Here is a 57,671-nt window from a genome sequence, read left to right as displayed (position 1 = left end):
ATTCGAGCTTTAGGATCAACGTCAACGAACACAGTTGGATGAATAAAGTAACCTGTTGAATCATCGCTTTGTCCACCTGCTGCAAGCTTTCCTTCTTCTTTGCCTATCTCAATATAACTAGTAATTTTATCAAATGCAGCTTGATCAATTACAGGTCCCATATAAAGATTTGTTGGTTCTGCAGGGTTTCCAACAGTTAATTCTTTTGTGCGTGCCACTACTTTTTCAACAACTTCATCGTACACATCTTCATGAATTACTGCACGAGAACCTGCTGAACACTTTTGACCTGAGAAGCCGAAAGCGGAAACGACAATAGCGTCTACAGCTGTCTCAATATCTGCTTCACTGTCGACAACAACAGTATCCTTACCGCCCATCTCTACGATGACACGTTTTAAATGATTTTGCTCTTTTTGAACGATTGCTGCTTTCTCATAAAGACGAACACCTACATCGCGTGAGCCAGTAAAGGAAATAAGAGCTGTTTTCGGGTGTTCAATTAAGTAATCACCGATTTCGCTACCGCTACCAGGAACGAAATTAATGACGCCTTTAGGAACGCCAGCTTCTTCAAGAACTTCAACAAATTTAGCCGCAATAACAGGTGTTGTACTTGCCGGCTTTAAGAGTACAGTATTTCCTGTAACGAGTGGTGCTACCGTGGTACCTGCCATAATGGCAAAAGCGAAATTCCAAGGTGAAATGACAACTGTCACTCCTGTTGGCGTATAGATATAGTTATTTTGTTCACCAACGCGGCTATTAACTGGTTTGCCGTTTGCAAGTTCAATCATTTGACGCCCATAGTACTCAAGGAAATCAATGCCTTCTGCTGTGTCTCCATCAGCTTCTTTCCAAGGTTTACCGCCTTCTTTTACAAGCATAGCAGTAAATTCGTGCTTACGACGACGGACAATCGCTGCAGCACGAACTAAGATGTTGGCGCGCTCTTGTGGTGTTACTTTTCTCCATGATTCAAATGCAACACTTGCAGCTTCAATTGCTTGCTCTGCATGTTCTTTAGTCGCTTTTCCTGTTGTTCCAATAATTTCAGTTTTATTGGAAGGGTTATAAGACGTTAATTTGTCGGTAGTATCAACACGCTCACCATTAATAACAAGTGGGTAGTGACCACCAAGCTGAGCTTCAACTTGTTTAATCGCATCTAATAGGTCTTTCTTATTTTCTTCAATTGTAAAATCAGTGAATGGTTCATGTGTGTAAGGTAATAACATCGTAATCCTCCTCAATAATCAGTTTCATTTATATCTAATGCAAGAAGCATGCCAAGTCTTTTGAAATTGTAGGAGAACGTATAAAAAAGGTATACTTTTCTTAATAAGAGTAGGAGGTTTAGCAATGGAAAAGCAGCGAATAGCTATCATTGGAGCAGGTCGTATGGGAAAAGCAATCGCAACACAGGTTCATTCCCATTTTCAATTAACATTGTTAAATAGAGGCTCTAAACAAGGTCAGGAATTAGCCGCTTACTTGAATGTAGCCTATTCAACAGACTTTCGTTGTTTAAACGCAATGAATCTTATTCTGTGTTGCGTGCCTCAAGATGCAACAGCGTCTGTGCTGAATAGCATTGCGCAACATGCTAGCCCTAACACCATTATTATGAATTGTTCCACAAAAGCATGGATTGATAAGGAGATTAAACAAGCTTACAGTAAGTTGCATTTTGTAGAAGCAAAAATTATTGGCCATGCGACATCAATTGAAGCAGGGAAACAGGCTGCTATAGTTGCAGATGCGACGAGCAAAAGCGTGCAAGAAGGTGTTTCATCCCTTTTTTGTCCGTTTGCAACCGTTCTGTTTGAACATCCTGCAGTAGTTGAAAAGGTAAATCAAATTGCAACACAGATTGGCATTCGAGCAGCTGTTACATTAGAACAAGAGGTAGAAAGAGAAAAACTTCCCCCTTTTATAAAAGAAGTCTTAATTGACAATGTATGCGCAGGCGTTATGAGTGCTTATGTACGCAATGATTTAGGGCATTTTGCAAAACAGATAGTAGCTGATTTACAGGAAAGGAAAGATACAAATGAAAGAAATTTATAGCAACATCATTCAGTTTAGAGGGGATCATGAAACATTTGGATACGAACAAGGCATGGAAATCAAAGCGTCACTCATTACAAAAAATCGTTCAAATCAATGGAATGTGCGCAAGCAGCGTTTTTCAATTGATGTACACGAAGCAAAGCGGGAAATAAGCGCTGTTTCAAAAGGAATTTGGCAAGAGCTTCTCGGAATGCAACAAGCACTTGAATGGACGATGGAAGAGGTGTTAAAAGAGTTTGGTGGCTACAGAGTGCCTTATTTAAAGTCGGGGTGTTCCATTGCTACAGGTGATCATTATTTAATTCGCAACTATGATTACCATCCTAAAACGTATGAAGGTCGATATACCTTATTTAAACCGACAGATGGTGGATTAGCGGTTGCAGCTCCCAGTCAACGTATTACCGGTCGAATGGATGGAATGAACGAAGCAGGATTAGCAATGGGCTACAATTTTATGAATCGGAAGAAGCCTGGTGCTGGATTTATTTGCTGTATGATTGGGCGGTTTATATTAGAGACATGTGAGACTGTGGATCAAGCTGTTACGCTATTAAAAAATATCCCACATCGCCATTCGTTTAGCTATATTGTTTATGATCAAAGTGGAAGAACCGTTATTATTGAGGCAACACCTAGGGAGGTAGCCATCCGTTCAAGCACACGGTGCACGAATCATTTTGAAACACTTGTTTCTGAAAACCGTCACCATCTCGTGGACTCAACAAGGAGACTGGATGTTTTAAAAAAGAATCAACAAACAGCTATGTCAGCGAAAGAAGCATACCACTTATTTAATGCTGCAAATAACGGCTTATTCTCGGATTTATACGATAGTTGGGCAGGAACGATCCACACATCAGTTTATTTTCCTTCTTCACTACAGGCGTGGTTTACTCTCGGACCTAACCAAGAGCCGACAAGAATTGATTTTAAAAAGTGGGTAGAGGGAGTGCCCATTGCGTTGGGCCAAATAACAGGAACGATTGATACAAATGTGCCTTTTTTACATATGGATGACCCTGCTGATTGGTATCGGTAAAACGTGTGATACAATGCTACATTCTGTACATCCTATTCTAAAAAGAAAGGGTGGAAGGAATGAAGATTTTCTTTTTGACGCAGGTCGTTTTTTTCTTGTTTTTTCTGATAGGATCAAACCCTGCCTACGGAGCGGAAAAAGAAGTAGTACGCATACTACATACAAATGATATTCATGGCAGGGTGGTAGAAGGTGAAGGTTTTGGGTTTGCAAAATTAAAGACGCTGATCGATTTTAACTGTGAAGGAGACTGTCTTCTAGTTGATGCAGGCGATACCTTTCATGGAACACCATTTGTTCAAGCCTCTAAAGGAGAAGTAGCAGTTTCTTTAATGAATGATTTGCATTACGACGCTTTTGTGCCAGGTAATCATGATTTTAACTATGGCTTTAGGCACCTTCTTCATTTACGTAAGCAAGCAAAGTTTGTCTTTTTGGATGGGAACCTTTTTTATAAAGGGAGGAAAGAACAGCCCTTTTCCCCATTTATAATAAAAACCGTCGCAACTAAAAAAATTGGTCTTTTTGGCTTAACAACAACGGAAGCGCTAAACAAAACAAATCCAAACAATGTAAAGGAAATTGAACTAACGAATCCAATTAACCAAGCAGCAAACATCGTTGATCAATTAAAACAGGCGCAAGTGGATCTTATTGTTGCAGTTGTGCATCTTGGTGTGGAAGGAAGTCCTGAAACAAGTAAACAACTAGCAGAGCTAGTTCCAGATATTGACGTCATTATTGATGGGCATAGTCATACGTTGTTACCAGAGGGTCAAGTCGCGGAAAACAACACATTGCTTGCAAGTACAGGAGCGCATCTTCAAGCCCTTGGCCTTGTGACAATTGAGTATGATGATGATCTGCTTATTAAGAAGGCTCAGCTAATTAAACCATCTTCCACAACAAGGGAGCATCTCGTTACAAAGGAGAAGCTTCACATGTTATCCGACCGTTTAACTAAGGAAGGCAGAAAAGTTGTTGGATTCACTCCCGTTGCCTTAATAGGCGATCGTCAACATGTTCGCGTGGGCGAAACGAACCTTACTCAATTTCTAACAGACGCCATTCGTAAAAAGACTAATGCAGATATTGCTCTTTTAAATGGTGGAGCCATCCGTTCTTCAATTCCAAAAGGCACTGTGACGAAAGCAAATCTCCAGTCTACTTTTCCTTTTGAGGGTTCCATTGTAACGGTAGATGTTAGTGGTCAAGTGTTAGTGGAGATGATTGAACACGGTATACGTGATTACCCATTAGAAAATGGCAAATTTCCACATGTCAGTGGAATGAAAGTAGCAGTCAAGTGGAAAGAAGGAACGCCGGTTGTTGAAGCAGTCACGCTAGATAATGGTATGTTTAGTTCATCGTCACGGTACACAATCGCTACAAGTGATTTTATTTATAGTGGAGGCGATGGTTATCCAAATCAACCTGGGCGATTTCTGAACAAGTATGGTTCTATACAAGATTGTTTTGGTGATTATATGAAAACACAAAAACCTATGGCAACGATTCATAATCGAATTGTAGGTCTAGAAGCGAATGAAAGCGGGAAGAGAAAGGATTAAGAAAAACGGTTGGGAAGCAGGAGGAAACAAGCGTGAAGAAAAAAACCAAAAGGATGCTTTGGAGTATTGGTGGTGTATCAGTTGTTTTAGGTGGGACACTTGTTGCGGCTAGTTATTACTTATTTACGATGGCAATTGCAAGGAGTACACGCAATGTCGATCTTTATGCGGGAGAGGGAGAAGCAAAAGAAGAGCTAGAGAACATTGCTGAATTAATGGAGCGTGGAGAACAATGGTTAGCCCAAAAAGAGGTGGAACGACTGGAACAACAAACGTATGATGGATTAACACTTTATGGTCGCTATATCGCAAATAAAGACCAAACAGGAAAACTGGCTTTCCTTCTTCACGGCTACCGAGGCGACAGTAGTGAAATGGGACTAGCTGGAAAAATGTATGAAGAAGAGGGTTATGATCTTTTTTTACCAGATGCACGTGCACATGGTGAAAGTGAAGGTAATTATATAGGCTTTGGCTGGCTTGAGCGACAGGATCAACTAAACTGGTTAAACCAATTAATCGCAGAAAAAGAGCTAAAGCAAATCGTGATTCATGGAGAATCCATGGGTGCTTCAACAGCTTTAATGGTGGCTGGTGAAAAGGACTTACCAAAGGAAGTAAAGGTTATTATTGCAGACAGTCCATATACAGCAGTAGATGAGGAATTGTCGCACCAGATGAAAAACTTGTTTCAAATTCCGAGCTTCCCATTCTTACAGATGGGCAGTGCACTATCGAAGCGAATAGTTGGGTATACGTTTAAAGAAGCTTCTGCCCTTGAGCAAGTAAAAAACGAGACGCCACCGCTGCTCTTTATTCATGGCAGTTCAGATGATTTAGTACCAACATACATGTCTAGAGAGTTATATAATACCGCAACTACGAAGGAAAAAGAGATTTGGATTGCGAATGGTGCAGGCCATGTTGGCGCAAAGTTAACTGAGCCCTCTGTTTATTATAAGCATGTATGGTCGTTTGTGAATCGATATATAAAGTAACCCGAACTCTTTTTTAATTGAAGTTGACGCTACCTATTGACGTATGTCGTGAATTCGGTAAAATAAGAAATGAGTTAGCACTCGGAGCGATCGAGTGCTAAAAAGGTGTTAGATGATAAGGGGTGTACAAAAATGGAAAAGAAACAATTTCAAGCAGAGTCAAAACGCTTGCTAGAGATGATGGTTAACTCGATTTACTCGCAAAAAGAAATTTTCCTTCGTGAGCTAATTTCAAACGCCAGCGATGCGATTGATAAAATGTACTACCGCTCACTGACAGACGAAAATCTTCAGTTTGAACAAGATAAGTATGCGATTTACGTACAAGCAGACAAAGAAGCAAGAACGTTGACCCTTCGTGATACTGGGATTGGTATGACGAAAGAGGAGCTTGAAGCGAACCTTGGAACGATTGCAAAAAGTGGTTCTCTGGCATTTAAGAAAGAAAATGAAATTAAAGATGGCCATGATATTATTGGACAATTCGGCGTTGGATTTTATGCGGCATTTATGGTGGCAGATCAAGTCGCTGTGGTGAGTCGTTCCGTTGATAGTGATCAAGCCTATTTGTGGCAATCAGATGGTACAGACGGCTATACAATCGAGCCAGCCGAAAAAGACGAAGTTGGAACAACTATAACACTTTATTTAAAAGAGAATGGTGAGGAAGAATCATTTGATGAGTATTTAGAGGAATATCGACTTAAACAAATCATTAAAAAGTATTCTGATTTTATCCGTTACCCAATTAAAATGAATGTGACGGTGAGTAAGCCAAAAGAAGATAGTGAAGAAGAGTATACAGAGTTTGAAGAAGAACAAACTCTTAATAGTATGATCCCAATATGGCGCAAAAATAAAAGTGAACTAACGGACGAAGACTATGTTCAATTTTATCAAGACAAGCGCTATGGTTTTGATAAACCGTTAGAGCATATCCATGTGGCGGTTGATGGAGCCGTTCGGTATAATGCCATTCTATTTATTCCTGAAAACACGCCTTATGATTATTATTCGAAGGAATTTGAAAAGGGTCTGGAATTATACGCAAATGGCGTCTTAATTATGGAGAAGAGCGCTGAACTAGTACCAGATTACTTTAGTTTCGTAAAAGGAATGGTTGACTCAGAGGATTTATCCCTCAATATCTCGCGAGAAATGCTGCAGCATGATCGTCAGCTACAGTTAATTGCAAAAAATATTAAATCGAAAATTAAGAGTCAGCTAAAAACCATGCTAAAGAAAGATCGAGAGAAGTACGACAAGTTCTATCAAGCATTTGGCCGTCAATTAAAATTCGGCGTTTACAACGATTTTGGTGCCAATAAAGACGACCTTCAAGACTTATTGTTATTCCATTCTTCTACAGAGAATAAGCTTGTTTCGTTAGCAGACTATGTGTCTCGTATGAAAGAAGATCAAACCCAAATTTACTATGCAACGGGCGATTCTGTTGAGAGAATTGCAAAACTACCTCAAACAGAAATGGTTGCAGATAAAGGATATGAGATTCTTTACCTTACAGAAGATGTGGATGAGTTTGCGATTAAGATGTTACGCGAATACGATGGAAAAGAATTCATTTCGGTTTCAAGTGCTGACTTGAAAATTGACGACGATGAAAAAGCAGAACAAGAAACAAGCGAAGAAGATACAGCGATGTTTAGCAAAATGAAAGAAATCTTAACTGGAAAAGTAAAAGACGTACGAACGTCCAAACGACTTAAAACGCATCCTGTTTTCTTAGCGGCTGATGGGGACATCACGATTGAAATGGAAAAAGTGCTTCAAGCGATGCCAGACAATCAGCACGTGAAGGCTGAAAAAGTATTAGAGTTAAATGGCAATCATGATGTGTTTGCTTCATTAAAACAAGCGTACGGACAAGATGATGAGAAGTTTGCACTCTACACGAATCTTCTTTATAGCCAAGCGTTGTTAATTGAAGGGTTACCACTAGAAGATCCAGTTGAGTTTACAAAAGACATGTGTAAAGTCATGGTGTGAAGAATAAGTGGAGGATCATTTAGGTGATCCTCTTTTTTTGCAGGAAAAGTAGAGAATGGTTCCGAACTAAATGGAGAGAGGGGTGACGAGTATGTCAATTGTGCTGAATAAAAAAGAGTTTCATCAAGAACCTTACGAATTTTATAAGGAGATCCGTCCTCATGATGCCTTTGCAAAGGTGAAATTAGTGAGTGGTATTCAGGATTCATGGGTTGCGTTTACATATGAAGCGGCTGAAGCAGTCTTAAAAGATGAACGATTTGTAAAAAATCCAAGAGCGGTTTTCCCAGACGTCAGTGAACATGAATTGATGCCAATTACCCACAGCATGTTGTTTGCTGATCCACCAGATCATCGACGGTTGCGAAGTCTTGTTCAGCGAGGTTTTACACCGAAAATGATTCAACGCCTTCAAGGTCGAATTGAAGAAATTGCAAAGATACAAGTCGAACAAATGAAAGGGAAGGAAACCGTTGATTTAATTGCAGACTATGCATTTCCTATTCCTATTATTGTTATCTGTGAATTACTTGGTGTCCCTCCTGAGGACCGCTTAGACTTTCAAAGATGGTCTAACAGTATGGTAGAAATAAACGACGATCCAAGTTTTTATGAGCAAGTTGAAGCGCATATGAAAGAATTTCAGCTTTATATTGAACAATTGCTGGCCGAGAAGCGAATCCATCCTCAAGACGATTTGCTTTCAGAGCTGATCCGTGCAGAAGAAGATGGGGATAAGCTATCGGTTCAAGAATTATATGGTGCCATTATGCTCATGATCGTTGCCGGACATGAAACGACAGTTAATTTAATTGCCAATGGAATGCTCGCCTTGTTTACACATCCTGAGCAGTTAAAAAAATTAAAAGAATCACCAAGTTTAATTGATGGAGCCATTGAAGAGATTTTACGATTTAATGGTCCAGTTGAGTTTAGTACTGATCGCTACGCAAAAGAATCGTTTACGTTCATGGGCAAACAGCTGCAAAAAGGAGATCATGTTCTCGTTTCTCTTGCGTCAGCAGATCATGACCCGGCAGTTTTTTCAGAGCCGGACAAACTTGTTATCACTCGTGAAAAAAGTCCGCACCTTGCGTTTGGAAAAGGAATTCACTATTGCCTAGGTGCGCCACTCGCACGATTAGAAGGGAAAATAGCGATTCAAACATTGCTTAACACCTTCCCAGAGATTCAAATAAATACAGCACTCGCTAATTTGGAGTGGCGACAAAGCTTCGTCATTCGCGGCTTAAAAGAACTGCCGGTGAAATTGAATTAATGGTTGAGGAGCACGCTCCATCCATAAAAGCCCAAGTGTTTTGACACTTGGGCTCAAAGAAGTTGGAACAACAATTAAAAAAATAGTAATCCAATTGAAATGGGGACAAACGACCAAATTAATAAAATCAAACAAAACCCCATAATGTCACGTACTTTTAAACCGGCAATGGCAAGAACAGGTAATGCCCAGAATGGTTGAATCATATTGGTCCATGCGTCTCCCCATGCAACGGCCATTGCCACCCGAGCCGTATCAGCCCCGAGTTCGATGGCGGCTGGTATCATGATGGGTCCTTGTACTGCCCACTGTCCACCTCCAGAAGGAATAAACATATTAATTAACCCTGCACTGATAAAGGTCAAAAAAGGGAGTGTTGTTTCAGTTGAAATCTGGACAAACCAGAGCGCAATCGTATCAGATAGTCCAGAAGCGACCATCATGCCCATAATTCCTGCATAAAAAGGGAATTGAATAATAATACCGCCTGCATTCTTTACACCTTCATTAACTGATTGAAGTAAGCGTTTAGGTGTACGATGAAACAGAATGCCAAGAAACAAAATCGTGAAGTTCACGATGTTAATGTTTAAGTCAAGGCCGTTGGTGGCAAAATGAAACACGACAAATAGCATCCCAGCGCCTCCGATAACGAAGGATAAAATGTGGCTATTTTCTAAGCGTTCAGCAGGAGTTGCTGCTTTATCTTTCGTTACAGCAAGCTCGTTCTTTAACTCTGTTTCTAAGAACAAAGGGTCTATGTAGGTTTTGTGCTTAATCGATTTTAATGAAAAATAGTTAATAATGGGCAAAGTCGCTATTAACGTAGCAACGATAAAAATGTTATAAGGGCTTAATAACGTTTGTGTAACAGGAATAATTCCTAAGGACTCTACTAGAAAATGATCTTCACTGGCAATCGTTAGTGGGATAGAGGCGGACAAACCACCATGCCATACGAGAAATCCGCTATAAGCTGCTGCTATAAGTAATCGGTAATCGACAGTTGGTACACGTCTAACCACATGTTTAGCAAATAAGGCACCAACAACAAGACCGAAGCCATAGTTTAGTAAACAGGCGAGAGAGGCAACAACGGTGACGAGAACAACCGCTTGTCCAGGCGTGTGTGCAAGGAGCGCTAAGCGTTTCATTAATGTAGACATAACGTTAGTGCTAGCAAGAATATACCCAGTCACAACGATTAGCGTCATCTGCATGGTGAAGGCAAGTAAATCCCAAAATCCACCTCCCCAGTACTGAATCATGTCCATAGGACCACTACTTGTTAATCCTAATCCAAGTACAAAAACAACAATGGTTAACAAAAGAGCAAAAATAAAGGCATCAGGTAAATAACGCTGAACAATGCGGTCAAAAAAACGAATCACAACACCAAACACAGCAAAACCACCTTTCTTATTTAAGCGAAATGTATGCGCTTTCTTATACGGTATAGTAGTTTTAAGAAAGAGTCAATTGATCAAAAAAACCCTCTCAGACGAATGAGAGGGGTGTTGGTTATAGACGATGTACATTTGACTAGCGCACTGTACTTGGAACGTTATTAAAACAACGCTCGTAAATCCATACATAATCTTTTTTCGTTAAATCACGAGGATTCCCAATGGTTTGTGGGTCTTTTAAAGCTTCTTCAGCCCATCGATCCACTTGCTTAGGATCAACACCTTGTTCTTCAAGTGTCGGCACTTCTAATTCTTCTACAAGATCATACATGTACTGAACAGCGGCTTTTGCAGCTTCTTCTGTTGTCATGTCAGCTGTGTTTATACCAAACGCTTGAGCAATCCTTGCAAAACGTCCTGGCGCACCTTTCCAGTTAAACTCCATTACTGGTCCCATCATCGCTGCTACACATTGACCATGGGCAACTGGTACAATACCACCTAACGACTGACTCATTGCGTGAGCGGCTCCGGCTGATTCACTGCCATAAGATAAGCCTGCTAACATGGCTGCTTGAGCCATACCATAACGTGCCTCTAGGTCATCACCGTCTGAAAATGCGCGACGAATGTACGTAGCCGCATATTCAATGGCAAGAAGGGCAACAGCATCGGTTACAGGTTGTGCATATTTCATGGTATAGCACTCCACTGCATGAGCAATGGCATCAATGCCAGTCATTGCCGTAACGTGTGGAGGCATTGATGTGTGAAGTTCTGGATCGATAATGGTTAGATGAGCAGCGATTAATGGACCGCCCGTATTAAACTTATACTCTCTTTTTTCATCCGTAATGACCGCCCACTGAGTCACTTCTGAACCAGTCCCAGCCGTGGTTGGAATGGTTGCTAGTGTAGGGATTCGGTTCTCTAACGGTTTTTTGCCATCAGCAGCTTCATAATCAAGAACAGAGCCTTCGTGCGACACTTCAACCCCGATCGCTTTTGCTGTATCCATGGAAGATCCTCCACCAACAGCGACAAGCCCATCGCAATCATTTTCTAAATAAAAGGCAGAACCACGAGCAATTAGTTTTGTCGGAGGGTTTGGTTCTACTTCATTAAAGAGGACCACCTTGACACCTGCTTCTTTTAAACTGTCTTCAACTGGCTTTGTTACACCAGCTTGGTAGATTCCTGGATCTGTAACAAGAAGTACTTTCTTTGAACCGAATGCTTTTATCTCTTCTCCTAAGTGTTTAATAGCGCCAATGCCATGCTTTATAGCAGTTGGTACTTCAAACGTGTGGTAACTTAACATGGATTCAACTTTCATGTGCATACTCATAAATTAGATCGCTCCTTTTAGTATTAGTCTTTTAAGATTGAAACCAATTGACTGGTTGTGGCTGTTTATTACGGAAAATGTGTTTCACTTCGGTATATTCTTCTAATCCGATTTTGCCTAATTCACGCCCGAAGCCAGATTGTTTGTAGCCGCCCCAAGGTGCTTGTGCAAAATAAGGGTGGAAGTCGTTAATCCAAACAGTACCCATGCGCAATTTGCTGGCAACGTGTTCAGCTTTATCAATATCGGCTGTAAAGACAGCTCCTGCTAATCCGTAGATCGTATCGTTTGCTTTAGCGATCGCTTCTTCTTTTGACGTAAACGTTTCGACGGTTAATACCGGACCGAAAACTTCCTCTTGCACAATGCGCATATCATGCTTACAGTTTGTAAAGATTGTTGGCTCTAAAAAGAATCCGTTTTTCAGTTCATCGGCATCTGGTCGTTTGCCGCCGACAGCAAGGGTAGCGCCTTCATCTAATCCAATCTGAATGTAACGCTCTACTTTCGATCGATGTTCAGCAGAAATTAAGGGACCAGATTCGGTACTTTCATCAAAACCGTTTCCTAGTTTAATGCGCTTAGTACGCTCAATTAATGCATGAACAAATTCATCATGAATCGACTCCTCAACTAGCAGTCTAGAGCCAGCAGAACATACTTGCCCAGCATGGAAGAAAACGGCATTTAAAGCTTGGTCAACCGCTGTAGCGAAGTCTGCATCAGCGAACACTATGTTTGGGTTTTTACCGCCTAGTTCAAGGGCAATCTTTTTTACATTGCCACTTGCTGCTTGCATGATTTTCTTACCTGTCTCAATTCCTCCTGTAAACGAAACAAGGTCAACATTATGGCTTTCGGATAAAACGGAACCGACTTCTGTACCTGTTCCTAGTACAAGGTTAACAACACCATCTGGGAATCCTACTTCTTCAAAGAACTCAAACACTTTTGCTGTAGTGAGAGGCGTTAGTTCACTTGGCTTCATAACAAGTGTATTTCCTGCTACTAAAGCAGGTGCTAACTTCCATGCCGCTTGAAGTAATGGATAGTTCCATGGTGTAATTTGCGAGCAAACACCGATCGGTTCACGAACAACTTTACTAGTCGAGTCAGGGATAGGGCTTTCAATGATTTCACCGCCATCTTTATCGGCGAGTCCGGAAAAGTAGAAAAATACGTTTGCAATATCATCCATATCGCCTAGACTTTCTTCTAGCGTCTTGCCAGTATCTAACGTTTCTAAATGAGCGAGTTCCTCACGCTGATCTTTAATTTTTTGACCAACAAGACGAACCATTTCTCCTCGTTCACTTGCTGGTATATGTGGCCAATTCCCTTCATCAAATGCCGTTCTTGCTGCATGAATAGCCCGTACTGCATCGTTTTTCGTTCCTTCTGCAGCAGTGGCAATCGATTCTTGATTGAATGGATTAATGATTGAGCGAGTCTGTTGGTTTTCTGCATCTACCCATTTTCCATTAATGAACAGCTGGACGTGCATAGCAAATAACCACCTTTCATTTTGTTTAATATATTTTAAACGATTAATACAAACTAACTCTATCATTGTCTTTTTTTAATGTCAAAGGAAAAGAGCCTGCTGCTGTATCGGATCTTTTTTTCAGCAAGATAAAAAAGATGAATATCCTCAAGCTAGGAAATTCATCTTTACGTACACTATTTGCAGAACTCATTTATTCGCGTCTTTATATTTTTCAACAAGTTCTTTCGCTAGATTACCTGTTCGAAATTGGGTGACAAGCATATCAAGAAACTCATAATAGGCAAGAGAGGAATGGATTTTATCTAAGGTAAATGAAGCTTCAGCGCGAATCTCTTCAGGCACTTTTTCATTCTCAATGAGTTCTTTGTAATAGGGAATAGCTTCTTTTATGGCTGCCATATTGACATCGCGCTCTCGTTCCCAGCGGCGAGTGAAAAAAGAAGTGAAGAACTGGAAGAAGTCCTGTTCCGCTTCGTATAGATCTTTTCGTTCTCCTTTGCGATAAACTCGATGAATGATATTTTCATCTAATAACTTGCGAACCCCAATACTCATACTACCTTTACTCATACCAAGTTCATCCCGAAGTTCATTTAAATTCATAGGGTCGTCACTCAAGTATAGGGTAGCATATAATTGTCCAATGGAACGATTTACGCCGTAAATATCCATTGTATCAGCAATGCCGTCTTTTATAATTGCGTGTATACGATCAAGTTCTTCTCGAGCTTGTTCTTTATCCATGTTTGACGTCTCCTTATCAATAGCTAGATCTTAGGAAAAAGTGTAAGCGTTTTTGTTTGACAGATCAAGTAGCTATGTTACGATTGAATTTAATTCGTTTAAATCGTTCTAAACAAATTTTACAAAAAGAAATGGAGAGATGCAAGTTGAAAAGACGATTTTGGCCAATCATTGCTATTGTACCACTCACGTTAGCCGCGTGTGGTGAGAGTGAAAGTCAGTCCTCATCGGACAAGGAAATTGAATTAACATATGTTGCGTGGGATTCAGAACTTGCATCGAACTACGTTATAAAAGAAGCGTTAGAGCAAGCAGGCTATGATGTCACATTAACTGTTGTAGAGCAAGCCATTATGTGGCAAAGTGTGGCTGATGGGAGTGTTGATGGACACGTGGCCGGTTGGTTACCAGATGACATGAAAGCAGATTATGAGCGTTATCAAGATGAGATTGTCGATTTAGGTGCGAATCTTGAAGGCGCTCGAACAGGACTTGCTGTTCCAACATACATGGAAGTGACAAGTATTGAAGAATTGAATGCTGATATTGTGGCAGAAATAACCGGAATTGATGCAGGTGCAGGGATTGCCATTGCAACAGAAGAAGTAATTGATGCGTATGATCTTGATATTGAGCAAACGCTAAGTACAGATGCTTTTATGACCCAACAGTTGCGAAATGCTTACGAAAATGAAGAGCCGATTGTTGTTACAGCTTGGGAGCCTCATTGGAAATTTAATTCATTTGATTTGCGCTTTCTAGATGATCCGCAAGGGATTTATGCAGAAGAGGGTGAAATTCGAACGATTGTACGAGAAGGGTTAGAAGAGGAAGATCCTGATGCCTTCCGTATTCTTGATCAGTTTTACTGGACAGCAGATGATATGAATGAAGTGATGCTGTTAATTGCTGAAGAGGGGATGGACCCAGAGGATGCAGCAAAGCAGTGGGTAGAGGAAAATCAAGAGAAAGTGAGCGAATGGCTAGAAGGTGTTGAATAGTAGTAGAAGAACAGCCTCTCGAAAAAGAGAGGCTGTTTGGTCATTTACAAACGAGGATCAACGGGATCACTTTCAAGTGCCAATGTAGCGAGAACACATTCGTGCACTCGTTCAACCGATTCGCCAGCAACAAATCGATTAACCGCTTCAATTCCGAGTGAAAATTCTCTTAAGGCGAGCTTCTGCTTTTTAGCGCTGTTCCGTTTTTTCAATCGCTCAAGGTTTTTTGGCTCTAAGTAATCCATCCCATAAATGATATGAAGGTATTTCTGTCCACGAACTTTTATTGCAGGCTGAATGAGTTTACCTTTTTGTTTACAAATAAAGGATTCGGGTTTAATAATGATGCCTTCTTGACCGTCTTCTGTTAGAGCTTCCCACCAAGAGATGACTTCAGCCGCAGAAGTATCCGAATCAATTAATTTCCATTCCGTCTGTACAAATAAAGGGGAGAGCTCTGAAAATAGCTGATTTTGCTCCATATGCCAAGTATGGGGTTGATCAAAGAATGACCGATTACGATGAGCTAACACATGAAAGGGAGCAATTTGTATCCCCTCTAAGTTCTCTACTTCCCAACAATAGTTTTGATAAACTTCTTCAAAGATGTTTGCATGTTTCAGCTTCTTTTCAAATTCACTTACCCATTTAGAGAGGTCATGATCCAAGCTATTTGATAGCAATTTTGAAAGGAGCTGCATTCGATCTAACCGAGCGTTTTCAGCTACATGCGCATACTGTTTACTAATAAGCTCTTTTGCTTTTAAATTCCAAGGCATTATTTCAGCGTCTAAAAGAACAAAATCCGTATGGTGCTCTTCAAAGTAGGACTGTAAATCCTTGTTAAGCTGTTCAAGAATAGCTTGTTCTGTCGTTTTATCAAAAAAAGCTCTACCTTTTCTAGTATAAATAACACCAAGGCTTGGTCGGTCAATATAGGACAAGGCAGCTTCCTTTGTTTTAAACAAAAGCAAAACAGCTCGACTCCCCATATGCTTCTTTTCAGCAACCATTCGTGTGATTCCCTTTTGCTGATAGTAGTCAATGGCTTCTTGTGGGTGTTCTAAATACCCCTCTAACGACGATGGCAATGGTGTTGGACTCATGGTTGGAGGAATGTAGACTAGATCTTCTAATGGTAAAGTGACATGGGATAGGGCGTCAAAAGCTGGTATCACATGTTCCTCCCCTATATGGATGTCACCAAATAACTCAGTGGACGTAGTGTAACCGTGAATGTATTTAGCGATGTTCGGTACAGCAAATCGTGCTTTTTCAAGTTCATGTAATGGGTTGTGATTCCCATTAGAATAGTCGGTTTCGACGTCTACAGATAAGAGATCTCTTTCCGGATAACGAAACGCTGTAAGTTCACCACCAAAAACAGCGCCCTGATCAATATTAAGGGTACCATTTACCGTCATTGCTTTTTTCCGCGGATCATGTCCCCAAATAATAAGAGGGCTCGTCTTATGATGGACGGTCCAGTCTTTACGAATAGGTTTATGTGCGTCATCAAAACCGTCTGTTTCACCATATCTAGCGATATCACTAATCTCATGAGACTGCTTTCCAATCCACTCATCTCGTATGCCTGCATGAACACAGACTGCTGTTGCTACCCCATTTTTTTTCAATACATAATGAGATGGGGCTTTGAGTAATAGGTCTTTTAGCTGTTCTTTTAGCTTTGCTGCTTTCTCAACACCGTGTGCATGTTCGTAGGCAAGAAATTCCTGCTCTACCTTGTCGTCACCATGCGTAAGTTGAACCTGTTTCCCATCTAGCCAACGAGCAATTTTCCAACCATGATTGCTATCAACCATATACGCTAAGCCAGCCTGAATATGGTTATAAAAAAATTGAAGGGTTTGGAGCGATTTAGGGCCACGACTCATGATATCTCCTAATGAGAGAATCTTTCGTCCTTCTGGGTGGATATAAAAACCTGCTGTATTTTGTTGATAGCCTAATTTATGCAAGAGAATAAGAAATTCATCGAAACATCCGTGGATATCGCCGACAATATCTAGTCCTTTGCCAACATCTAATTCAATTGGCGATGTTACTGGACGAATGAGACGAACGGTTTCGTCTTCATAAATGGAATAGGATCTCGCGTAACGCTCTTTTTTTAGGAGGCGAAGCTGTTGCTTAAAGGTTTGAAGTTGCTGCTTTACACGTTTTTTGCCTCTAGGTTCATCACGTTCACTATCTCGAAGAAGGAGAGTGGCTTCCTTTGTATGAAAAACAAGTGTGAGAATAGGGAGATGGTGTGAGCGTGCTATGTTTCGGTAGCGCTCACGATCACTTGGATGAAGGTGGGTAGCGTCCACAATCGTCAACTTGTTTAAGCGACATCTTGACTCAATAATGGCATCCATCGTTTGGAAAGCCTCTGTAGATTGGATTCGATACTGTTCCATTAACGAACTAGCCTCATCTCTTGGACGATTTTTCCAATCAAGAAAGCGTAAGTCACCAACACGTTCACGATAATCATCAGAGCTTACAACTTCAGATGATTTTACTTGTTGGGTTTGGATCCAAGACTGAAGCAACGTCGTTTTACCACTGTTGGATGGGCCGACACAGAGTATAATGCCAGCATAAGGTACATAAACATCCATTTAATCAGTCTCCTTTCTTTGGAAGTGACATAGCTGAGTAGGATGACCAAACTGCTCGTGTTCCTCCCCAATTCCAGTAAACGTTAGGTCGTAAAAGCCAGTATTATTCTCCTTACACCATGTTTGAAACTGATCTCGTGTCCACTCAAAGCGATGATCTGAATGACGGTAACCATCACCCATATTGTAGAGCTGGTTGTACTCATAATTCGGTGTCGAAATGAAAAGTGTATGTGGACGGTAATTTGTCAAGATCATCTTCATCATTTTTGGTAAGCGATATTCTTCAATATGTTCAATCACTTCACATAGGATAATGATGTCTTTATTCTGTAAACGATTATCGTAATAAAATAAAGAACTTCTTATGGGAGTTGGCTGAAGGAAATCCGATTCTTGCGTGCGTTTCGTAAATTGTCTTAACGCACGAGTCATTGCCATTTCAGATGGCTCTACCGCTAATAACTCTTTAATTCCTTTTACATAGCCTAATTTCACTGTTAATTTTCCCTCACCGGAACCAAGGTCTACAACACTCGCTTTTTTTTCTAAGTCGGAGACTTTCTGAATAATCGTTTCATAACGCCTATCGTTTAATCGAATAACCGTTTCTTTTATTGGTTGATCGCCTTTCTGTTGTGTATGATCATAAATGGCTTTAAATCGTAACGCTTTTTCGTAAATATAAGCACGTTCAGGATGATCATCAAGCCATCCTTCTCCATAACGCTTCATTTTATCGATTTCTTTTTCATCAATAAAATAATGTTTATAGTCATCAAGAACAGGGATGAGAACAAATAACTGTCTTATTCCTGTTTGTAGAGTGGTGCGACCTTTTAACGTAATCATTTGAGCCGAGCTTTTTTCCTTTATAGTTAATGGCGCTTTTTGTTCCGCAAAATGAGTACTCACAGAGAAGCCGATGGGTTCAAATAAACGTTTGAGAAGAGATAAACTGGTTGCACTAGCCAATGGTCCGAATGAAAATTCAAACGAAAATGGATGGTCAACCCATGGCAAGTATGGATCCTTTGGCTTTCCATTTAGAGCGGTACCAAGTGCTGAACGAAGAAACGTGCAAAAGATACTGCTCACAGCAAATTCACGATCATTGATATAAGAAGTAATATCAAAGGATCGTGCGCTATTACGAGACAATTCAATTGGATCAGGTGTAACAAAGATGGTCACTTCAACAAAGTTCGTTGAGAAATGCGAAAAAAAGAGCCGAACGAGATGACCATTCACATCACGTTCATATAAGCGGTAAGGGTTTTTTGCAAGCAAATGTGATAAAACGTTAACATGCTCTCCCTCTGCCTTTATCGTTAATTGCACGTCGTTCTCTCCTTTTTTAGTAATCGTATAGCACTATCTTACTATGAAAATATGGAAAAAGGGACAAAATGAAAAAACATGAAGAGAACTAAATGAGGCGGGGTAGATTCCTGAATGAATGATCAAACAGTGCCTTAATCTGTTAAGACACTGAATATGGACAAGGGGACTAGTATAGTTGCACAGAAAAGTTTGTTTGAATCCTTCCAATTGTTTCTTCATGTTCGTTTAGAAACCGTGTGACGATCGCATACTGAATGTCACCTTGACCATGTACCTCAAACGTCTCATCCTCTAGCTCTTCTTCAGTCGAAGAGGAACCGTCAAATGTGACGAGTTGGTGCGAAACGGTGTGTGGGGATTCATAATGGAGAGCGATTTCCATTGTTTCCCTTAATTCAGCTTCATTTAAGGTGTCGCTGTTTTGAACTCTTCCTTCTTCATTTACCGGGGATAAGATAGCTTCATCACAATAATTCCAACAGATAGCAAATGATCTCGCTTCCATTTCTTCATTGTTCGAATTGTAAATAGAAACAATGGGAATTTCGTTCATTAGAGGGTCGGCTACAATCTCATCATGGGAGAGATCATTATTGGAACAACCAGCTAGAAAGAAAAAGAGAATAAAGAATAATCGTTTATTGATCATTTTCACCTTCTTTTCAATTATATGGATATTCATTTAGTTACCCATAAGACGTAAGGAGAAAACAAAAAATATGTATCAAAACCTCTAATTAGTGAATCAATTTGTATTGTTTGATAGAGTGTAGAAGAAAGGTGGAATAGTAATGAGGTGGAAACAAAAATCATTTCAACAGCTAACAACGACGGAACTATACGCTATTATTCAAGCACGAATGGATGTTTTTGTTGTAGAGCAGCAAAGTATGTATCAAGATTTAGATGGTATTGATCTACACGCTACGCATTTGTTTTTATCTGACGAGGATGGTTCAGTCCAGGCTTATGCGCGTTTCATTCCAAGTGGAATCCTATACCGTGAAGCATCAATTGGACGGATCTTGACGAGAAAAGAAAGTCGTGGCAAGGGATTAAGCCATTTATTGATGCAACAAGCCATGACGTTTTTACTAGAGGAACAAAAAGAAACTGCTATACGTTTACAAGCGGAATACTATATACGAGCTTTGTATGAACAATATGGGTTTATTCAAGTGTCAGAGATTTTTATAGAAGATGGCATTGAGCACGTGTATATGGTTTTAAAAGATGTTCATGCCTATCATAAGATGAAACGTTCTGTGGAGAGCGGCAAAGACACAACGACGAAGATGTTATAACAGATACAATAAATGCTGTTCAACCTTTGGGAGAAGCGCAGTCAATTGAAATTTAAAAGGGGGGCGAGACCATAACTAGAGTCACAATCTTGCCCAAGGAAAGCATCAACTTTTATTTTCGATAGAGCTAGTCGTTTCAAAGAAGAAGAGGTTAATGAAATACATTTCCCTTTTTATCAATAAAAAGGTGATCCACAACGGTTCGCTCAAACGGCGTTCCATCCTTTGTTATGCCGTTGTAATCCGTGGTTATCGTTTGTGATGTGTTGCTCTTCATTGGCAGATGGAACGTGTGAAGAGCGTCAAGAGTTGCATCTTCAACATGAAGCTGATCATTTATATGAACGGAGTAGGTGACATCAGCTGGGGTAGCATCGAATGCATGCACAACGTCTTCTTCAAGTTGAAGCGTACTGGTTAATCCTCCTTCAATGGATGCCACAGCGAAGTAACCGCCTGCTGTTGTGCTGTTCATTTCTATTGTCCATGTTCCGCTTTCTGGTTGATCCAATTCAATGAAATGACTATAAGCGCCAGCAAAGATACTTTGCTCGTGTTCTTTTTCAATGGCTTCGACAGGATGTTCATCGCCATTGGGAGAGATGAACGTTACGTTTTCTAGTGATTCGTGGGCCAAGACTGAAAATGTAACGGTTTGGATCTCGTCTTCCAGCTGAAATGGTTGGGTAGCAGTACCGTTTAATTCACCACCACGAATGATTGTTCCATAGTCTGCTTGCCGTGTTTCAACCATTTGCTCATTATTGGCAAGACGAGGTTGTAAGTAGCGAAATACTCGATGGCCTTCCGCAATGGCGTAATGATCAAGGGAAAGGGATGCCAGTTCATTTGCATAAGAGAGTCTAGAACTGTCAACTGTAACTGCACCATCGTTCGTGCCATAACTATTTAAATAGACACCGCCGAAATAAAGAGATGTGCCAAAAGAGCCCCATGAGCGACCTGATAGTGTCTGAAAGGGAACAGAATGGGCACCTACAAGTCGATCAGTTTGATTTCGAAAAGCAGCCATCGTGCCTGTTCGCAATGAGTCTGTACCAGGAGAGCGCATGCCAATAATACCTGCGAGCCAGCCAGCCCAATTACTATAGGCTAAGTTAGCTAATTGACTTCCATGATGTGGCGTGCCTAGGGTAAAGACTTTTGAAACATAGCGTTCAGCACCGTAATGGAGGAGCGCTGTTTGTATATCAACGCCACCTTTACTATGACCGACAACGATCATTTTTTCGCCAAAATGGTTATACATTTCGGCTAATTTATTGGCGAGCATTTGACCATTATCCCAATAGGATTGATCAGGGTAGAGGTTAATAAAGGCGGCAGGATGACCTGCATCCCGAGCTTGTCGGTACATATCATTTGGCTCAAACCAAGTTGCTCCTGAGCCAGTTAAACCATGTACAAATAAAATAGGACTGCCTGTTTTTACATGAGGCGCATCGCCTATGTACCAAGTGCCAGGCGGTGCAGACGGATCGGGTTTTCCTTTACTAAAACCATAAGAAAGATTCGGTTGCATAAAGAAGAAAACAAGGATAACCGTTAAAAAGATCAAACTTATTTTTTTGATCATTTTACTCACCTCTTCCAAAGAATTACTAAAAGCGTATGCGTTAGAAAGAGGGAAATGTCTGATTTTCTTACATTGCATTCCTTCAGCGTAGCAAAGAATTATATGCTATACTAATTTGTTAGAATCGTTAGAAAGGCTTGGTGCTACATGTTGGATAAGCTTCCAGTCTTACTTGCTGTCTCTGTAGAGCAAGAAAAAGAAGCATTGGAACAAGGGTTGGGAAAACAATCGACGATTGAAGTAATTGTTTGTGGGGTTGGTTTTGCAGCAGCAGCAGCGAATACAGCAAAGCAACTCTCAACAAAGCCTTACCGAGGTGTGATAAATATTGGAATTGCCGGTGGTTTTCCGAAGCGTGCTGCTATAGGATCGATTGTGGCTGCATCTAGTATTATTGCTCCGGAAATAGGTGCAGAATCTCCAGAGGGGTTTATTTCTATTGATGAGTTAGGGTTTGGAACACAAAAACAACAAGCGAGAATTGATCGTCAGCTTGTTGGGAAATTAAGCCATTCTTATCACGTACATGAAGGAATCATTTTATCTGTGCTAACAGCAACAGGCACAGAAAAAACATATTTGGAGAGAGAAAAGTTAGGTGCCATTGCTGAGGCGATGGAAGGATACGGAGTCGCAGCCGCAGCCAAATCATTTAATCTACCTTTCTCAGAATTACGAACCATTTCAAATGAAGTAGGTGTTCGTGACAAATCAAAATGGAATTTCCCACTTGCTTTTAAAGGGATTAAAAAAATTGGTCAAACGATTAAGGAGGTTGAACAAGATGAATATTGCCTTTTCTCCGTGTCCGAATGATACATTTGTTTTTTATGGCTGGGTACATGGAAAAATTGAAGGTGCACCACCTTTAGACGTTACATATGCGGACATCGATAAGACGAATTATTGGGCAATCGATCAAACGGGACCTAACGTGATGAAAATTTCGTATGCTGCGTTACCTTATGTATTAGATCACTATCAACTCATCCCAAGTGGTGGCGCTTTAGGAAGAGGTTGTGGTCCACTCGTATTAACAAAGGAAAAACAATCCATTAAATCTCTTGAAGGTAAGACGGTGGCTGTGCCAAGTGATCGTTCAACAGCGTACTTATTATTCCGTCTTTGGACTGCGCAAGCACTGACAAACAATACAATGACGATAAAAGTTATGCCGTTTGATAAGATTATGCCAGCAGTAAAAGACGGTGTTGTTGATGCTGGATTGGTCATACATGAAGCTCGATTTACTTATCAGGAATATGATTTATGTTTGTTACAAGATCTAGGAGAATGGTGGGAAGAAGATACTGGTTTTCCAATTCCATTAGGCGCCATTATTGCAAAACGTTCATTAAATAAAGAACAACTTACTCATTGGGCAACAGCGTCAGTAGAATATGCCTGGCAGTCACCAGAAGAGACGAAGGCGTATGTGATGAGCTATGCACAGGAGCTTTCAAGTAAAGTTGCTCAAGCTCATATTGATTTATACGTAAATGAATTTACTAGAAACCTTGGTGAGCGTGGTTATGAAGCAATTGAAAACTTGCTAGGACGAGCGATGGAGCAAGGGCTTGTTCCTACATTTGATCTAAAGAAAATTAGAAACTAACGAAAAGGGAGAATCAAAGTGGCGTATAAACAACTGGCATTAGCAATGTTTCGAACAGGTGTATTAGGATTTGGCGGTGGTCCTTCTGTCATGCCGCTTTTTAGGCATGAAGCAGTTCAGACATATAAATGGATGAGTCATGATGACTTTGGGGAGACCTTAGCAATTGCGAATACGCTCCCCGGGCCAATTGCCACAAAAATGTCTGCTTATTTAGGCTATCAGCAAAAAGGTTGGCTAGGAGCCATATGGGCAACCCTTTGGCACATTCTTCCGACAAGTATCGCCATGATCTTGTTGTTTTCGGTAGTCGATTTAATAAGTGATTCACCAGTCATAGCAGGAATGATTGGTGCTGTGACACCAGTGATTGCCGTGCTGCTCGGGCAAATGGCGTATGACTTTGGTAAAAAAGCAGTGCAGGGCTTCGGCTGGCTCATGGGAATTGGTACGTTTGTTTTAGCATTTGTGCTCCTTCAAGGACTAAATATTCACCCAGGGTTTGTTATTATTGCCTTCATTATTTATGGCTTATTTCACTATCGTCTAGTTGATAAATGGCGTAAGCGGCAGCAAGGAGAGTCAGAATGATTTATGTCTATCTATTTTTCGCCTTCTTCATTGCCAATTTATTAGGGTACGGGGGCGGACCAGCATCTATTCCACTTATGTTTGAAGAAGTCGTTAACCGTTTTGGGTGGTTGTCGAGTGAAGAATTTAATAATGTACTTGCTTTAGGAAATGCACTCCCTGGTCCCATTGCGACAAAGATTGCTGCATATGTTGGTTTCAGTGTAACCGGTTGGGGAGGGGTGGCTGTAGCGCTTGCCGCAACCATTGTTCCATCTAGTGTTGCTGTCATATTATTAATGAAGGTTTTGCAAAAATATCGTCAATCTCCTGTTGTGAAGGGACTTTCTTTAGCGGTACAGCCTGTCATTTGTATGTTAATGTTGCTTTTAACTGTTACCATTTTTAATGATGCGCTCCAGTCGATTGGGTGGATTCAGTCCATTGTGATTGCGGCAGTCGCTTTTCTGTTACTAACAAAGCTAAAGGTTCATCCAGCCCTTGTAATCGTAATGGCGTTTGCATATGGAGGGATTGTCATTCCATTTTTATAATGAAAAAAATCGACATTCAAGAGAGTGTCGATTTTTTTTGTGTAAACGTTGATTGGAATAATACGTAAATACAGGTGTCGGCATAACCAGATGTGATGGTAGCACGCTCATTTTCCTTTAAAATGGCTTCTAACGAAAACCCTAGCTTTTCTGCTAAAGCACGGCTCTTTTTATTAAAAGGGTCACAGCGTAGTTCCAATCGATGAACGCTTAATTGGTGAAAAGCAAAAGGAAGTAAAGGTTGGATTGCTTCGAACATATAGCCTTTTCCTTGAAATCGTACATCAAGCCAATAGCCAATTTCTAAACGTGGAACGCGCCATTTAATCTCATGGAAACCGACAGAACCGGCAAAAGAGAGTGTATCTTTTTCAAATAAGTGAAACCGTAAATCTGTTAAATCAAGAAATTGTTGATGAGCAAATTGCACCGCGTCTTCTGCTTGAGAAGAGGACACCATTTGATTCACCCACGGTAACCACTTCACTAATTCTTGTTTAGAGAACTGTACAGACTCATATAGTTTATCCCCATCACCTTTCATGGGAGGACGAATAAACAGTCGTTCCGTTTGAAAAGTTGGTAAAGACGGAGGGTATCCATTCATGATTTCTAGCCTCCATTATGATCAACGTCCTTAAACATATGCTGGAGGCGACTTGGCTTATGAACGACTTTTCTTATGGAATTAAGGTGTTACGAATTGCAGTTCGTAAAATGGATGCCGCATTGGATGCGATTCCATCGTAATAGCGTTTAAAGCGCTCATCTTCAAGATATAAATCTGCTAAGCCGATGTGCTCTTGTTCACTGTACGTAGACCATGAGAACATAATCCACTTTTTGTGAAGTTGCGTAATCTCCTGTTCTGTTTCTTTCGTAATAATCGAGGAATTGGATGCCTCACGCAATTGCTCGGTTAATGCTTTTTCTATTTCTTGCCTCTTTAAATAATCCGATTCTGTTAGCTGTAAGAGGTGGTTATTGGCTGCATCAACTGTGTCATCTCCATATTCCTTACGTATTTCTATTCCATAAAGCGTTTCATTTTCCTTAATTTGCTGCCGTTTAAAAGCAGCGAATTTACTCTGATTCGACATAGGTTCTCCTCCCTTTGCAGACTCAATAGTTTGCTCGAGTATTTGAAGAAGCTGATTTAAACGATCTCGCTTTTGTTCCAAATGATGTTTATGTTGTAGTAAAGTCTTTTCTATGCGAAATGTATCCTCATTCATTAGCGTAACAATTGTATCTAGACGAACATCAAGCTCCCGGTAAAATAGAATATGTTGCAAGCGATCCACTTCCTTTTGACCATAAATCCGGTATCCAGCTGAATTCATTCGTTTCGGTTTAAGCAAATCAATTTCATCGTAATAACGGAGTGTTCGGCTGCTAACGCCAGCGAGGTTCGCTAATTGCTGAATGGTATATTCCACCTGTTCGCCTCCTTTCTTATAACGATCATAATGGTTGACGTTACGTGAAGGTCAAGAGCCCTTTTAAAAAAAATTATTCTGCTTCAGTTTACGGCGTTACATTGATTTCATCAATTGTGCCGGTCTCTAGCTCATAGCGATGTAAGGAGAATGCATTGCCGCCACGATAAGCTTGTGTTCGATTGACATAATAGAGAATGTCATTCCCAGGAGCACGAAGATATTCTATACCATTTTCGTTTAAACCAAGGCGCTTGCCTTCTTCTCGATTTACTAATGAAAAAGGGACGAGATCATAGTCGAAGACGCCATCATAGTCTTCATAATTGAGGATTGTTTGATAAAGCAGTCCGTCTTCAACTTGCACAAAATCAGTAATAGGTTCGATTTTATCCGGGTTAGACACAAGTTCGAGTTGCAATGGCTGCTCTGTCGGGTCAGTCTCGTATATGCGCTCAACTGCTTCATACATTGTATCAACTGTCCAGTTGCTTTGGTCGTCAGGTAAAATCAGCATCAGTGTGCCATCTTCTGTTGCTTGCATGGATGAGGGCGTCATATATGAGCCATTGTAAATCTCTGCAAGCTGTCCGTCTTCTATCAAATAAAGTGCAGAATGGCTACCACTTTCGGCTTTTTGAGGTTCTACATTTTGACTAATATCTTCTCCTGTTGCGATAAATTGCTCTTTTGCTGGAATATAGACTAAGTCGAGGAGCACACCGCGGGCTTTGGCAATCACTTTTCGTTCATTTGTAATCAGATCAAGCGAATAAATCGTTCTATAGGCGAACTCGGCAATCTTATCATACTGATTGTCTCTATATTCATAGCCAGTTGTTTCAATAAAAGCAGCCGTATGGTCATCGACAAAAATGGGGCTATATAAATAAGCGTCTAGATCAGAGTCAAATAAAGTGACGTTATGATCATTATTTTTCTGAAAAGATAATGTTTCAACGTTATCTTTTTTCGTTACAACTAACAAATCTTCTTTTGCATTCACATCGTATACGCCTGTAAAAGCAGGTTCGGTTTCTTGAGACGACGTAACAAAAAAGCCGACCGTCATAAAAAGGAAACAAGAACCAAAAAGTGCGATTAAAGAGAGGAGAAGCGTTTTTTTATTTGTCATAGGAAAGCACCTCCATTAGTCAAAAATCTGAATAGGATAGATCACTCTAAAAAGCAGATCATTTAAATCACTCGCTAACAGCTCTGGAAGATAAATTGGGAATATAAGAGCAGCAAGATAGAGCAGCGCGTAAATCCACAGGAAATAGCAAATGTTTAACCATTTAGAGCTTTTATTGGCCAACCGTATTTGAATCGCGTAAACGATGCCCCAAATGATAAACGGAAAAGACATGTTTAATAGCAAAATTGGATGTAAATCACCGAATAGTAAGAAAGCAAACAGAATAAATCCGATTCCTATTAACAATAGAAATCCAATCGTGATATTGACAGTATGAATGATTCTTTTTTTAATCACGCTGCTGTTACCAAAAGAGTAAGTTAAGGCAGTTCTGTATATTAAGAAAATCGTTCCGCCTAGAATAGAATAAAACACAATATGCCAGGAAAGTCCGTCATTGAAATGTGGAAAAGCAAAAACAAACATCAGGAGTAAATGTAGGACAAGAGAAAGGTTAAGCCACAGTTTTCGATTCACAATATAAGTTTTATTTAACGAAAAAAAGAGAATAAGCGCATGCGCGATCGCCGGCATAAATAGCCAGTAATTGGCGACATTTTCTACGAAAAGAATAGAAAAGTACTGCACACAAACAAATAAGTATGAGCCGAGGGCCAATATAAGCAAAAGCTCTCTTCGGTAGGGAAACATTGCTTGTTGAAGACCATCTCCAATTGTTGCTTCATGACCGAATTCTTTCATCGCCATTTCCTCCGCTTCTTTTTCGGTATAACCTTGCTCAACATACGTTTGTTTGATAAGCGTTAAATGATCGTACATTTCATCAAACATATCTTGACGTTCTTCTTTTGGACAATCAGTTTGGTTGACAATCCGCAGCAGATAGGTATTCATTTTAGCGCTCATAAGAGGCTCCCGTGCGCTTGATAAGCTGGCTTAACGTTGCCCAATCTTTTTGCTTACGTTGTAATTCTTTTCTACCATCTTCCGTGATCGTGTAATACTTTCTACGCGAACCAGCACTGTCGTTCCAATACGATGAAATCCATTCTTTCTTTTCCATTCGTTTTAGCGCTGGGTAGAGCGTACCTTCACTCATGTTATATGTTTCATCACTAAGCGTCTTTAATTTTTTCGTCATTTCATAGCCATATAAGTCTTTCGCTTCAATCAGTGAGAGAAGAAGAAAGTCGATGCTACCTTTCATCATTTCTTTATCCATTTCGTATCCACCCTTTCAACCCATGCATCGTATAACAATGGTATTGGAAATACAACCCAATTATTAATGAAAAGTGTGTAATGGTAGAACGACTTTTATTTGGAAAAAGTAGTCATGCTCTCATACATTGTCAGCTTTTGGATAATCTAATAAGACTATATTGAGGAGGACTACTTATGCCCGCTATATTGTCTGTTGCCACTGCTGATTTACCATACGAGCTACCACAACATCAAACGATGGAATTTGCCAAAGAGTTATTCTCGGAGAGCTTCCAGGATATTGAACGTTTATTAAAGGTGTTCGCAAATGGGGAAATACGCAAACGTCATTTCTCTCAACCGATGGAATGGTTTAAAGAGGATCATCCCTTAGGGGATCGCAATCGTTGTTATATTGAAGATGCTACGACCTATAGTGCAATGGCAATTGAGTCATGTTTAGAAATGGGGACATTCTTAAAAAAAAGTATACAACCTAGTGAAATTGATGCAATCGTTTTTGTATCAAGTACAGGCATGTCTACTCCCTCATTAGATGCACGGATTATGAACAAGCTTCCTTTTCGTACAGATACAAAGCGAATACCGTTATGGGGACTTGGCTGCGCAGGAGGAGCTGCTGGGTTGAGTCGAGGTTATGAGTATTGTTTGGCTTATCCTAAATCAGCGGTGCTTGTTGTTTGTGTCGAGCTTTGTGGACTAACCTTTCAAAAGGATGATCATTCTAAAAGCAATCTTATTGGGACATCGCTCTTTGCTGATGGGGTCGCTTGCGCCTTGCTAGTTGGTGATCAATCACCACTTCTAAAAGAACGGAAACAAGAAGAATATGTAGCGATTCAGTCAACTCAATCAACGTTGATGCCAGATTCGGAGGATGTAATGGGTTGGGATGTGCAGAATAACGGTTTAAACGTTGTTTTTTCAAGGAGCATTCCCTCTATTGTTTCAAATTGGTTAGAACCTGTTGTCACCGATTACTTAAAGAAAGAAGATGTAGCTCTTGAAGACATTGACGCATTCATTGCTCACCCTGGTGGAAAAAAGGTGCTGGAAGCCTACGAAAAGGCTCTGAAATTCTCATCTGAGAAAACGGCGCTTTCCCGTTTCGTGTTAAGTGAATATGGCAATATGTCATCGCCGACGGTTTTGTATGTTTTAAAAGCGTGCATGGAGCAGGAACATGAACAAGGTGAAAAAGGATTAATTGCTGCACTTGGGCCTGGTTTTTGTTCAGAAATGCTCTTAGTAGAATGGCGAGGTGAAGGTGCTTGATATGGGTATATGGCATAATCTCCATTATTATTGTACAACGATTAATTGAAGTTGTTGTAGCAAAAAGAAACGAACGTTGGATGAAAAGCATTGGCGGTATTGAAGCAGGTAAAGCGCATTATCGTTGGATGGTTGCTCTTCACGTTAGTTTCTTTGTTGCTTTGCTTTTAGAAGTAACCTTTACAACGCCAAGCCTTACGAATAGTAGTGTAGTGGCTCTATCAATCGTTATCGTAGCCCAGAGTATTCGTATTTGGGCGTTAACTTCTTTAGGAAGATATTGGAATACAAAAATTATTGTTTTGCCCGATGCGCCTGTTGTTGAAAAAGGTCCGTATCGCTTTCTTCGTCATCCTAATTATGCAGTCGTTATTACAGAGATTGCGTTTGTTCCGCTTATTTTTCAAGCGTACTGGACAGCAATCCTCTTTACATTATTGAACGCATGGATGTTAAGGGTGCGCATTGAAGTGGAAGAAGAAGCGCTTAATCATATGACAGGTAATTATACGGAGCGATTTGAGCGGAAAAAGCGGTTTTGGTTTGTCTGATAAATGGGTTCCATAGAAAAAACGATAGAGCAGTAGAATGAAGGAGTTTTCTTTTAATCAATAAGTGTTGCTTCTGCATCGCTTCATGATTAAAAGGACTCTTTTTTTAAAGGGTAAAAGTCATAAAAGTAAATCTTTCTAGATTCGTATACTTTGTAAACTAACTTTTATAACTATACGTTGATTAAAAGACATAATTCCTTTGTTTTATAAAAAAAGATTATTTCTCTCGATCTTTTTAAAGGGATTTTGATAAGTTAAGACGTAATGTACGCATAACAGTTTTTTTTAGCATCTTTTACAATGAAATAAATGAAAAAAGCAAGCAACCGTATATGATTTAAGTAAAAAAGGGGAGGAAATACAATGAAAGTAGGTATTAGTTCATATAGTTTATATCAAGCGATGCAGGCAGGGGAAATGACAATTTTAGATGTAATTGATTATGTAGCCGAGACAGGAGCAGAGCATATTGAGATTGTACCTGTTGGATTTGACTTGCTCAATAACATTGAGTTAGTGGATGAGATTAAAAGCAGGGCGAACGATAAAGGATTAGAGATTTCCAATTATGCAGTAGGAGCAAATTTCATTCAACATTCTAAAGAAGCATACGACGAAGCGATTAATAGTGTAAAGCAGCACGTGGATATAGCCGCTCGATTGGGAGCAAAGCGAATGCGTCATGATGTAGCAAGCCGTAATCTTAACGAAACAACCTATGCATTTTTTGAAGAAGATTTGCCTTTGCTTATTCAAGCTTGTCGAGAAATAGCAGACTATGCAAAGCAATATAATATCATTACAAGTGTGGAAAATCACGGCTTTTATATCCAAGCAAGTGAACGAGTGTTGCGACTTGTTCGAGCTGTTGATCGAGATAATTTTAAAACAACCCTTGATGTAGGTAATTTTCTCTGTGTAGATGAAGATCCGTTCGTTGGAGTAGCGAACAATCTTCCTTATGCGTCGATGGTTCATTTTAAAGACTTCTATTATCGAAAGGCAGACGACTTACCAATCAAAGAAGGTTGGCTACAAACAACCTCAGGTCGTTACTTGCGAGGTGCTATTGTGGGACAAGGTGACATTCCGATTCGAGAGATTGTTGCATATATGCAAGAAAAGAATTATGAAGGCTATGTCTCAATTGAATTCGAGGGAATGGAGGCGTGCCAAAAAGGAGCAAAGTTGGGTTTGGATGCCATTAAGCATTTATGGAAAGAGAGAGTAAAGTAGCAACAGCATGAACAGGTGGTTTTGTCAGTGAAGCGAGCTAACCAGAAACTCAATTAGATACGCTCCTCTTTTAGACTTAGAACAACTGTACCTTAGAAGAATTTGAACCGGTTAGGAGAAGCAATTGTGATACACTACAGGTAAGTACGCGAAAAAGGTAGGGTATTAGAATGAAGAAAAAGCAGCGGTTTGAAGTAAAGGACGACGAAACAATAGACGAGTGCTTGCAACGAATGCAGCAGCTAGGTTATCAACCGATAAAACGAATGGAAAAACCTGTTTTTACAGAAGTAAAAGGAAAAGATCCAGTATGGAAAAAGCAACAAATTATGTTTGAGGGCATTCTCACTGAGAGCCAACAAGAAAAGAGCTAGCTATACTCGTAAAGCCCTACTGTGAATGATTCACAGTGGGGCTTTTTGTCTTATTTTCTTTTAGCAATAAATGCTTGAGTGAAATAGTGTGGAAAGACGGCATGGGCAAGCATTGTTATACCGTTTAACATAAGTAGCAAAGCGAAGAAAACAACGAGCATATCACTATGCGTAAAAAGCAACGTCAATAAATAAAGAAGAAAACCGTTTAAAATCGTTGACGGGAATAGTGATTTGGTTAAGCTTATTAGAAATGTAGATGGAGCTGCGATAAGTAGAAAAAAGAAAGCAAAGGCTAGTAAATGGAAGTCACTCAAACCAAAAAACACAACTAGAATGGGTGTAGCCCAACATGCCATAAGCACGCCAATCGTGATAGATGAAAGCCAAAATGAGGGAACCTCCAATTCTTTTTGAAAAAACCCTCGCCAACCAATCTCTAAAAACGCGGTAATGAAGAAAAGATAAAACCACCATTGGTGAAACACTCCAAATTCATTTGGAAAAGAGATGATGTATAGGCCAAAAAAGACGAATGGTATAAATAGGCTCAGCACCCATGCAGGCGTTGGTTTTGCTGTTAAAAATAAAGAGTGAGCTAAAGAGTGGTTTGTAGTCGATTCATGCACAATGACAGCAGATACAGCTGGTGCTAGACATGCAAAAAATAAAAAATACTGAGGAGGCAAATCAGGTCTTGCTAATAGTAAGGCAACCATACTCCAAGATAAGCCAAAAGCGATAAATAAAAAGGATCGTTTAATTCGCTGTTCAAAGGAGCGCACCTTGTTTCCTCCTTTCTATAGGCATTTACCATAGCTTATGCAAATGTAGAAAGAAAGTGAGTCTTTTCCCATTTGAGTTAAAAGCGAACATTGTGAAAAGACAATTGTATAAATGTTCGACTATATGTTGACATTAGCTCGATTCCTGCGTAAACTGAAAGTGCGAATTGGAATGAAAACGAATATATCACCTCATATAATCTCAGGGATATGGCCTGAACGTTTCTACCTAACGACCGTAAATTGTTAGACTATGGGGAAAGACAAAAGCGCTTATTTAGGCTTTAACGACACAGTTGTCGTCTTTTCTCTTATGTAGATTTGGACGAACTGTGTTTTTCTTTTTTTAGAAAAAAATATCGGGGGATGAAGATGAACCAACCACGAATTGGCGTCATAATGGGAAGTACGTCAGATTGGCCGACGATGAAACACGCATGTGATGTATTAGACGAATTAGGTATTGCGTATGAAAAAGAAGTTGTTTCTGCTCATCGAACGCCAGATTTAATGTTTGAATATGCAGAGCAAGCCCTTCATAAAGGGTTAAATGTGATTATTGCTGGCGCAGGAGGCGCAGCTCACTTACCGGGAATGGTAGCTGCTAAGACGACGGTACCTGTTATAGGTGTGCCAGTTCAATCGAAGGCATTGAATGGGTTGGACTCCCTTCTTTCGATTGTACAAATGCCTGGAGGGGTTCCAGTTGCTACGGTTGCAATTGGTAAAGCAGGAGCAACAAATGCAGGACTTTTAGCAGCGCAAATCTTAGGGATAGAAGATAAACGTATACAGGAACGTCTGCAAGCAAGACGAGAAAGAATAAGACAGACGGTGATGGATCATCGAGGTGAATTACAATGACCATTGTGAAACCAGGAAGCACGATTGGCATTATTGGTGGGGGTCAGTTAGGTAGGATGATGGCATTGTCTGCAAAAGCAATGGGGTATCGGATTGCAGTGCTTGATCCAACCCCTGACGCACCTTGTGCTCAAGTAGCAGACCATGTCATTACAGCTTCTTATGATGATTATGAAGCTTGTAAAGAATTGGCGTCAATAAGTGATGTTATTACGTATGAATTTGAAAATATCGATGAACAAGCAGCTGCACAATTATTGGCAGTTAGTGATTTTCCACAAGGATATAAAGTGCTAGCGACAACGCAGCATCGATTAAAGGAAAAACAAGCATTACGTCACCTTCACGTACCTGTCGCACCGTTTGCGGCTATTCAATCCCTTCACGATCTAGAAGAAGCCGTTGCAATAACGAACTTTCCAGCAGTAGTGAAAACGTGCCGAGGTGGATACGATGGAAAAGGACAAAAAGTTGTTCATACATGGGACGAACTAACAGATGCCGCTGAGCATCTCCTTACCTATGGCGAGCTTGTTATAGAGGCTTTTGTTCCCTTTACTTGTGAAGTTTCAGTAATTGCGACTAAATCAAGGAATGGTGAGATTTCGGTTTTTCCACTAGTTGAAAACGAACACCAAGACAGTATTTTACATCGTACAATTGCACCGGCTCGTGTTAGTGAAGTAGTGGAAAAAGAAGCAAAACAAATTGCCATGCAGATTGTTGAAGGACTCGAAGTAGTTGGGACATTAGCAGTTGAAATGTTTGTGACAGATGATAACAAACTAGTCGTTAATGAACTTGCCCCTAGACCGCACAATTCTGGGCATTATACAATAGAGGCTTGTAAGACCTCTCAATTTGAACAGCATATCCGTGCCATTTGTGGATTACCACTTGGTGAAACAACATTGCTCACACCTGCAGTTATGGAAAATCTGCTCGGCGAGCATGTGGCACCACTGATGGAACGGTTAAATGAACTGAATCGCATTTCCCTCCATTTATATGGAAAGAAAGAAGCAAAATGGAAGCGGAAGATGGGGCATTTAACAGTGCTTGGTGAAGATTCAACCAGGTGTTTGCAAATCCTTGATGCATTTTGGGAGAAAAAAATGAAAGTCTTGGAGGAAATAGAATGATTGAACGTTATACTCGTCCTGAAATGGGTGCCATTTGGACCGATGAAAACCGTTATCAAGCATGGCTAGAAGTGGAAATTGTAGCGTGTGAAGCGTGGGCGGAGCTTGGAGAAATCCCGGAAGAAGATGTGAAGAAAATTCGTGAAAATGCGAGCTTCGATGTAAATCGAATCTTAGAAATTGAAGAGGAAACGCGTCATGATGTTGTTGCCTTTACTCGAGCCGTTTCAGAAACATTAGGTGAAGAACGCAAATGGGTGCACTACGGTCTTACATCAACAGATGTTGTTGATACAGCGTTATCCTACTTGTTGAAGCAAGCAAATGATATTCTTGCAGCTGACTTAAATCGATTCTTAGACATTATTAAACAAAAAGCAAATGAACATAAATTTACTATTATGATGGGCCGTACTCATGGTGTGCATGCTGAACCAACGACATTTGGTCTAAAGCTTGCCTTATGGTATGAAGAAATGAAGCGTAATATTGAACGTTTTGAACATGCAGCAGAGGGTGTTCGTTTTGGAAAACTATCTGGAGCTGTCGGAACCTATGCGAATATTGATCCACGTGTAGAAGAAATCGTTTGTAAGAAACTTGGACTAAATCCAGCGCCAATTTCTACACAGACACTACAGCGTGACCGTCACGCGGAATATATGGCAAGTTTGGCTCTTATTGCTACGTCTATTGAAAAATTCGCTGTTGAAATTCGTGGACTTCAAAAAAGCGAACTTCGAGAAGTAGAAGAGTATTTTGCAAAAGGGCAAAAAGGTTCATCAGCCATGCCACATAAACGAAATCCTATTGGCTCTGAAAATATGACTGGCTTGGCTCGACTTATTCGAGGCTATATGAATACTGCTTATGACAATGTTGTACTCTGGCATGAGCGTGACATTTCTCACTCGTCAGCGGAGCGTGTTATTTTACCAGATGCAACGATTACATTAAATTACATGTTAAATCGTTTCGGAAACATTGTGAAGAACTTAACGGTGTTCCCTGAGAATATGAAGCGAAATATGACACGTACGTACGGATTAATTTATTCCCAGCGTGTATTACTCAGTTTAATTGATAAAGGAATGGTACGTGAAGAAGCGTATGATTTAGTTCAGCCTAAAGCGACTCAAGCTTGGGAAGAAGGCGTACAATTCCGCGAACTCATTGAAAGTGAGCCGAGAATCACCGACGTGCTTTCCAATGAAGAATTAGATGAGTGCTTTAATTATGAACACCATATGAAACACGTGGATACCATTTTTAATCGTTTAGGAATAAGCGAGTAAAATTCGTTAACGAAGGGCTGATGACAACGTGACAAAACAAGACTTGCTCTATGAAGGTAAGGCTAAACGCATTTATCGGACAGAAGAGGCAGATACGCTTTGGGTGGAGTATAAAGATGAAGCAACTGCATTCAATGGTGAAAAGAAAGATACGCTTTTAGGCAAAGCAAAGCTGAATAACGAGATTTCTTCGCATCTATTTATGCGTCTTGCGGAGCAAGGGATTCCGTCTCACTTTATTCGGAGATTATCTGACACAGAACAGCTTGTCAAACAAGTAACGATTATCCCCCTAGAAGTGGTTGTCCGTAATGTGGTAGCAGGCAGTATGGCAAAACGTCTTGGAATACAAGAAGGAACAGCCCTTCCAAGACCCATTGTTGAATTTTACTATAAAGACGATGCCCTCGGTGATCCTTTGATCACTGAGGACCATATCGGTCTTTTAGAAGCAGCGAGTCAAGATGAAGTAGAAACGTTAAAAGAGATGGCATTAGCAGTCAATGAACAGTTGAGTGAATTATTTGACGGTATTAACGTTCGTTTAATTGATTTCAAACTTGAATTTGGACGCGTAAAAGAAGGAACCATCCTTTTAGCAGATGAAATCTCACCTGATACATGTCGATTGTGGGATAAAGATACGAACCAACGACTGGATAAAGATTTGTTTCGACGTAATATTGGTAATCTTCAAGAAGGTTATCAAGAGATTTTAAATCGATTAATAACGACATAATGTATGTTTGGACTCGTTTCATTAGAAAACAGAATTAATAAAATTGGCGACGACTCTTGCAAGGGACAACACGCTTTTGGAAACAATGAAGTGAGAAAATGATGCGTAATGGTGGAGATCGTGCCTAGGGAAAGCGTCTGCCAATTAAAGTAGAGATGATCTTCTATCTAAGCGAATGATCAACTAAACGACCAACGGGGGTAACGACATGTATAAAGTGAAGGTGTATGTAACATTGCGTGAAAGTGTACTAGATCCACAAGGAGTTGCTGTAAAAGATGCACTCCACACAATGGATTATGCAGAAGTAGCAGATGTTCGAATTGGGAAGTATTTAGAGCTACAACTTGAAGATGTGGCAAATGTAGATGAGCGAGTAAAAGAAATGTGTGAAAAGTTACTTGCGAATACGGTTATAGAAGATTACCGCTTTGATGTGGAGGAGGTTGTCCCATCATGAAGTTTGCCGTCATTGTATTTCCCGGTTCTAACTGTGATGCCGATATGTACCATGCCATAAAAGATGGATTAGGTGAAGAGGTAGAGTATGTTTTTCATACAGAGACATCATTAGATGGATATGATGCCGTGTTGTTACCAGGTGGATTCTCTCATGGAGACTACTTGCGCTCTGGTGCGATTGCTCGTTTTGCTCCAATTATGCCAGCTGTTATTGAGGCAGCGAATGCTGGAAAGCCGGTGCTTGGGGTTTGTAACGGTTTTCAAATTCTACTAGAATCAGGGTTATTGCCAGGAGCGATGAAGCGTAACATTGATTTAAAATTTATTTGTCGCAACGTTGAACTTCTAGTAGAAAACAATGAGACAGTATTCACATCTTCATACAATCAGGGGGAAACCATTCTTATTCCAGTTGCTCATGGTGAAGGGAATTATGAGTGTGATGATGAAACATATGAGCAAATGTTAGCAAACAAGCAAATTGTTTTTCGTTACAACGAGCATGTAAATGGTTCAAAAGCGCAAATTGCCGGAATTGTAAATGAACGAGGGAATGTGCTTGGTATGATGCCACACCCTGAGCGGGCAGTCGACTCACTACTCGGAAATCAGCAAGGTCTGGCGCTATTTACATCGATTTTATCCAATTGGAGGGAATCTTATGTCACTACTTCTTGAGCCAAGTGCAGAAGCAATTAAAGAGAAACAACTTTATAAAGAAATGGGATTGACGGATGAAGAATTTGCGTTAGCGGAAAGCATTGTTGGTCGCCCTTTAAACTTTACGGAAACGGGTTTATTTTCCGTTATGTGGTCGGAGCATTGTAGCTATAAAAATTCAAAAGTCTTATTAAAAAAATTCCCAATAGATGGTGAGAAAGTACTGCAAGGTCCAGGTGAAGGTGCTGGTATTATTGATATTGAAGACGAGCAAGCCGTTGTTTTCAAAATTGAAAGTCACAATCATCCATCAGCGATTGAACCATACCAAGGTGCGGCAACAGGCGTTGGTGGGATCTTACGTGATGTGTTTTCAATGGGGGCTCGTCCAATTGCCTTGTTAAATTCTCTGCGTTTTGGAGAGCTACAGTCACCAAAAGTAAAGTATTTGTTTGAAGAAGTAGTAGCGGGTATTGCCGGTTATGGCAACTGTATTGGTGTGCCAACTGTTGGCGGAGAAGTCCAGTTTGATCCTTGTTATGAAGCGAATCCCCTAGTGAATGCGATGTGTGTCGGTTTAATAGATCACAAGGATATTCAAAAAGGGCAGGCTAAAGGGATTGGCAACACGGTTATGTATGTAGGTGCAAGTACTGGTAGAGATGGCATTCATGGCGCAACGTTTGCGTCAGAAGAATTAAGTGATTCTTCCGATGAAAAGCGGCCAGCTGTGCAAGTAGGTGATCCGTTTATGGAGAAGCTGCTTCTTGAGGCATGTCTTGAAGTCGTAAAGTGTGATGCATTAATTGGGATTCAAGATATGGGGGCAGCAGGACTAACATCCTCGTCAGCAGAAATGGCGAGTAAAGCAGGCTCTGGTATTGAAATGAACTTGGACCTTGTTCCTCAGCGGGAATCAGGAATGACACCTTATGAAATGATGTTATCTGAATCACAAGAACGAATGCTACTAGTAGTAGAGAAAGGGCGAGAAGACGAAATCAAAGCCATTTTTGAGCACTGGAATCTCCATGCTGTTGAAGTTGGTGTTGTAACGGATGATTCTCGTTTAAGACTTCTTCATAACGGAGAAGTCGTGGCAGATGTTCCTGTAGATGCTCTTGCAGAAGATGCACCAGTTTATCATAAACCATCACAGGTTCCAGCTTATTTTGAAGCGTTTCAAGCAGAAGCACCATTTGTACCAGACATTTCTGATGCGAAAGAAACCCTTATGCACTTGCTCGCACAACCAACGATTGCAAGTAAAGAGTGGGTTTATCAACAGTATGATCATATGGTACAGACGAATACGGTTGTATCGCCTGGTTCAGATGCGGCAGTTGTGAGAATACGAGGAACAAAGAAAGCACTTGCCATGACAACCGATTGTAACTCACGCTACTTATACTTAGATCCTGAAGTCGGTGGAAAAATTGCGATTGCTGAGGCAGCTAGAAATCTTGTTTGTTCAGGTGCGACACCACTTGGAGTGACCGATTGCTTAAACTATGGGAATCCAGAGAGACCAGAGATTTTTTGGCAACTGGAAAAATCAACAGATGGATTGAGTGAAGCGTGTCGAGTGCTAAATACTCCTGTTATCGGGGGAAATGTTTCGCTCTATAATGAACGCTCTGGAGGAGCCGTTTACCCAACGCCAGTTATAGGAATGGTTGGTCTCATTGAAGATGTGTCTTACATTACGACACAAACAGTAAAAGAGGCTGGAGACATTTTATACGTTATTGGAGAAACAAAGCCAGAGTTTAGTGGAAGCGAGATTCAAAAAGTAAGCCAAGGCACTTTATCAGGAAAAGCACCAGCTATTGATTTAAATGTAGAAAAAAATCGCCAACAGCAACTTTTAGCTGCCATTCAAGCAGGCGTCGTTGCTTCTGCACACGATGTGGCTGAGGGTGGAATGGCTGTCGCAATTGCAGAAAAGCTTTTTGGGACATCTTTTGGCGCACAAGTGGTTTGGACGAATCAAGTAGCCGACTTGTTTGCGGAAAGTCAATCACGCTTCGTTGTAACGGTAAAAGAAACCAACAAACATCAGTTTGAACAAATCGTTTCTGATGCAAAGCCTATTGGAACTGTAACTGCAGAGGAAACACTTCAATTCACAACAGATGGGGAGATCATACTGTCTGCGGAAGTAAAAGAACTTGAGTCAGCTTGGAAAGGGGCTATCCCATGTTTGCTGAAATCAAAGGACTAAATGAAGAGTGTGGTGTGTTTGCAGTCTTTGGTCATAAAGATGCTGCACAAATAACGTACTACGGCTTGCACAGTCTACAACACCGTGGGCAGGAGGGAGCTGGAATCGTCGTATCTGACGGGGAAAAACTCTCTGCTCACAAAGGGCTTGGCCTCGTAAATGATGTCTTTAATCCAGATATTTTAGCAGGTCTGCACGGAAAAGCAGCGATTGGTCATGTTCGCTATGCAACAGCAGGTGGGGGTGGCTATGCGAACGTTCAGCCACTGTTTTTTAACTCTCAAAAAGGTGGCTTGGCTATCGCTCATAACGGAAATTTGGTTAATGCGAATCATCTTAAGCACCAGCTTGAAGCGCAAGGATCGATCTTTCAATCGACGTCTGACACGGAAGTGCTTGCCCATTTAATAAAGCGTAGCGGCTATTTTAGTTTAGAAGATCAAATGAAAAATGCCCTTTCCTCTCTAAAAGGTGCTTACGCATTTGCCGTATTAAATGAACGTCAATTAATGGTTGCGCTAGACCCAAATGGCTTGCGTCCACTATCAATTGGACGGTTAGGTGATGCTTATGTGGTCGCGTCTGAAACGTGTGCGTTTGATATTGTTGGTGCAACCTTTGAGCGTGAAGTATTGCCGGGAGAACTATTAATCATTGATGATACTGGGATGCGAAGCGAGCGCTTTGTTTCTCCAGGGAATCGGGCTATATGCAGTATGGAATACGTGTACTTTGCAAGACCTGATTCAAACGTGGATCACATCAACGTTCATACCGCTCGAAAAAGTTTAGGTAAGCAGCTAGCCATTGAGTCCCCAATTGAAGCGGACGTGGTGACCGGTGTACCAGATTCGAGTATTTCCGCAGCCATTGGCTATGCAGAACAAGCGGGCATTCCTTATGAGCTTGGTATGATTAAGAATCGGTATGTTGGACGGACGTTCATTCAACCATCGCAAGAATTAAGAGAGCAAGGCGTTAAAATGAAACTCTCTCCCGTTCGTGGTGTAGTAGAAGGAAAGCGTGTCGTTATGATTGATGATTCGATTGTACGGGGGACAACGAGTAGACGAATTGTCAACATGTTACGAGAAGCCGGTGCCGTTGAGGTTCATGTACGAATTTCGTCACCGCCGATAAAGAATCCATGCTTTTATGGCATTGATACATCAACAACAGAAGAACTCATTGCTTCTTCTCATTCCATTGAAGAGATGAGAGAAATGATGGGTGCTGATAGCTTGGCGTTTTTATCAACGGATGGGTTGAAAGTAGGGATTGGTCGCTCGGAAGCGATGCATAACTGCGGACAATGTTTAGCTTGCTTTACAGGAGAGTACCCAACGGAAATTTATGCGGATACGCTACATCCACATGCAAAACTTTAAGAGAAGAAGTGGAGGAATGAATTGTGTCACAAGCTTATAAGCAAGCAGGCGTTGACATAGAAGCTGGTTACGAAGCTGTAAAACGAATGAAAGCCCATGTTGAGCGGACAAAACGCCAAGGTGTGTTAGGTGCTTTAGGCGGATTTGGTGGGAATTTTGATTTATCTCCTTTAGAGTTGAAAGAGCCTGTTCTTGTCTCAGGGACAGACGGTGTGGGAACGAAGCTAATGCTTGCCTTTATGGCGGATCAGCATGATACGATCGGTCAAGATGCCGTTGCCATGTGTGTGAATGACATCGTTGTTCAAGGAGCAGAGCCACTGTTCTTTTTAGATTACTTAGCTCTTGGAAAAGCAGATCCTGCTAAAATTGAAGCGATTGTCAAGGGTGTTGCTGACGGGTGCGAATTAGCAGGCTGTGCCCTCATAGGCGGAGAAACAGCAGAAATGCCTGGAATGTACAGTGAAGAAGAATATGATTTAGCTGGTTTTTCTGTCGGTGCCGTTGAGAAAAGTCAAATGATTACTGGAGAATCAATTGAAGCTGGAGATGTACTTATTGGTTTAGCTTCGAGCGGTCTTCATTCAAATGGTTTTTCTCTTGTCCGTAAGCTCTTGCTTGAAGAAGCTGGTCTTTCGTTACAAAGTGTTCCTAAAGAGTTAGGAAAACCCCTCGTAGAAGAACTGCTTACGCCGACTAAAATTTACGTTAAACCTGTACTTGAAGCTGTTCGTTCGCAACTTGTAAAAGGGGCTGCACATATTACAGGCGGTGGATTTTACGAAAACATCCCAAGAATGTTGCCAGAAGGTTTAGGTGCAGAGATTGATTACGGATCATGGCCAATTCCCGCAATTTTTACATTTATAAAAGATCAAGGATCATTATCTGATCAGGATCTATTTTCAACGTTCAATATGGGTATTGGTATGGTACTAACCGTAACAGAAGAACGCCTCCATGAAGCCATTCGTTGCCTAGAAGACGCAGGAGAGACAGCCTATATTATTGGCAGAGTGACTGGTCAAGAAGGTGTTACAATTGGGAGTATTCAGCTATGAGGCTAGCAATCTTTGCTTCTGGCTCTGGTACAAATGCAGAGAATCTAATTCAACAAACGCAAAAAGGATTAGCTAAAGGAGACGTAGTGCTCGTTGTTAGCGATAAACGACAGGCACCTGTTCTTAAAAAAGCAAGTGAACTAGGAGTAGAAACTGCGGAAGTCATCCCGAGCAGCTTTGAAGATAAACAAGCATATGAAACATACCTTATTGAACGGTTAAACGCTGCTAAAGTAGAATTTATCCTGCTAGCTGGTTATATGCGTCTCATTGGGCCTGTGCTCTTGCAAGCGTATGAAGGAAGAATCGTAAACATTCATCCGTCATTGTTACCGCATTTTCCAGGTCTTGATGCAGTGGGACAAGCACTTGAAGCCAAAGCAAAAGAAACAGGTGTGACCATTCATTACGTCGATGCAGGCATGGATACTGGTCCGGTGATCGCCCAAGAAAAAATAGCGATTGAGCTAGATGATGACCATGTATCTTTAACAAAGAAAATTCAAGCAGTCGAGCATCAACTTTACCCACATGTTGTCAATCAGATTGTGGCAGAAAAGACTAGGGGAGAAAACGAATGAAGAAACGTGCACTCGTAAGCGTATCAAATAAAGATGGACTAATTCCATTTGTTAATGGACTTGTCGAACAGGGTATTGAAATTCTTTCAACGGGTGGAACAAAACGGTCGTTAGAAGAAGCCGGGATTCCAGTAAAGAATGTATCAGACGTCACTGCATTTCCAGAAATATTAGATGGGCGAGTGAAAACATTACACCCGTCCATTCATGGTGGTTTACTCGCTAGACGTGATAAAGAAGAACATATGGAACAAATAAAGGAACTAGCGATTACACCGATTGATTATGTTATTGTCAATCTCTACCCATTTGCCGAGACGGTTGCAAAGCCGGATGCATCTTTTGAAGATGCAATTGAAAACATTGATATTGGTGGGCCAAGTATGCTACGTTCTGCCGCGAAAAACCATGCGGATGTGACAGTTATTGTGGATCCTGATGATTACAAAACAGTCCTTGCTAGCTTAGACCAAAGCGATGAGCAGCAACGTTCTCTTCGTAAGAAGCTAGCTGCTAAAGTATTTCGTCATACGGCTGCTTACGATGCACTTATTGCTTCTTATTTAACAGAAGCGGTGGACGAGCGTCATCCAGAATCACTTACTGTTACATATACCCATAAGCAAGCATTACGTTATGGTGAAAACCCGCATCAAAAAGCGGCATTTTACGAGAAAAGTACTGGATCAGCCTCTTCAATAGCAAAAGCGAAACAGCTACACGGAAAAGAGCTTTCTTACAACAATATTAATGATGCCAATGCGGCACTTGAAGTCATTAAAGAATTCACAGAACCAGCTGCTGTTGCCATTAAGCATATGAATCCATGTGGTGTTGGAACTGGCGAAACAATCGCTACCGCTTTTAATCGCGCCTATGAAGCCGATTCAAAATCAATATTCGGTGGCATCGTAGCTCTTAACCGTGAAGTAGATAAAGAAACCGCACAAAAAATGAGCGAGATTTTCTTAGAAGTTATTCTTGCTCCGCAATTTAGTCCGGAAGCAAAAGAAATGTTGATGAAGAAAAAGAACATTCGCTTACTAGAAGTAGCAGTCCATAAAGGCGAAACAGAAGATAAGCTAACGTCCATTCACGGTGGCTTACTGTTGCAAGAAGAAGATTCCCTAGGACTGGATGATGCGGAACTCAGTGTTGTGACTAAGCGCGAACCGACTGAAGAAGAGTGGACAGCATTATCTTTAGGTTGGAAAGTCGTCAAGCATGTAAAATCAAATGCTATTGTACTAGCAAATGGTGAGATGACAGTTGGTGTTGGTGCAGGACAAATGAATCGTGTTGGTTCTGCGGCAATCGCGATAGAACAAGCAGGTGAACGAGCAAAAGGGGCAGTGCTTGCATCTGATGCGTTTTTCCCTTACGGTGATACAGTAGAAACAGCAGCGAAAGCAGGAGTCACAGCGATTATTCAACCTGGAGGATCTGTTCGAGATGATGAATCGATTCAAAAGGCAGATGAATATGGCATTGCGATGGTGTTTACTGGCTTACGTCATTTTAAACATTAAGGGGGACACGATTCATGAATGTATTAATTATTGGAAACGGTGGAAGAGAGCATGCGATTGCTTGGAGTGCATCAAACAGCACGCTTGTTGAGACGGTCTATATAGCGCCAGGTAATGATGGCATGGCTGGCCTTGGGGTTTGCCTTGGTCTTGAATCAACCGATCACGATGCACTTGTGCAGTTTGCCATACAAAGTGACATTGGCTTAGTCATTGTCGGACCAGAAATTCCTTTATTAGAAGGGTTGGTAGACCGATTTGAGCTTGAAGAGATACCTGTATTCGGTCCAAGGAAAGAAGCGGCTATCCTTGAAGGGTCTAAGTCGTTTGCAAAAGAATTAATGCATCAGTACAGTATTCCCACAGCAGTATCAAAAACATTTACTGAGTTTGAAGCTGCAGCAAGCTATGTAAGAGCAGAAGGAGCACCCATCGTTATAAAAGCAGATGGTCTTGCAGCGGGAAAAGGTGTAACGGTTGCCTTAACAGAAGAAGAAGCTATCGGTGCACTTCATCATATTTTAGTTGATCATGGGTTTGGGGAAGCTGGTGCCAAAGTCGTCATTGAAGAATACCTTGATGGGGAAGAACTATCACTAATGGCATTCGTTAATGGGACAACGGTCGTTCCAATGGTCCCGGCGCAAGATCACAAGCGTGTCTATGATGGAGACAAAGGTCCAAACACAGGCGGCATGGGTGCATACTCCCCGGTACCTCAGTTTTCTGACCATGATGTTGAAGAAGCTGTAAGAACGATTCTACAACCAACAGCCAACGCAATGGTGAAGGAAGGACGTTCTTTTACTGGGGTTCTATACGCTGGCTTAATGATGACTGCTCATGGTCCGAAAGTGATTGAATTTAATGCACGCTTTGGTGACCCTGAAACACAAGTAGTCCTGCCACGGTTAGAGTCAGACTTAATTGACGTGATGCTACGTGTTCTAAACGGAAAACCGGTTCAGCTAGAATGGAAAAAAGAAGCGGTAGTAGGGGTTGTGCATGCAAGTGTAGGCTATCCACAGGGCTATGCAAAGGGTGTTGTCATAGAAGGAATAGAAGAAGCCGCTAAGGAAGGGCTTGTTTTCCATGCTGGTACGAAACAATCTTCGTCAAAGTGGAAAACAAACGGTGGGAGAGTCTTACTCGTTGCAGGTACAGGTGAAACCATTGAAACAGCACAACAACATGCGTACCAAGTAAGTGAACAAATTACAAGTGAAGGTTTATTCTATCGTAAAGATATTGCGCATAAAGCGTTGCAGTCCATTTAACACGAAACCAAGATAGCCAGGGGATGGGTTATCTTGGTCTTTTCTTTTATCTCCTTATTAACAAAATAAGATGTCACATCTAGTACATTAAGACCAAGATTGCCTCAAGAATGGGCAGTTTTGGTTTTTTGTTTTGATAAAACATAAAAAAACCTATTTGTGGCATTCCTAAATGAAGACAAAATGATTTTGGACAAAAAAGAGGGAGGGGTTCGCTTGGGGAAAATGGATATACAATCAACGATAGCGACTCTGTCGAAGTCAGCGGACTTTGTCGTTGACGAGACTCATGCCCATCAGTCATTGCGTTACTATTATCTCTCTTCTCTGATGAGAGACAAACACTCCTTTCACAAAGTGATTGAATACATAAAGACGAACAAACATATTCCCATTAAAGAATTAAGTGGTCATTTGCCAATTGAGCGAGTAGAGTCTGTGCATACAGGTGAAGAGTTTATCACTCAGATTATGCGCGGGGCTCTATTAATTGGAGAGCGAGACAAGCACGATTCTTTTCTCGCCCTACCATTAAAAAAGCATGATGGTCGTGAAGTAACGATTACAGAAAATGAGTACACAGTTGCTGGTCCGAAAGAAGGCTTCATTGAAGATCTTGATGTAAATTTAAACTTAATTCGGAAACGAATTGCTGTTCCTGAATTAATTGTAGATGAGATGACGGTAGGTAGGTTAAGTAAGAGTAGATTGGCGATGATTTATCTAGAAGGTATAGTCGATGACCAACTTCTTCAAACGGTGAAGCAACGATTAGCAGATATGGATTATGATGAGTTCGTTGACATTACACAAGTGAGTCAGTTTATAACCGATAATCCTAACTCTCCCTTTGCACAGTTATTAGAAACAGAACGACCAGATCGTGTGGCTTCCAGTGTTACAGAGGGAAAGGTCGTGCTAGTATTAGACGGCTCACCACTTGCTTTAATTGGCCCAACGAATTTAATTGAGTTCTTTTCGTCACCAGATGATTACTATGATCAATGGCCAGTAGGAATGTTTATTCGCTTATTAAGAATTTGTGCGGTAATTTTTTCGGTCATTGCCACTTCTTTCTATATCGCAATAACGACATTTCACCATGAACTTATACCAGATGATTTATTAATAACGATGGTAGCGACGAGGATAGAGGTTCCGTACCCACCGATAGTGGAAGTGCTTATTTTAGAGCTGACGATTGAATTGTTACGAGAAGCAGGAGCAAGACTTCCTGAAAGAATCGGTCAAACAATTGGGATCGTTGGCGGGATCGTGATTGGGACTGCTATTGTAGAAGCATCGTTAGCGAGTAGTGTTCTTTTAATTATCGTGGCGTTAACAGCCCTTGCATCTTTTACCACACCGATTTATCAAATGGGTAATACGATTCGACTTCTACGTTTTCCTTTTATTTTGCTTGCGCAGATCTATGGGTTTATCGGCATTGCCATCTGTCTATTGCTTTGTATTCATCATTTATTAACGTTGAAATCTTTTGGTCATCCTTATTTAACACCTGTTTATCCGTTACGTATTAAGGATTTTAAAGACTCTTTTTTTCGACTGCCTATTTGGGTTCAGGGAAAGCGACCTGAGACGTTACGTACAAAAAAACAAGATCGATTCACACGTCATAAAAAAGTAAAAGCGAAGCAAGATATTGAAGAGTGATAAGTGAAAACGGAAAGGGGCATTCACCATGAATATGAAGAACCATCAAGTTTCCTCTTTTTTTGTGCTTTTTCTCGTGTTCTTTATGCAGATTGGTGTTGGTATTTTTACGTTTCAAAAAAGTATAGCAGAAATTGTTGGAAATGACGGATGGATCGCTATTCTGTTTTCAGCGGCAAGCATTATGGTGATTATTCGTCTCATTTATTACATCTTGGATGAAAGAATGACAATTGCCGACATTCATACTCGTTTCTTTGGTAAATATCTTGGGAAGGTAATCGACGTTTTCTTTATTCTCTATTTTTGTTTATTTGCCTCTACCATTGTTGTTATTTATGTGGATATGGTCATTATTTGGGTATTTCCTGACATGTATCATGGCATTTTAATTTTTATTATGCTGGCACTGGCTTTGCTGTTCACACGCTCAGGCTTTCGAACCATTATGGGTTTAAGTGTATTAACTATTTTTATGACAGTACCTTTATTACTGTACTCCAATTATCCTCAAGGCTTATTACAAATGCATAACCTTACGCCTATTTGGAATCATTCCATACGTGATATAGTGGTGGCATCAAGAGAGATGACGTTCCAATTTCTGGGATTTGAAGTGTTGTTAGTAGCATTTCCTTTTATTAGAAATGCAAAGCAATCTCTTAAATGGGCACAGGTCGGTGTTATTCTGAGCACATGTGTGTATTTATTCACGTATATCCTCGCTTACCTTGTTTTTACAGAAAATCATTTAATTAATATTATATGGCCAACGTTATCGGTTTGGAGAATGGAATATCTAGGCATCTCCATTTGGCTTCTCATCTTGCTACCAAATATTTGTATGTATTTATGGGCAGCAAGTTATCTTGGCAAACGAGCAGTAGGATGGAAGCAAAAGCATTGGCTGATTGGACTTGTTATCCTTGTTTTTACGAGTGCTATACTTGAAAGGCGTTATTTTAGTTTAGATGAGGTGCAACATATCATTAATACTCTAGGCTTTTATACACTTTATTTATATGTTCCCTTTCTCACAGTTCTAACGTTTATTTTTAAAAAAAGGATGAAACGTCATGAAAAAAAGAAGCGTACTTAGTACGGTCTTTATAGCTTTACTACTTCTATCTTCGTGCACACCCCATATGCAATTAAATGAAGATATTCAATATCTACAAGCGCTGGCTCATGATTTGAAAGACAACGGGGATGTGGAAACGACTGGAATTACGACGATTATTGTGCCAGCAGATGAAAAGCTACCTGAGAGTGAATTAATAAAAATAAACAATCCTCATTTAGCAGGGTTGTTTCAAGGTTTACAAGCTGAAACCCCTCGTCTCGTTGATACAAGTCGAACGAGACTCCATATATTTAGCGAAACATTTGCAAAAGAAGAAGGATTATTTAGCACGTTGGATTCCATTCAACGAAATCCTACCATTGAACAGAACTTAAAGCTGCTCATTAGTAGAAAGAATGCAAGTGAACTCTTTGATGCTGAATTTCCATTCCAATCAACAGCTCAACAACACATCCTTAATCTTATTGATAAAAATGAAATTGAACAGCTACCTAAAACGAGCATGCATGAGTTTTTATACCGCTATTATGCGTCAGGTACTGATCCTTTCTTGCCTGTCATTGACCACATTGGTAATCGTGTAAAAGTAATAGGGTTAGCTTTTTTTAAAGGGGATCAGTATCATACTGAAATAAACTTGCAGCAAAGCAGTTATTTCAGAAAGCTATTCGAAAAAACCACCCAAGGGAATGCCTATGTTCCTTTAGGAGAAGACAGAGGGATTGTTTACCGTTACTTAAAGTCTAAGCCAAAGTGGCGAGTAAACGTCATGGAAGATGACCGAATAACTATTTCCGTGGATATAAAAATTGAAGGCACTCTTAGACAAAAAAAAGAAATTGGAATTGAAGAATTTAGTACGAGTGAACTTGAAGAAAAATCAAAAGAGCATTTCCAAGAAGCATTTGAAGAGATGATCTCGTTTTTGCAAGAGAATAAAGTCGATCCAATTGGTATTACTGAAGTGGTAAGGCAACATGTTCGAGGAATAGACAGTGAGAAATGGAAGGAGGAAGAATACCCTTTCACTTCTATCGATGTGGACGTTCAATTTCAAATAAATAATATGGGTGCAGTTAAATAAGAAAATAAAAAAGGCTCCATTCGTTTACTCTGGTCAATCAGCATCATTTCAGGTACGATTACAGAGTTACTTGATTATCGGAGGAATGACTGTGCAACGCTTTTACTACGGAATGGTTTTAATACTTGTTTTTATTGGGCTTGCCCTTCAAGCAAGCCTGTTACTTTGGATAGGCGGTTTATTAACGCTTCCGATGCTCGTCTATTCTTTCTTTCACTCCAATCGCCTATTTCAAGGTATGGGATTGGCTTTTTTAACAAGTGGAGCGTTGCTATTTCCTTATAGCAATGTGTCTTTACAAGACATTCCGCCTTTATTCTCAAACAATTTAACCCTTGTTGTCTTTGTGGCCATTGTGCCTCTTATGCAGGCTGCAATTGAAACACTTCAGTACGATAAGCAAGTACAGACATGGTTATTTAAAGGTGCGACAACAAAAGGAAAATTACATACACGTGCCCTCTTAACGACATATGGATTTGTTCCGTTTATGAACTTGTCGGTTCTGCCTTTGTTACAACATACGCTCAAGGAATCGCTCACCGCCGTTGAAAAAAAAGAGCGAGATGTATTAATAAGCCAAACGACATTGCGTGGGTATGCACTGGCACTTGTTTGGATGCCAATGGAAATTATGGTTGTAACAGCAATTGGTTTGACAGGAGAGAGTTACTTTTCTCTTATACCGTATCTACTTCTCTTGTCGGTATTAATGACGTTAGTTGAGATAGGAAAACGTTCGATTGGGCAGAATGAGGGACTCTCTATTGCGTATCATGGGGAAGATGGTCCCTCGAAGTGGTCTCTTATTAGCGCAGTGATCATTTTCTTAGTACTTGTTCTAGCTCTAGGAGAATGGTTGGAGCTTTCCTTTATTTTAACTGTCGTCTTGCTTATCCCACTCTTCTCCTTAGGATGGACGTCCTTGTTAGGAGAAGGGCGAGCTTTTCTTAGAAAAGGTTTTCTTTCTTTAGGGAAACAGCTACAAATAGGCATCCATCCCTTCATCGTATTATTCGTCTCACTCGGTTGGTTTACAGGCATCCTTAATCAAACAGAGCTGCTTGGTTATGTGCAAGAACCACTTTATCAATTAGGTGAACAGCCGGTACTATTACTTGCAATCATTCCGTTAAGCTTTTATTTACTTGCAATGGTTGGAATTCATCCTATAGCCTCTATGGTGCTTGTTCATGAAGTCATTGGACCCATTCTGATGCCGACGATGCCAATACCGTTAACGGTGATGTACATTGTCAGTGCCTTGGCGACATTCACAATGTCTCCGTACGGAATTATTGTGACGATGACAGCGCGCCATACTGAACAAAACCCTTATCGCATTATGATCATAAACCTACCTTTTGCTTTACTTTTTGCCGCAATTGCCATTAGTATCATGCTATTATTTTAGTAGATACCGTGACCTATGAGTATTCGTAGGTCTTCCTCTTACAACGACTGTCAGAAAAATATGAATGTATGAAAGTAGTGATAGAAATGAGCAAACAAGAAGAGATGCTACATATGTTAAACGAATTAGTCATGATGGATAGTGGTTCTTATGACAAATCAGGGGTAGACAACGTTGGTTCCTATTTAATTAATGCCTTTAATGAATTAGGGTTTGTCGAAACGATAGTGAAGCAAGAAGAGTATGGTAACCATATCTTGTTGAAGCAAAAGAAAACAAATAAGCAACCCTCTATCTTGCTCATGCTCCATATGGATACTGTCTTTCCAGTGGGAACGTCGGCTGTTCGCCCTTTTGTGGTGAAGGATGACAAAGCTTACGGGCCGGGTGTAGCAGATATGAAAGGAAGCCATGTCACAACTTACTTTGCGCTAAAAACTCTTTATGAAACCAATCCAACGATTTTAAACCAAATCGACGTATTGTTCACAAGCGATGAAGAAATTGGTGCACCATCTGGACGTAGCATTATTGAGGAACAGGCAATAGGAAAAAAGGCTGTTTTAGTTATGGAGCCAGCACGAAAAGACGGATCGGTTGTAACGTTTCGCCGTGGTGGAGGACGGTATGTGATGCGTGTTGAGGGGATTGCTGCCCATTCTGGGAATGATCCTGAAAAGGGAGCAAGCGCCGTAGAAGAACTAGCCTACAAAATTATCGCTTTACATCAGCTATCGGATGCAACAGCAGGAATTCATGTGAACGTTGGGGTTATAAGAGGCGGCACAGCGGTTAACACGGTTGCCGATTACGCAGAAGCTGATATAGACATTCGTCTATCAAAAATGGAGCAAGCAAGTGAACTTGAAGCAGCTATCGAGTCAATTGCGAATGAAACGAGAATCAAAGGCACATCAACGACTGTTAAAGGAAGAATTACGAGACCGCCAATGATGCGATCGAATAAAACGATTCAACTTTATGAACTTGTGCGAGAGCAAGCCCGCTTAGTAGGGATTGAAGTGGGCGAAACGTCTTCAGGAGGAGGATCCGATGCTTCATACACATCAGCACTCGGTATTCCAACAATAGATGGAATGGGTCCAGTTGGTAGCGGCTTTCACAGTGAAGAAGAATATTTACAAGTCACTTCATTACAAGAACGAACAACACTACTTTTAAATGTCATTCAACGGGTCCTATCTAAAGATGTGGTGTTTAAGTAAATGAAGCAAATTCCCTTTTATATAGTAGATGTGTTTACTGATCAAGCATTTTCAGGCAATCAACTCGCAGTTTTTATTTTGGATGATAATCTTGAAGTCTCTATTCGACAACAGCTGGCAAAAGAACTTCATTTTTCAGAGACGATTTTTCTTCAGTTAACGGAAAATCACATAATTGATGCATGGATTCATACACCTGAAGAAGAGATTCCATTTGGGGGGCACCCTCTAATAGGGGCTGCTTTTATATGGCATTCTCGCTACGGGAGTACTTTAAATAAGGTGGTGTTCCGAACAAAAAGTGGTCTTGTGCCTGTTTTAATCGATAATCAGACCTCGATTTATTGGATGACTCAGCAAACACCTCAATTCAGCCAAGTCATACCACCTTATGAAGCTGCTAAAGTATTAGGTTTAAAAGAGGTTGATTTTCATCCGTTTTGGCCTGTTCAAGAAATTTCTACAGGGCTTCCTGTTGTAGTTGCACCGGTGAAATCTGTAGAAGTCCTGAAGCGAACAAAACTGAACCATTCAGCTTACGAAGCGTTAATTAGCCGCATTGAAGCAAAAGGAATTTGTGTTTTTGCGATGGAAGGGGATCGATCAGATCTTTCTGTTCGAGATTTTGCACCATACTATGGCATTCCAGAAGACGTGGCAACAGGTTCTTCAAATGGTGCCATTTTAGCTTTTATAATGAAACATGAAGCTGTGTCACGTTTGTCGCTTGTATCTGAACAAGGAGTATTCATGAATAGGCCCTCCACCCTTCATTTAAAAGGGGAGAAAAAAGTCAATTCATTTGACATACATGTTGGTGGACAGGCTGTGCTGCTTGCTTCGGGTACGTGGAATGCATAGAAAAGGAGCCTACTTATGATCAAACAAATTTATCATTTAACAGCGTATAAAAAAGAGTTGAGTCAGTTGTTAACAGAATGTGTGAACGAAGGCGCTTCTATAAATTTTTTAGCGCCACTAACAATGGAAAAAGCAGAAGCTTACTGGGATACGGTTGAAATAAAAGATACGTTAATGGTATTTGTAGCAATGGAACAAGAGAAGCTAGTTGGCTCTGTACAACTCGCTTGTAGTGAGAAGGAGAATGGTCGACACCGAGCGGAAATTGCAAAAGTAATGGTTCATCCAAAGTTTCGAGGACGCGGGTACGCAATGCAATTATTGAAGGAGGCAGAAAGAGCTGCTGTTGCCAAAGGAATAACAGTACTTGTACTTGATACAGAAAAGGGATCATCGGCAAATGAACTCTATAAAAAATTGAATTATACATTTGCAGGCACAATTCCTCAGTTTGCAAAATCTGCACGATCTCATCAATTAGAAGCAACGAATTTTTATTATAAACAGATTGTTTCTATATGAATGGTTGGCTTCCGATTTGCTTGATCATTTGTGCGAATGCCGTTGTTGTTTTTCTTGATCCTTTATTATTGACGAGTCCGTTATTTTGGATTCTATTCGGTTTAATGGTAGGTGGAGTTTGTTCTGAGCCACTATGGTCCAATGGCGTTTACCTTTATTTATTACTAGCATTCGTGACAATGATTCTTTTCCCAGGAGAACAAACGTGGTTAATTGTATTACTACTTGTATGTCTGCCTTACTTTTCAGAGGTTGTCGCTAAGCGGTACAGTTTCGCATTTGGGGCAATTCTCCTTTGTTCGATTTTGTTTAGTGCTGGTACGTTGTCTATGGGAATGATGGCGCTCTTTTTATCTTTTTTAATCCTTTACTGCACGGTTTATCTTACTAAACAAAGGCAACGGAACAATGAAAATCAGGAACAAATGAATACACTTTTGTATGAAAAACGTTTACTCAAAAGGCAGCTTGTTGAAGAGGAAGATACAGTCAAACAAGCAGAGCGGACAAGAATTGCTCGAGATGTGCATGATTCTGTAGGTCATCAGCTGACGGCGCTTGGCATGCAACTGCAAATGGCTGAACTGCAAAATGAAACTGAAAATCCTTATTTAAGTGAGGCAAAACAAACGGCTCGACAAGCGCTAGATGAAATGCGCAAAGCGGTGCGGGCTCTCGAAATAGAGGAAATTCGCGGTGTGGCTATGATTCTTCGATTGATTCGTAAGCTTGAAGCAGAAAGCCATGTACACGTTCGATTAACAACAGAAGCAGGTGCTTTATCACAAGGGTTGACAAATGAGCAAAGTATGGCTCTTTATCGGTTTGTACAAGAGGGATTAACCAATGCGATGCGCCATTCTTATGCAAAACAAGTAAATGTCACGTTATCAGTCTATGCAGACTATATGTACGTAGCTATTTTAGAAAATGAAGCTGAACAGAAAAAGTTCCATGAAGGATTCGGACTCACTCAACTTCGAAATCGATTTGAAGAATTAGATGGGCAGTTTTATGCCCATTTTAACGAAGCCACTTTTTACATGAAAGGGGTCTTTCCAATTGACTCAAAAACGAATTCTGCTCGTTGAAGATCAGCTCATTGTAAGACAAGGTTTAAAAATGATGATTGAATATGATGGATTGTATAAAACGTTAGAAGCCAGTAACGGGTTAGAGGCAGTTCAACTGTCTTTGACTCATTCTGTTGATTTGATTCTAATGGACGTTCGTATGCCGTTGATGAACGGAATTGAAGCAGTTAAAGAAATTCGGCATTCAAATAAGAAAGTGAAAATTGTTATGCTCACAACCTTTGCTGATGAAGAATATGCACTCGAATCATTAAAGTTAGGAGCGAATGGATACGTGTTAAAAGATGCCGATCGTGAAGGTCTTCTCCTCTCAATCGAAAAAGCGTTAAAGGGAGAATTTATACTTGACGGTCAAGTAGCAGCAAAAGTCATTCCTACTTTACTTGAACGGAAGCAATCAAGTCGAACAGTGGTTCCTTTCTTAAACGAACGCGAAAAAGAAATTGCCAGAATGGTAGGTGAAGGGCTAAGCAACGCCGAGATTTCTGAAGCGCTATTTTTAACGATTGGAACAGTCAAAAACTATATAAGTCAACTTTTCACGAAGTTAGATGTTCGTGATCGTACACAGCTTGCGATCTATGCCATTAAACACGACATATGACTCTAGTCATATTAACTAAAACAAAAGAGTGACTCTAGTAAATAGCTAGCGCTCTTTTTTTTGTTTACACTTATTGTAATGATGAGGAGGTGACCGATTTTGATAGAAGCAGAGCAACTTACAAAATCATATGGACCGGTACATGCGGTAAATGGTATCGGTCTTTATTTAAAGAAAGGTGAATCGGTTGGTTTACTTGGGCCAAATGGAGCGGGAAAGTCAACGTTAATCGAGATGTTATCCAGCTTAAGCAAACCATCAAAAGGAAAAATCTTTCTTAACGGCAAGTCCATTCATTCACAGTTAACCTCATTTCGAGAAAAAATTGGTGTCGTTCCACAAGATATTGCACTTTATAATGAATTAACTGCTAGGGAAAATCTGCAGTTCTTCGGAAAAGCTTATAAATTAAAAGGGGATGCTTTAACAGAACGTGTCAATGAATTATTAACGTTAATGGAGTTAGATGAACGAAAAAATCATCAAGTTAAAACGTTCTCAGGTGGAATGAAACGGCGATTAAATCTAGCGGTTGCGCTTATTCACCAGCCAGAATTTCTTATACTGGATGAGCCAACTGTTGGAATTGATCCACATTCAAGAAGGCATTTGCTAGATTTAATCCGTAAATTACAGCAAGAAGAAGGTAAAACCATTTTGTATACAAGTCATTACATGGAAGAAGTAGAATTCTTGTGCGACCGTATTTATATTATGGATCGTGGATCCATTATCGCATCAGGTACAAAGAATGAAATTAAACAAATTTTAAGTATAGAACGAACGTATGAATTAACCGTCCACATACAGAAAAATTCGTTGAAAGAACAGTTAGAAGCATTAGATGCTGTGAAATCTGTCGTTGAGATCGAGAGTGGTTATCGAGTCGTTTCTTATGAAAAAGAATTATTTAAAGAATTATTACAAGCGGCACAAGGAGAGAATGTTGAAGTGCGTGCGATAAAAGTAGAAGAGGCGACTTTAGAAGATGTATTTCTTCATTTAACAGGTCGTACCTTACGCGATTAGAGGAGCATTCTCATGAGTATCTTTCAAAAAGAATTAAAGCAACTTGTCAATGATAAGGGTGCGCTTTTGTCGACTTTATTACTACCATTTGTATCTACTATGATTTTAGGATTTGCATTAACCAATTCATTTTCCTCAGAAGTGAGTTTTGAGGAAGTATCCATTGCAATAGTTGAGGCGTCTACACTTGAAGACGATCTTCAGGTAGCATCTGAGAGGTTTTCTATTAGTGAAGATGAATTACTACGATTAGCCGTTCCAGACACTCTTTTTGCTTATATGGATAGTGAAATAGGTGTCGACTATTATTCACCTGATGACGACGTGGTATATAAAGACTACACCGCCGTTATTGAAATGCCGAAAGGGTATCGACTGATGCTTTGGCACGAGCAGCTTGGGGAAGAGTGGTCAGAAGATATGGAGTCCTTTCAATTATTCTTAAATCAGGAACAAAGACAGCATGCAATGATGGTTCAAATGATGATGAATTCGTACATGGAGCAAGTATATGCACATACAGAACTCGCTGAAAATGAAGAGATAGCCGCGGATTTTGGAACTGTAGTTGTTCAAGGGAATTCACCCCTTACATCATTTGAGTATTACACATATGGTATGGGTGTTCTATACGTTTTCTTTACTGCCGGACTTATGGCAAATTTTGCTTTTACAGAGAAAAAAGGAAAAATTTATGGACGGCTTGTATTGGCGAATATTCAACCTGTCAACTATTTATTGGCGAAATTTTCTACTTCTTGCGTAATTGTTTTTCTTCAGTTAGTCGTTTTGTTTGGGCTGTCTATGCTGATTTTTCAAATTACAATCACCAACTGGCTAAGCTTTATAGCAATTGCCGTTGTGCTTTGTTTAACAGTAGGTAGTGTCGCCTCACTGCTTGTTGCTATCCAATTTCGAGCAAATACAGAAAAAGTAGCGAACGTTTTTATGCTACTCGTTGTATCTATTTTAGGGTTTTTAGGTGGAAGTTTCTTCCCGTCTTCTAACTTATCACCATTACTTAATGAAATTGGTCAGTTTACACCGAATGGTCTGGCGCTTCAGGCGTTCATTCAAGCGGGTCAAGGCGAGTCCATTGCACATCTGTCGCACTCACTTATCTATTTAACCTCCTTATCATTTGTGTTGTTTGTCTTTGCGTGGGTTGTGTTTCCTAATAAAGGAGGCATAGAATCATGACAGCAATTTTTTATCAATACG

The 57,671-nt window shown here is 40.4% G+C and carries 55 protein-coding genes and 1 riboswitch (2 of these 56 running past the window's edge); of the genes, 40 read left to right on the top strand and 15 right to left on the bottom strand.

Annotated features, from left to right (window positions below; all coding sequences use genetic code 11):
• On the bottom strand, positions 1-1,238 hold the 5' portion of the coding sequence (pruA, locus tag BK583_RS15730; protein ID WP_055736943.1) for an L-glutamate gamma-semialdehyde dehydrogenase. Its footprint begins 313 nt before the window's first position; 1,238 of the gene's 1,551 nt are visible here — the first part of the coding sequence; the start codon lies at positions 1,236-1,238; its stop codon lies beyond the left edge, outside the window.
• A gap of 124 nt (positions 1,239-1,362) precedes the next feature.
• On the opposite strand from pruA, the gene BK583_RS15725 reads away from it, so the two are divergent.
• The 6 genes from BK583_RS15725 (at position 1,363) to BK583_RS15700 (ending at position 8,970) form a co-directional block, all read left to right on the top strand.
• On the top strand, positions 1,363-2,070 hold the full coding sequence (locus BK583_RS15725) for an NAD(P)-binding domain-containing protein (RefSeq protein WP_055736944.1): 708 nt from the start codon (positions 1,363-1,365) through the stop codon (positions 2,068-2,070).
• A complete protein-coding gene (locus BK583_RS15720) occupies positions 2,054-3,115 on the top strand; it encodes a C45 family autoproteolytic acyltransferase/hydrolase (protein WP_055736945.1) in 1,062 nt (353 codons plus the stop codon). The genes BK583_RS15725 and BK583_RS15720 overlap by 17 nt, the downstream gene beginning before the upstream one ends.
• A 59-nt stretch (positions 3,116-3,174) precedes the next feature.
• Positions 3,175-4,686 (top strand): bifunctional metallophosphatase/5'-nucleotidase, encoded by a 1,512-nt coding sequence (locus BK583_RS15715; RefSeq protein ID WP_055736946.1) that lies wholly within the window; start codon positions 3,175-3,177, stop codon positions 4,684-4,686.
• 32 nt (positions 4,687-4,718) lie between these two features.
• A complete protein-coding gene (locus BK583_RS15710; RefSeq protein WP_055736947.1) occupies positions 4,719-5,684 on the top strand; it encodes an alpha/beta hydrolase in 966 nt (321 codons plus the stop codon).
• A 132-nt stretch (positions 5,685-5,816) separates the two neighbouring features.
• Positions 5,817-7,691 carry a molecular chaperone HtpG gene (gene htpG, locus BK583_RS15705; RefSeq protein WP_055736948.1) on the top strand — a complete coding sequence of 625 codons (1,875 nt, stop codon included), beginning with the start codon at positions 5,817-5,819 and terminating at the stop codon, positions 7,689-7,691.
• A 91-nt stretch (positions 7,692-7,782) separates the two neighbouring features.
• Positions 7,783-8,970 carry a cytochrome P450 family protein gene (locus BK583_RS15700; protein ID WP_124741604.1) on the top strand — a complete coding sequence of 396 codons (1,188 nt, stop codon included), beginning with the start codon at positions 7,783-7,785 and terminating at the stop codon, positions 8,968-8,970.
• Between the two features lie 74 nt (positions 8,971-9,044).
• Here the strand turns inward: BK583_RS15700 and BK583_RS15695 are convergent, their stop codons facing one another.
• The 4 genes from BK583_RS15695 to BK583_RS15680 form a co-directional block, all read right to left on the bottom strand.
• Positions 9,045-10,373, bottom strand: a complete 1,329-nt coding sequence (locus BK583_RS15695; RefSeq protein WP_055736950.1) for a short-chain fatty acid transporter — start codon at positions 10,371-10,373, stop codon at positions 9,045-9,047.
• A 139-nt stretch (positions 10,374-10,512) separates the two neighbouring features.
• Entirely contained in the window at positions 10,513-11,724 is a 1,212-nt protein-coding gene (gbsB, locus tag BK583_RS15690) for a choline dehydrogenase (protein ID WP_038477810.1), read from the bottom strand.
• A gap of 31 nt (positions 11,725-11,755) precedes the next feature.
• The gene (gene betB, locus BK583_RS15685; protein ID WP_055736951.1) at positions 11,756-13,228 is read right to left on the bottom strand and encodes a betaine-aldehyde dehydrogenase; all 1,473 of its coding nucleotides are present in this window, start codon (positions 13,226-13,228) and stop codon (positions 11,756-11,758) included.
• Between the two features lie 189 nt (positions 13,229-13,417).
• Positions 13,418-13,975 (bottom strand): GbsR/MarR family transcriptional regulator, encoded by a 558-nt coding sequence (locus BK583_RS15680; RefSeq protein WP_055736952.1) that lies wholly within the window; start codon positions 13,973-13,975, stop codon positions 13,418-13,420.
• 56 nt (positions 13,976-14,031) lie between these two features.
• Here BK583_RS15680 and BK583_RS15675 point away from each other — a divergent pair, with 56 nt between their 5' ends.
• Positions 14,032-14,976, top strand: a complete 945-nt coding sequence (locus BK583_RS15675; RefSeq protein ID WP_236702438.1) for a glycine betaine ABC transporter substrate-binding protein — start codon at positions 14,032-14,034, stop codon at positions 14,974-14,976.
• A gap of 44 nt (positions 14,977-15,020) precedes the next feature.
• Here BK583_RS15675 and BK583_RS15670 read toward each other — a convergent pair whose 3' ends face one another.
• The 3 genes from BK583_RS15670 to BK583_RS15660 all read right to left on the bottom strand — a co-directional run bounded on the left by BK583_RS15670 (position 15,021) and on the right by BK583_RS15660 (position 19,632).
• Complete coding sequence (locus BK583_RS15670; protein ID WP_055736953.1) at positions 15,021-17,606, bottom strand: AAA family ATPase; 2,586 nt, start codon at positions 17,604-17,606, stop codon at positions 15,021-15,023.
• Positions 17,607-18,947 (bottom strand): methyltransferase domain-containing protein, encoded by a 1,341-nt coding sequence (locus BK583_RS15665; RefSeq protein ID WP_055736954.1) that lies wholly within the window; start codon positions 18,945-18,947, stop codon positions 17,607-17,609.
• A 169-nt stretch (positions 18,948-19,116) separates the two neighbouring features.
• The gene (locus BK583_RS15660; protein WP_134259187.1) at positions 19,117-19,632 is read right to left on the bottom strand and encodes a hypothetical protein; all 516 of its coding nucleotides are present in this window, start codon (positions 19,630-19,632) and stop codon (positions 19,117-19,119) included.
• A 109-nt stretch (positions 19,633-19,741) separates the two neighbouring features.
• Between BK583_RS15660 and BK583_RS15655 the strand changes: the two genes are divergently transcribed.
• Positions 19,742-20,254, top strand: a complete 513-nt coding sequence (locus tag BK583_RS15655; RefSeq protein ID WP_078440214.1) for a GNAT family N-acetyltransferase — start codon at positions 19,742-19,744, stop codon at positions 20,252-20,254.
• A gap of 151 nt (positions 20,255-20,405) precedes the next feature.
• Here BK583_RS15655 and BK583_RS15650 read toward each other — a convergent pair whose 3' ends face one another.
• Complete coding sequence (locus BK583_RS15650) at positions 20,406-21,851, bottom strand: esterase/lipase family protein (RefSeq protein ID WP_206698855.1); 1,446 nt, start codon at positions 21,849-21,851, stop codon at positions 20,406-20,408.
• A 147-nt stretch (positions 21,852-21,998) separates the two neighbouring features.
• On the opposite strand from BK583_RS15650, the gene BK583_RS15645 reads away from it, so the two are divergent.
• The 4 genes from BK583_RS15645 to chrA are packed head-to-tail and all read left to right on the top strand — an operon-like array spanning position 21,999 to position 24,590.
• The gene (locus tag BK583_RS15645) at positions 21,999-22,667 is read left to right on the top strand and encodes a futalosine hydrolase (protein WP_078440213.1); all 669 of its coding nucleotides are present in this window, start codon (positions 21,999-22,001) and stop codon (positions 22,665-22,667) included.
• Positions 22,636-23,466 carry a 1,4-dihydroxy-6-naphtoate synthase gene (locus BK583_RS15640; protein ID WP_055736957.1) on the top strand — a complete coding sequence of 277 codons (831 nt, stop codon included), beginning with the start codon at positions 22,636-22,638 and terminating at the stop codon, positions 23,464-23,466. Before BK583_RS15645 ends, BK583_RS15640 begins: the two co-directional genes overlap by 32 nt.
• A gap of 18 nt (positions 23,467-23,484) precedes the next feature.
• Positions 23,485-24,057 carry a chromate efflux transporter ChrB gene (gene chrB, locus BK583_RS15635; protein WP_274272165.1) on the top strand — a complete coding sequence of 191 codons (573 nt, stop codon included), beginning with the start codon at positions 23,485-23,487 and terminating at the stop codon, positions 24,055-24,057.
• Positions 24,054-24,590 (top strand): chromate efflux transporter ChrA, encoded by a 537-nt coding sequence (gene chrA, locus BK583_RS15630; protein ID WP_038477824.1) that lies wholly within the window; start codon positions 24,054-24,056, stop codon positions 24,588-24,590. The genes chrB and chrA overlap by 4 nt, the downstream gene beginning before the upstream one ends.
• A gap of 16 nt (positions 24,591-24,606) precedes the next feature.
• Here the strand turns inward: chrA and BK583_RS15625 are convergent, their stop codons facing one another.
• The 5 genes from BK583_RS15625 to BK583_RS15605 all read right to left on the bottom strand — a co-directional run bounded on the left by BK583_RS15625 (position 24,607) and on the right by BK583_RS15605 (position 28,410).
• Entirely contained in the window at positions 24,607-25,197 is a 591-nt protein-coding gene (locus BK583_RS15625) for a GNAT family N-acetyltransferase (RefSeq protein WP_055736958.1), read from the bottom strand.
• Positions 25,198-25,270: 73 nt separating this feature from the next.
• The gene (locus tag BK583_RS15620; RefSeq protein ID WP_078440212.1) at positions 25,271-26,029 is read right to left on the bottom strand and encodes a MerR family transcriptional regulator; all 759 of its coding nucleotides are present in this window, start codon (positions 26,027-26,029) and stop codon (positions 25,271-25,273) included.
• An 88-nt stretch (positions 26,030-26,117) separates the two neighbouring features.
• On the bottom strand, positions 26,118-27,164 hold the full coding sequence (locus tag BK583_RS15615) for a hypothetical protein (protein WP_055736959.1): 1,047 nt from the start codon (positions 27,162-27,164) through the stop codon (positions 26,118-26,120).
• Positions 27,165-27,179: 15 nt separating this feature from the next.
• Positions 27,180-28,094 (bottom strand): permease prefix domain 1-containing protein, encoded by a 915-nt coding sequence (locus BK583_RS15610; RefSeq protein WP_055736960.1) that lies wholly within the window; start codon positions 28,092-28,094, stop codon positions 27,180-27,182.
• Complete coding sequence (locus BK583_RS15605) at positions 28,084-28,410, bottom strand: PadR family transcriptional regulator (protein ID WP_038477833.1); 327 nt, start codon at positions 28,408-28,410, stop codon at positions 28,084-28,086. Before BK583_RS15605 ends, BK583_RS15610 begins: the two co-directional genes overlap by 11 nt.
• A gap of 176 nt (positions 28,411-28,586) precedes the next feature.
• Between BK583_RS15605 and BK583_RS15600 the strand changes: the two genes are divergently transcribed.
• From BK583_RS15600 to BK583_RS15585, 4 genes are all read left to right on the top strand, one after another.
• Positions 28,587-29,687: a type III polyketide synthase gene (locus BK583_RS15600; protein WP_055736961.1), complete on the top strand. Its 1,101-nt coding sequence runs from the start codon at positions 28,587-28,589 to the stop codon at positions 29,685-29,687.
• Positions 29,684-30,238, top strand: a complete 555-nt coding sequence (locus BK583_RS15595; protein ID WP_236702439.1) for an isoprenylcysteine carboxyl methyltransferase family protein — start codon at positions 29,684-29,686, stop codon at positions 30,236-30,238. The genes BK583_RS15600 and BK583_RS15595 overlap by 4 nt, the downstream gene beginning before the upstream one ends.
• A 366-nt stretch (positions 30,239-30,604) precedes the next feature.
• The gene (locus BK583_RS15590) at positions 30,605-31,477 is read left to right on the top strand and encodes a sugar phosphate isomerase/epimerase family protein (protein WP_055736962.1); all 873 of its coding nucleotides are present in this window, start codon (positions 30,605-30,607) and stop codon (positions 31,475-31,477) included.
• A gap of 170 nt (positions 31,478-31,647) precedes the next feature.
• Positions 31,648-31,851, top strand: a complete 204-nt coding sequence (locus tag BK583_RS15585) for an NETI motif-containing protein (RefSeq protein ID WP_055736963.1) — start codon at positions 31,648-31,650, stop codon at positions 31,849-31,851.
• A 50-nt stretch (positions 31,852-31,901) separates the two neighbouring features.
• On the opposite strand, the gene BK583_RS15580 is transcribed toward BK583_RS15585, so the two are convergent.
• Positions 31,902-32,636: a hypothetical protein gene (locus BK583_RS15580; protein ID WP_055736964.1), complete on the bottom strand. Its 735-nt coding sequence runs from the start codon at positions 32,634-32,636 to the stop codon at positions 31,902-31,904.
• A gap of 172 nt (positions 32,637-32,808) precedes the next feature.
• Positions 32,809-32,910: riboswitch (purine riboswitch) on the top strand.
• 98 nt (positions 32,911-33,008) lie between these two features.
• Between BK583_RS15580 and purE the strand changes: the two genes are divergently transcribed.
• The 24 genes from purE to BK583_RS15460 form a co-directional block, all read left to right on the top strand.
• Positions 33,009-33,500: a 5-(carboxyamino)imidazole ribonucleotide mutase gene (gene purE, locus BK583_RS15575; RefSeq protein ID WP_038477857.1), complete on the top strand. Its 492-nt coding sequence runs from the start codon at positions 33,009-33,011 to the stop codon at positions 33,498-33,500.
• Complete coding sequence (gene purK, locus BK583_RS15570) at positions 33,497-34,642, top strand: 5-(carboxyamino)imidazole ribonucleotide synthase (RefSeq protein WP_055736965.1); 1,146 nt, start codon at positions 33,497-33,499, stop codon at positions 34,640-34,642. The genes purE and purK overlap by 4 nt, the downstream gene beginning before the upstream one ends.
• Entirely contained in the window at positions 34,639-35,937 is a 1,299-nt protein-coding gene (gene purB / locus BK583_RS15565) for an adenylosuccinate lyase (protein ID WP_038477863.1), read from the top strand. The genes purK and purB overlap by 4 nt, the downstream gene beginning before the upstream one ends.
• 28 nt (positions 35,938-35,965) lie before the next feature.
• Complete coding sequence (gene purC, locus BK583_RS15560; RefSeq protein ID WP_055736966.1) at positions 35,966-36,676, top strand: phosphoribosylaminoimidazolesuccinocarboxamide synthase; 711 nt, start codon at positions 35,966-35,968, stop codon at positions 36,674-36,676.
• Positions 36,677-36,884: 208 nt separating this feature from the next.
• Positions 36,885-37,136 carry a phosphoribosylformylglycinamidine synthase subunit PurS gene (gene purS, locus BK583_RS15555; protein WP_055736967.1) on the top strand — a complete coding sequence of 84 codons (252 nt, stop codon included), beginning with the start codon at positions 36,885-36,887 and terminating at the stop codon, positions 37,134-37,136.
• Positions 37,133-37,816, top strand: a complete 684-nt coding sequence (gene purQ, locus BK583_RS15550; protein ID WP_038477872.1) for a phosphoribosylformylglycinamidine synthase subunit PurQ — start codon at positions 37,133-37,135, stop codon at positions 37,814-37,816. Before purS ends, purQ begins: the two co-directional genes overlap by 4 nt.
• A complete protein-coding gene (gene purL / locus BK583_RS15545; RefSeq protein ID WP_055736968.1) occupies positions 37,800-40,022 on the top strand; it encodes a phosphoribosylformylglycinamidine synthase subunit PurL in 2,223 nt (740 codons plus the stop codon). The genes purQ and purL overlap by 17 nt, the downstream gene beginning before the upstream one ends.
• Positions 39,998-41,410, top strand: a complete 1,413-nt coding sequence (gene purF / locus BK583_RS15540) for an amidophosphoribosyltransferase (RefSeq protein WP_055736969.1) — start codon at positions 39,998-40,000, stop codon at positions 41,408-41,410. The genes purL and purF overlap by 25 nt, the downstream gene beginning before the upstream one ends.
• A 23-nt stretch (positions 41,411-41,433) precedes the next feature.
• Positions 41,434-42,471, top strand: a complete 1,038-nt coding sequence (gene purM / locus BK583_RS15535; protein ID WP_055736970.1) for a phosphoribosylformylglycinamidine cyclo-ligase — start codon at positions 41,434-41,436, stop codon at positions 42,469-42,471.
• Positions 42,468-43,052: a phosphoribosylglycinamide formyltransferase gene (purN, locus tag BK583_RS15530; RefSeq protein WP_055736971.1), complete on the top strand. Its 585-nt coding sequence runs from the start codon at positions 42,468-42,470 to the stop codon at positions 43,050-43,052. The genes purM and purN overlap by 4 nt, the downstream gene beginning before the upstream one ends.
• Entirely contained in the window at positions 43,049-44,581 is a 1,533-nt protein-coding gene (gene purH, locus BK583_RS15525) for a bifunctional phosphoribosylaminoimidazolecarboxamide formyltransferase/IMP cyclohydrolase (protein ID WP_038477884.1), read from the top strand. Before purN ends, purH begins: the two co-directional genes overlap by 4 nt.
• Positions 44,582-44,595: 14 nt before the next feature.
• The gene (gene purD, locus BK583_RS15520; protein ID WP_055736972.1) at positions 44,596-45,858 is read left to right on the top strand and encodes a phosphoribosylamine--glycine ligase; all 1,263 of its coding nucleotides are present in this window, start codon (positions 44,596-44,598) and stop codon (positions 45,856-45,858) included.
• 225 nt (positions 45,859-46,083) lie between these two features.
• Positions 46,084-47,532: a spore germination protein gene (locus tag BK583_RS15515; protein WP_236702441.1), complete on the top strand. Its 1,449-nt coding sequence runs from the start codon at positions 46,084-46,086 to the stop codon at positions 47,530-47,532.
• A 28-nt stretch (positions 47,533-47,560) separates the two neighbouring features.
• The gene (locus BK583_RS15510; protein ID WP_055736974.1) at positions 47,561-48,631 is read left to right on the top strand and encodes a GerAB/ArcD/ProY family transporter; all 1,071 of its coding nucleotides are present in this window, start codon (positions 47,561-47,563) and stop codon (positions 48,629-48,631) included.
• A complete protein-coding gene (locus BK583_RS15505; protein ID WP_038477894.1) occupies positions 48,609-49,700 on the top strand; it encodes a Ger(x)C family spore germination protein in 1,092 nt (363 codons plus the stop codon). The genes BK583_RS15510 and BK583_RS15505 overlap by 23 nt, the downstream gene beginning before the upstream one ends.
• Positions 49,701-49,791: 91 nt before the next feature.
• Complete coding sequence (locus BK583_RS15500; RefSeq protein ID WP_055736975.1) at positions 49,792-51,114, top strand: hypothetical protein; 1,323 nt, start codon at positions 49,792-49,794, stop codon at positions 51,112-51,114.
• Positions 51,115-51,200: 86 nt separating this feature from the next.
• Positions 51,201-52,340, top strand: a complete 1,140-nt coding sequence (locus BK583_RS15495; protein ID WP_245804422.1) for a M20 family metallopeptidase — start codon at positions 51,201-51,203, stop codon at positions 52,338-52,340.
• Positions 52,341-53,201, top strand: a complete 861-nt coding sequence (locus BK583_RS15490) for a PhzF family phenazine biosynthesis protein (protein ID WP_055736977.1) — start codon at positions 52,341-52,343, stop codon at positions 53,199-53,201.
• A gap of 15 nt (positions 53,202-53,216) precedes the next feature.
• A complete protein-coding gene (locus BK583_RS15485; RefSeq protein WP_055736978.1) occupies positions 53,217-53,723 on the top strand; it encodes a GNAT family N-acetyltransferase in 507 nt (168 codons plus the stop codon).
• The gene (locus BK583_RS15480) at positions 53,720-54,814 is read left to right on the top strand and encodes a sensor histidine kinase (protein ID WP_055736979.1); all 1,095 of its coding nucleotides are present in this window, start codon (positions 53,720-53,722) and stop codon (positions 54,812-54,814) included. Before BK583_RS15485 ends, BK583_RS15480 begins: the two co-directional genes overlap by 4 nt.
• The gene (locus BK583_RS15475; RefSeq protein ID WP_078440210.1) at positions 54,786-55,421 is read left to right on the top strand and encodes a response regulator; all 636 of its coding nucleotides are present in this window, start codon (positions 54,786-54,788) and stop codon (positions 55,419-55,421) included. Before BK583_RS15480 ends, BK583_RS15475 begins: the two co-directional genes overlap by 29 nt.
• A gap of 99 nt (positions 55,422-55,520) precedes the next feature.
• Positions 55,521-56,450: an ABC transporter ATP-binding protein gene (locus BK583_RS15470; RefSeq protein WP_038477912.1), complete on the top strand. Its 930-nt coding sequence runs from the start codon at positions 55,521-55,523 to the stop codon at positions 56,448-56,450.
• A gap of 12 nt (positions 56,451-56,462) precedes the next feature.
• The gene (locus tag BK583_RS15465; protein WP_055736980.1) at positions 56,463-57,650 is read left to right on the top strand and encodes an ABC transporter permease; all 1,188 of its coding nucleotides are present in this window, start codon (positions 56,463-56,465) and stop codon (positions 57,648-57,650) included.
• Positions 57,647-57,671, top strand: partial view of an ABC transporter permease gene (locus BK583_RS15460; protein WP_055736981.1) — the 5' portion only. The gene runs 1,034 nt beyond the window's last position; only the first 25 of its 1,059 coding nucleotides appear in the window; its start codon is at positions 57,647-57,649; the stop codon falls past the right edge of the window. Before BK583_RS15465 ends, BK583_RS15460 begins: the two co-directional genes overlap by 4 nt.

The organism is Shouchella oshimensis (assembly GCF_002019765.1).
GTDB classification, from domain to species: domain Bacteria; phylum Bacillota; class Bacilli; order Bacillales; family Bacillaceae_D; genus Shouchella; species Shouchella oshimensis.
This window is presented reverse-complemented; position numbering and strand designations above follow the sequence as displayed.

Excerpts from the sequence above, each read along its gene's own strand:
- BK583_RS15725 (WP_055736944.1), top strand. The coding sequence starts at position 1,363 with ATGGAAAAGCAGCGAATAGCTATCATTGGAGCAGGTCGTATGGGAAAA.
- BK583_RS15720 (WP_055736945.1), top strand. The coding sequence starts at position 2,054 with ATGAAAGAAATTTATAGCAACATCATTCAGTTTAGAGGGGATCATGAA.
- BK583_RS15715 (WP_055736946.1), top strand. The coding sequence starts at position 3,175 with ATGAAGATTTTCTTTTTGACGCAGGTCGTTTTTTTCTTGTTTTTTCTG.
- htpG (WP_055736948.1), top strand. The coding sequence starts at position 5,817 with ATGGAAAAGAAACAATTTCAAGCAGAGTCAAAACGCTTGCTAGAGATG.
- BK583_RS15700 (WP_124741604.1), top strand. The coding sequence starts at position 7,783 with ATGTCAATTGTGCTGAATAAAAAAGAGTTTCATCAAGAACCTTACGAA.
- gbsB (WP_038477810.1), bottom strand. The coding sequence starts at position 11,724 with ATGAGTATGCACATGAAAGTTGAATCCATGTTAAGTTACCACACGTTT.
- betB (WP_055736951.1), bottom strand. The coding sequence starts at position 13,228 with ATGCACGTCCAGCTGTTCATTAATGGAAAATGGGTAGATGCAGAAAAC.
- BK583_RS15680 (WP_055736952.1), bottom strand. The coding sequence starts at position 13,975 with ATGGATAAAGAACAAGCTCGAGAAGAACTTGATCGTATACACGCAATT.
- BK583_RS15670 (WP_055736953.1), bottom strand. The coding sequence starts at position 17,606 with ATGGATGTTTATGTACCTTATGCTGGCATTATACTCTGTGTCGGCCCA.
- BK583_RS15660 (WP_134259187.1), bottom strand. The coding sequence starts at position 19,632 with ATGAATATCCATATAATTGAAAAGAAGGTGAAAATGATCAATAAACGA.
- BK583_RS15655 (WP_078440214.1), top strand. The coding sequence starts at position 19,742 with ATGAGGTGGAAACAAAAATCATTTCAACAGCTAACAACGACGGAACTA.
- BK583_RS15650 (WP_206698855.1), bottom strand. The coding sequence starts at position 21,851 with ATGATCAAAAAAATAAGTTTGATCTTTTTAACGGTTATCCTTGTTTTC.
- BK583_RS15645 (WP_078440213.1), top strand. The coding sequence starts at position 21,999 with ATGTTGGATAAGCTTCCAGTCTTACTTGCTGTCTCTGTAGAGCAAGAA.
- BK583_RS15640 (WP_055736957.1), top strand. The coding sequence starts at position 22,636 with ATGAATATTGCCTTTTCTCCGTGTCCGAATGATACATTTGTTTTTTAT.
- chrA (WP_038477824.1), top strand. The coding sequence starts at position 24,054 with ATGATTTATGTCTATCTATTTTTCGCCTTCTTCATTGCCAATTTATTA.
- BK583_RS15625 (WP_055736958.1), bottom strand. The coding sequence starts at position 25,197 with ATGAATGGATACCCTCCGTCTTTACCAACTTTTCAAACGGAACGACTG.
- BK583_RS15615 (WP_055736959.1), bottom strand. The coding sequence starts at position 27,164 with ATGACAAATAAAAAAACGCTTCTCCTCTCTTTAATCGCACTTTTTGGT.
- BK583_RS15610 (WP_055736960.1), bottom strand. The coding sequence starts at position 28,094 with ATGAGCGCTAAAATGAATACCTATCTGCTGCGGATTGTCAACCAAACT.
- BK583_RS15605 (WP_038477833.1), bottom strand. The coding sequence starts at position 28,410 with ATGGATAAAGAAATGATGAAAGGTAGCATCGACTTTCTTCTTCTCTCA.
- BK583_RS15600 (WP_055736961.1), top strand. The coding sequence starts at position 28,587 with ATGCCCGCTATATTGTCTGTTGCCACTGCTGATTTACCATACGAGCTA.
- BK583_RS15590 (WP_055736962.1), top strand. The coding sequence starts at position 30,605 with ATGAAAGTAGGTATTAGTTCATATAGTTTATATCAAGCGATGCAGGCA.
- BK583_RS15585 (WP_055736963.1), top strand. The coding sequence starts at position 31,648 with ATGAAGAAAAAGCAGCGGTTTGAAGTAAAGGACGACGAAACAATAGAC.
- purE (WP_038477857.1), top strand. The coding sequence starts at position 33,009 with ATGAACCAACCACGAATTGGCGTCATAATGGGAAGTACGTCAGATTGG.
- purK (WP_055736965.1), top strand. The coding sequence starts at position 33,497 with ATGACCATTGTGAAACCAGGAAGCACGATTGGCATTATTGGTGGGGGT.
- purB (WP_038477863.1), top strand. The coding sequence starts at position 34,639 with ATGATTGAACGTTATACTCGTCCTGAAATGGGTGCCATTTGGACCGAT.
- purS (WP_055736967.1), top strand. The coding sequence starts at position 36,885 with ATGTATAAAGTGAAGGTGTATGTAACATTGCGTGAAAGTGTACTAGAT.
- purQ (WP_038477872.1), top strand. The coding sequence starts at position 37,133 with ATGAAGTTTGCCGTCATTGTATTTCCCGGTTCTAACTGTGATGCCGAT.
- purL (WP_055736968.1), top strand. The coding sequence starts at position 37,800 with ATGTCACTACTTCTTGAGCCAAGTGCAGAAGCAATTAAAGAGAAACAA.
- purF (WP_055736969.1), top strand. The coding sequence starts at position 39,998 with ATGTTTGCTGAAATCAAAGGACTAAATGAAGAGTGTGGTGTGTTTGCA.
- purN (WP_055736971.1), top strand. The coding sequence starts at position 42,468 with ATGAGGCTAGCAATCTTTGCTTCTGGCTCTGGTACAAATGCAGAGAAT.
- purH (WP_038477884.1), top strand. The coding sequence starts at position 43,049 with ATGAAGAAACGTGCACTCGTAAGCGTATCAAATAAAGATGGACTAATT.
- purD (WP_055736972.1), top strand. The coding sequence starts at position 44,596 with ATGAATGTATTAATTATTGGAAACGGTGGAAGAGAGCATGCGATTGCT.
- BK583_RS15515 (WP_236702441.1), top strand. The coding sequence starts at position 46,084 with ATGGATATACAATCAACGATAGCGACTCTGTCGAAGTCAGCGGACTTT.
- BK583_RS15510 (WP_055736974.1), top strand. The coding sequence starts at position 47,561 with ATGAATATGAAGAACCATCAAGTTTCCTCTTTTTTTGTGCTTTTTCTC.
- BK583_RS15505 (WP_038477894.1), top strand. The coding sequence starts at position 48,609 with ATGAAAAAAAGAAGCGTACTTAGTACGGTCTTTATAGCTTTACTACTT.
- BK583_RS15495 (WP_245804422.1), top strand. The coding sequence starts at position 51,201 with ATGAGCAAACAAGAAGAGATGCTACATATGTTAAACGAATTAGTCATG.
- BK583_RS15490 (WP_055736977.1), top strand. The coding sequence starts at position 52,341 with ATGAAGCAAATTCCCTTTTATATAGTAGATGTGTTTACTGATCAAGCA.
- BK583_RS15485 (WP_055736978.1), top strand. The coding sequence starts at position 53,217 with ATGATCAAACAAATTTATCATTTAACAGCGTATAAAAAAGAGTTGAGT.
- BK583_RS15480 (WP_055736979.1), top strand. The coding sequence starts at position 53,720 with ATGAATGGTTGGCTTCCGATTTGCTTGATCATTTGTGCGAATGCCGTT.
- BK583_RS15465 (WP_055736980.1), top strand. The coding sequence starts at position 56,463 with ATGAGTATCTTTCAAAAAGAATTAAAGCAACTTGTCAATGATAAGGGT.